Raw genomic sequence first — 57,671 nt, forward strand, 5'->3', positions numbered from 1 at the left:
CCTGTGACAACGTTGAACGGGCTTGCACAGGAGGTGTTGACTTTTGCGTTGCGACAGGACGTTCGCGGTTTTAGCAAAAGTTCCTCTTTATCGTGTGCGCCTGAGCGGCTGGGCGCTGAAGCTAGACATCAAAAACGCCAATTATTTATAATTTCTTACCTTTTAAAAAAACCGAAGAAATGCATAGCCATAGACAGACTACTGTCACTTCTCCGGTTCTTCGCCTAGCAAAGAAAAAGCTGCCGTTCTTTTAGAAAAGCTTGGTTTACCAACAAGCACCAATATAAAAAAAGAAAACAATCCGTCATAACAGGTATGTTAACTTTTCTTATTGTAATTATTATTATACAAGAGACTTAGATTATTGGTTATATGTACTCTAACATTATTTTGCCTTTCAGCTTCACAATAAAATCACTGAAGGAGCTTCTTCTGACTTTGGTTAAGCTTTTATCCAAATGCAATATTAATGTTAATCAAACGTTTGATTAAAAGAAAAGAGAACAATGGGAGCTTTTTACTAATTAGAATAAACGCCGCTCATCAATTTTCTCCTCTCACGGGCTAATTAAGGTTTGAAAATAATAAAAAAAGGTAAATTTTTCTTTAGGAGGTGGAATAAGATGATACACGTGAAAGCACTAGGCATAAAAATTCCTATGGTTGCCGTTGTTCTTCTCATCATATTCAGCGGGATCAGCACTTACTCTTTTTGGAACACTATCATTCTTTCGTTGTTAGTCGTGGCAGTGTCTTATATAGCAGGTGATCTTTTCATTTTAAAAATGACCAACAATACAATTGCTACACTGAGCGACTTTGGAGTTGTTTTGTTGATGGTTTGGCTGGCAGCAATTCCGGTATTTGGAGCTGGCGTGCCTTTTGGATTAGCATTCATTTCTGCCGTTTTTATCGCAGCTGGGGAATGGGGCTTTCACAAGTATGTGAACCGCGTTGTGTTACCCGACATATACAACCCGTATCCGTCATAATATAGATTTCTCTCACAAATTCTCTTTAAGAGCGGAAGAGTGAAGCATGTCGTTGCAGTATACGCAAAAAGCAAAACGAATTACTTGCTGCAACGAATATACATTTCACTCTTCCTTATTATGCTTACCAGTGTATAGAAAAGATTTCTCTTGCCTGAAACACTAGAAACATCTCTCCAATTCATCTATTTCTTTTAAATGGTTAATGGGCAGAATCATATGAATGGTCGTTCCGTAACCTTTTTTAGAATCTATTTCAATTTTACCTTGGTGAGATTTGATAATATCAAAACAGACTGACAGCCCCATACCGAGTCCGCTTTTTTTTGTAGTAAAAAATGGTGTTCCTAAGTGTTCAATTTCCTCTTGCGTCATCCCTTCTCCTTCATCCGAGATATCGATATGAAACTTATTTTGTTCAAGATTAGAATACAATTTAATGTCTATTCTCCCGCCATCTGGCATTGCTTCAAAGGCATTTTTAATAAAATTAATGAGTACTTGCTTCATTTGGGATTTATCTATTTTTAGGTTGCAATAAGAAACATAAGATTCAAAATGAATTTTACAGTTATGAAGACGAGCATCGCTTGTCATCAATTCAACGGTGTTATGAACCAGTTCACACACATCACAATTTTCTTTATTAACTTCAACAGGTTTTCCTAATGAAACAAATTGGTTCACTAAGCTTTTCATTCTTTCTAATTCGGCTGTAATAACTTCGAGATATTTATTTTGATTGTTATTTTCTTTAAGAAGCTGTGTAAGACCGATAATAGAAGTGAGCGGATTTCTTATTTCATGAGCTAATCCCGTACCTAATTTCCCTATAGCTGATAATTTTTCTGATTGAATCACTTGCTGCTGTAATTCATGGTACGATGTTAAATCTCGAAACTGAGCAAACGTGCCTATGATTTGGTTCTCATCATAAAGTGGAAAAACATCTAAAAGACAAAGCTTTTGCCGGTTTGATTGATTTACAGGAAATGTGATCTCTACGTTTTCCACTTTGCTGCCTGATTCAAGCACGGAAGTGATATAGTCAAAAATTTCTTTAACCCGCTCTGTCTCTCCTGCTAAAATTTGATTTTTATAAACTCCTGTGATTTCTTCTGCTCCTGCATTGAATTCTAAAAAGCTGCCATCTTTATCCGTCATCACCACCCCTAAAGGAGTAGAACTAATGATAAACTGATTTAGTAAATCAAGCTTGTGATTTTTTTGCTGTAATTGAATTTCTCTTTCAATGGTATCCACGACAGATATGAGCATTCCAAGATGGAACGGACTCGCATGCTCGATTGTCGACATAATAGAAATGGTACCGGTAAGTCTCTCGTCCTCAGCAAAAGAAAATGGAGCGGAATAGCAAGCTGTTTCTGATAAGCAGTAATGAAAATGATCTTCTCCTATCACTTCTAACGGTTCACCATGTTTTAAGGCCAGTGATACAGCATTTGTCCCTGCATCTTTTTCGGTAAAACTTGCGCCGGCAGTAATACCTAATTTATCGACCATTCCTTTTATCGTTTGGTCACCATAAATATCCAATAAATACCCTTCATCATCTGTGGTAACGACTAATATAGGAACCCCATTTACATTTTGGATAAGCTTTTTCATAAAATGCTTAGCTTCCTTAAGAACTTTAGCGTACAGCTGTTTCTTCGATAAGAGCTCTTCCTTCGTTAGAAAAGTCTTTAAAGAGGGAGTATCTTCTGGGTCCATGTTAAAGAGATTCCTGCAATTTAAGTGAGACTCTTTAATATATGTACTAAAATCTTTCATTTTGTTTCCTTTCTTCAAACAAATACTATTTAAATATTGCAATGAATTCTTTCATCTTCTCACATTTTCCATTGCTTAGGAAGACATGCATTAAGTTAGCTAAGATAAATTTTCCTAAAGTATTAGAAACTCATATGATTCCGGCACTAAACCGAAGTCACGCGAGTTTTCTATGATTAACTTACTTGATTAATACATTTTATCATTCTGTGTTCAATGTCTTAAAAATCCCATAAAAATTTTAGGCCAAATTCACCTTTCAACCTAATTACTATCTCTCTTCAAGCTCACAAACATTACGTTCATTATAAAAGTTGAGCAGGTTTCTCCCTGTTCATCTTTTTCTATTAGCAATAGCTTTTGTTCCCATTCGGATCCAACAGGTATTACCATTTTGCCGCCTGCTGCCATTTGAGATACTAATTCGGAGGGGACTTCGGCTGCGGCCGCAGTAACCATAATCCTGTCATATGGCGCATTCTCTTCCCATCCTTGACTGCCATCTCCCAGCTTAAAAGAAATATTAGAAAAACCTGCTTCTCTTAATTTCTCTTTTGCCCGTAAGTGTAAAGCTGTAATACGCTCCATCGTATATACCGACTTGGAAAAGGAAGCTAGTAAATCCGTTTGAAAACCAGAGCCTGTCCCAATTTCTAACACTTTTGAATCAGGTTGAATATTTAAGGTTAACGTCATTTCTAATACGAGGGAAGGCTGGGATATCGTTTGCCCATGACCAATACCCACTGCTTGGTCTATATGTGCCATATCTTTGTCTTTATCCATATAAAAGCTTCGGTCCATTTTTCGAAAATATTTAATAATCTCATGTTCTTTATTTTTCAAGGTATTACCTCCAAATGACTCGAAGTTTTATGTTTTTATACCCGTGAACACTATTAGAAAAAACTGCTTGCAACCGAGTCCAAATAACGGAAGTCGTAGTTTTGCTTATACTTTAATCCTTTAACAAAGTTAAACATTCCTAAAGTATTATTGAAAATGTGCACTTCACTTCCTGTTGCAACCGCGGCATTAGTACGTTCAGTATATTGATTGTGCTGTAGAAGTAAAAGAAGTAATATTTAACTTTAACAACGCTAAATATTACTTCTTTTTATACTGTAGATAATGCTCTTTTTTTAAGCTAACTTTTTGTAATAGTTCACTTTTACAAATGTTATTTCCAAAAGGTTTTGACAACAAACTTTATTTCTCTTCGAAGACAATATCTCCGTCCATAATTGTCATCAAGACCTTCGTTTCCCTAATCCTTTCCGTAGGAATTGAAAATAAATCTTTATCTAAAACAATAATATCAGCTAACTTCCCGGGCTCTAATGTCCCAAGCTCATGATCTCTAAAAACACTATGGGCTGAACCTGAAGTATACGCTTTTAAAGCAGCAGCAATCGGAATTCGTTCTTGTTCATTCCAAATTCTTGTATCAGTATAATCTTTCCTGTTTACTGCATAATATATTTCTTTTATTGGATCCAATGGAGATATTGGAAAATCAGTTCCAAATGCAAGATTTCCTGCCCCTTCGTATAATGATTTACAGGTATATGCGTATCTGTCTTTTTCGCTGCCAACTCTTAGCGTGTGATTTTCACTTGGCATAAGAGCTAAGTGAGACGGCTGGATGGACGGAATTACTCCCAAAGTTTTAAATCGTTTTATATCATCTGGATGTATGACTTCAATATGTTCCAACGCATGCCTGGAATCCCTTTTCCCATTAATAATCTGAGCATTTTCAAAAGCATCTAAACCTAAGCGAACAGCCCCATCTCCGATTGAGTGAAAACGAATCTGAAACTCTTCTTTATCAGCCTCAATGACCCATTCTTTTATTTGTGCTGGGGAAAAAGCTGTCTCCCCTTTTGTTTCTGGACGATCTTTATATGGATCCAACATGAATGCAGTATAGCCCGTTACCACTCCATCTATAAACTGCTTTAATCCTGTAAACTTCAATTTTGGTGAATTGTAACTCTCTCTAAGATTTTTCACACGGTCAAAATTCCCGTCCAGGGCCGGGTACAGGTGAATTCGAACAGTCAAATTCTTTTTATTTTCAAATTCCTTATAAAACTCATAATCTTCCAAACTGGAAAGCGCCCTGCTTGCATATAAGTCATTGACAGATGTTACACCACTTTTTGCTGCATGCTTTAGAAAACTTTCCATCAATTCATATTGCCGTTCTCTTGGAAATACCAATGCTTTATCAGATACCAATGATACAGCCGTTTCAAGCAGTACTCCAGTCAGTTCGCCATTTTCATCCTTTTGTATATCTCCATAGGGCGGGTTCGGAGTTTCTGGGGTAAGATTTGCAATTTCCAGTGCCTTACTATTTACCCAGGCATAGTGTCCCTCAGCATGAATTAACAGCATGGGAGTATCGGGAATATACTTATCGAGAATATTCCTATGTGGAGGGTCACTCACATCCTCCCAGCTACCTTCATCCCATCCATTTCCAATGATCCATTCGCCATTCTCTACCTCACGTGCAAATTCCTTTACTTTTTGTCCAACTTCCTCTGAAGAAGCAGCAGTTGATAAATCAATCGAAAAATCAGTAAATAAACTTCCAAGCATCAAATGTAAATGTGCATCATGAAAACCAGGCATGATCAGTTGATCTTTAAAGTCATAAACTTTTGTCGATGTCCCTATATATTGGTTTCCATCACCGTCTTTTTCTACCGCTATTATTTTTTCATTTTTTATCGCAAGAAAGCCAGACATCGGCTCATCTTCCCACCCAGTGAATATCGTATTACCCCGAAGTAAAATATCAGCAGTGTTCATCTTATCTCTCCTCTTAAATATAAATCTAAACGTTCTAAATTGTATATGTTTAAGGCTGATCAGCCACTTTCTTCATATTGAATTACTGGAAGTTTGTTTCTAAATCCTTTCGTTAAAAACAATAGATAACCAAAACCTAATACAAACCAAATGATTCCTAGCATTAGAGAATATCTATCAAGATTAACAAGCAGCCACAAATCAAGTAGTGCCCCTATTAAAGGAATGACTACATATAAAGAAATCCCTTTAAGTGACCTATCTGTTTTGTTTCGGAAAAACAAAACAATTACTGAAATATTTACAAAAGTAAACGCGAAAAATGCCCCAAAGTTAATAAAAGATGCCACCAATGTGAGACTTAAAAATAACGCCGACAAGGATAAACAAGAAATTAAAATAATGTTATTGACAGGTGTTTTATATTTCGTATGAAGTTTCCCAAAAAATTTCTCAGGGAGCTGTCCATCTCTTCCCATTGCAAACAATACACGGGAAGCGCTTGCTAAAGATGCTGTTGCGGAACCAAATGCCACAAAAGCAGTTACTACTAAAAAGGTAGTGCTTAATACATTTCCTCCGACTAGTCCAATTATTTCATACGCGGCTGAGTCAGGGTTACTGAAACTCAGGTAATCTGGCCATACATTGTGGGATAGATATGAAACTACAACAAAAATAAATCCACCTATCAGTGTTACCAAAATAAGACCACGTGGAATATTTTTTTTAGGGTTTATTGTCTCCTCGGAGAAAGCCGTTACTGAATCAAATCCTAAAAATGAAAAACAAAGTAACGCAGCTCCAGCAACTATCAAAGAAAAAGATTCATCAGAATTGAAAAACGGTTCGATATTGAATATGATCCCTGTTCCTGTCCCCTCTAAAATTGATTTAATAGATAAAATACAGAAGATTAGTATAAACAATACCGAGATTGCAATAACAATTATATTTGCTCTTGCTGCGAGTTTAACTCCTTTTATGTTTACAAAGGTTACGAGGATTAATAACCCAATGATCCAAACCTGAGATGGAACCTCTGGTATTGCTGCAGAGAAGAAAATACCAAATAATAAATAGTTAACCATTGGTATGAAAAGATAATCCATTAAAATGGACCACCCGACTAAAAATCCAACAAAAGGATTGATCGCTTTCTGTGCGTATGAATATGCTGATCCGGCAACAGGATATTCTTTCGCCATTTGTCCATAACTATATGCTGTAAAGAGCATGACGATCAGAGCAAGAATATACGACCCTGCAACCATACCATGTGATAGTTGCGAAGCTATACCATATGTACTGAAAACAGTCGTTATAGCCATAAAAGCTAAACCGAATACAACAACTGAAGGTAATGATAGAGACCTTGCAAGTTTTGTGTTATCTTTCAATTTGATTCCCCCTCCCTTAAAATTAAGTTTTTCAATATGTTTAATTGCAATTTATGTGCCAATTAAGGAAGGATTTCGAACTATTCAAAATATTCCATTCCGTCGTTGCCTCATTTATAAGAAACGCGCAAGCGCCTTGCCCACGAGCGACAAGTCCTGGAGGGTCGGCATATGGAAAGCTGATCTTTGCTTTCCATTGACGAACCGAAGGAATCTCGAGCGAATAGGCGCTTGCGCTAGACATGTAAAACGCCAACTATTTATCATTTCTTACAAGTTCAACAACATTCCTAGAAATAGCGCTCGCATTATGCAAATCCAAATAATCAATGCATTTATGCATAGTTTTCACCAGTTGATCAATTTGCAAGTTTTTATACTAAAGTAATTGCTATCAATCCATGGGATGCAGTACATGGTGGTGGATTACTTCATCAAAAGACAGAATTAAATATAGAAAAATATTATACATATACAGCTGCTTATATCGATAAAAAATGAGAAGGTTAAATAAGAAAAATACGTACTCTACACTACACGTTTAAGTGGATAAATATTTTGATCAGCGGCATCAAAGTTTGGCATATATTTTTTATTATTTATTAAACATTTGTTCATTTCCTGGGAGTACTCCTACTACTGACTCAATTGATAATCTGGAACGAGTTCTGAGACTCCCACAAACTCTACTTCTTTCTGCATATCTGCTGCCTTGTTTTGCAGCACGGCGGCTGTGCTTTTCCCAGCACGTCCTACATGCCCAATCGCAATGCACTCAGGGTGTCTTTCTGTTAGTTGGCTCATAATTAATTGACATTGATGACTAATGTGGTTGATACTTGTCACGTCATCCAAAAATATATGATTTTCGGCATATGGAACCCCTATTTCTTCTGCTAAATCACGTACTACACTGTAATAGTTTGTTTTACTGTCTATATAGATCAACCCTCTCTCTCGGCAGACTTCAAGGATCTTTCGCATCACTCGTTCATCCGCTGTTGCCTTTGAACCCATATGATTGTTCATACCAATCGCATGAGGAACAGCATCAATGGCTGCGTGAACTCTCCTCTTCATCTCTTCATCACTTAAATCAGTTGTAATGGCTCCCGGACCAAGCCAGTCCTTGTTTGCATTTTTCGCTTCCATTGGCATATGCACAATTACATCATGACCTTTTTCATGGGCTGTATTTGCATCGATAATGGATGTCGTTAAAAACGGCATAACAGCCACAGTCAATGGTATTTCAAGATCCAGCATCTCTTTTGTACCCGCCATGTTATTGCCAAAATCATCTATAACTATAGCTACTCTTTTTGAAAAATCGTTAGGGTTTTCTGCATTCGTCAATGAGAAACTAATTATAAACAGGAAAGTCATTATCATAACAGAACAAAAAATCTTAAGAATTCGCGAGTTCATACCTATCTGCCTCCCTATTATGTTTATCGTTTCCCATTTCCCATTAATTATGGTGAATGTTGTGAAGTTCTTCGGAAAACCTTAATCAAACGTTTGATTAATGGATCTCTTACAGGCATTTTAAAAAAACACAACTTCTTTCTCAACAAAAAATGCCCCCCTACGGATAGGGAGGCAGAGACATTCAATTTTTACATGTCACCTTTCACTCAATAGAAAACGATATCTTATGATTTTCAGCTCCATGATCGAATAATTCCTTTAGCAGTCCGGAATACCGTGTACGATGTAAAACGACATCTAAATCATGGAGAGCCCGTGTCATAGATACATACAGCAGCTTCACATCTAAATCTTTCGTTTTGTCATAATTCTCTTTATCTGTAAAGAGAATGACAGCGTCAAATTCCAGACCTTTAGAAAGATAAGACGGAACTATATGGACGATGCCTTCTTCTAAGTTTTCGTTTTCTTCTAATATTTTGGAGTGGAGGTCCGTGTACTTTTCTATTGCTTTGTTTATTTCTGTGCACTCTTTTTTAGTTTTTCCTATGATGGCAACGGATTTATAATTTTTTTGTTTGGGTGTATTGATTCTTTCTTGAAGAAGCAAAGCTGCATCTTTTGAAGTTTCAAAGAAATAAAAGCTTGGTTCCTCTCCGTGGCGAACTACTGGTTTTGCCAGCGGCAGATCTTCTGTTTGACTGTATTGGATAACAACGTTCGCCCATTTCATAATTTCCTGAGTTGTTCTGTAACTTTGTTCTAATGTGGTATACGTTGCTTTCTTAAATACGTGATTAATGACTTCATCCCAATTCAAAATGCTTCGATAGCTGTGTATTCCTTGAGACAAGTCCCCTAATATAGTAAACAACTCGGTGTTAGTCACTTTTTTTAAAGTGTAAAACTCAAACAAGCAATAATCTTGGGCTTCATCTATTACAACGTTTTTAATTTTTTGCGTATCTTTTACACCTGCAAGTAAATACTTTGTGTATAGCAATGGAGCAGCATCTTCCCCTTCGATTTTTTTACCTTTCAACAAGGACTTATTGTAAGAAGCCAAAACTTTTGCTTCTTCGTTTGTAATCTCTCCATTCCCATATTTAAACAAAAGATTTTCATCAGTCATTAACTCTTTATAATACGTATGAATGTCCTTTTTTGAAAATTTCTTTACGTAAGGATTCACTATATTTTTAGATTCCTTCTTTAATCTCTCCAAATATTCTTCTTTTTGATCCATGACATGAACGATTTTTTCTCTTCGTTTTTCAGGATCTTTTACACTGTACCTAATCTTTTCAATTCGGTTATCATAGATGTCTTCTACTTTTTGAAGAATGTCTTTTTTCTTTGTTTTAACATGATTTGAAATTACTTTCTTGATTTTTTCTATACGTTGAAATGGCGGCATATATGCGTATTGCTCTTCAAAAAGAGATTTTACTTTTTTCCTATCAAATAATACAAACCGATCAAGTTTTAAATCTTCTCCCAAAATAAGGCTGTCTGTGATTTCAGCAGTATACCGACCAATTATATCCTTACACAACATGGAACCTTTACATTGAGAAATCCAGGATAAAGTTTCCAAGTCTTCTTTAGGATCTCCTTCTACAAGCTTCAACAGCTTTTCATCTGATTTCATAAAGGTAAACTTTTTTCCCATGGCTTGATGAAAAAAGTCTTGAAATGTTGTCTGGGTCACATCTTCTACTCCAAGCTCAGGAAGGACGTCCGAAATGTAATCAAGAAATAGCTTGCTTGGTGCTAATATCATCATTTCGGAGGGATTAAAGTTTTCAGCGTACGTATAAATAAAATAAGCAATCCGGTGCATCGCAATTGTAGTTTTACCGCTTCCAGCTACACCTTGAACGATTAAAGGCTTATTCATTTCAGCCCTTATAATGCGGTTTTGTTCTGCTTGTATGGTAGACACAATATCTTTTAATCGTTTTTCTGCATTTGTAGTTAGAGCAGCTTGCAGCATTTGGTCCCGTGCTGTAATATCAATATCTCTTACTTCTTCGAGTTCTCCATCTTCAATGACATATTGCCTTTTTAAAGATAGCTCTCCCTCATGGGTCTGCCCCTCTGCATCATAAACAGCTTCTCCTAAGCTTCCATCATAATATAAGTTAGCAATCGGAGAGCGCCAATCGACAATTACAGGTTCATGAGTATCTTTTCGGTTTAATGATGTTTTTCCAATATACAATTTTTCTGTTTCGTCCGAATGTTTTGGAGTGAAATCAATCCGACTGAAATAGGGATTATCCTGGACTTTCAGTAAGCTCCGAAACTCCTTATTTGTCATTTCCAGCAACTGAGCATTTGACAAAGTGTTTACGTAGCTTAAACTGCTATCTAAATGATCTAATTCTACCAAAGCCTGCTTAATATTGCTTTGATAACCTTTTTGATCTTTCAGTGACTTTTCTAACACTTCACGAATGTATTCTTTCGTTTTTTCGAGATGAGCTTGCTCTGCTTCAAACTCTTGCTGATCCTTATCTGACATAAAGAACTCCCTTCTATTTAGAATATCTGCTTCGTATTTTAGCTTTTTCACGCAGCAAAGTTATTTTTGTTATGATTTGTTTTCTTTCTTTATCAGAGTTAGACGCTTTTAGTTTAGTTTTTAGGTTTTGCAGCTGTTTTTGTTCCTCACGATTTAAATATTTTTCATCTTTCAACGTTTTTTCCTTCCCATTTTGAATCATTTGGGGAAAAATTATTATTGGGGATTTTGAGGATTAAAGGGGTGTACAGAAAATATATCATATCGATAAAATCATGTGAAATCGAGAACAAAATGACCCGGAGTATTTAGAACATGTTTGATAGTAATATATCTTTTCGTTATGATTATAATTGTTTACTAAATTAGATAGCGGTGATCACATGTGTTAAAAGATACGGGAGAGAGAATTATCCCTAAAGAAATGAAGCCTAGTAATGGAATGCTGCTCGAACACCTTGCCCGCTATTACTTTGCTGTACCTTATGCCAGAGGAAACGTGCTCGATATCGCGTGCGGGTCGGGTTATGGTGCACAGATGATAGCTAAGGCGAGAAAAAAGCATATGACAAAGATAGTAGGTGTAGATATCGATTTGGAGACGATCGATTATGCCAAAAAAACCTACAATCATCCATTACTAACATTTAAAACGGGAGATGTTTTTGACTCGGAGTTAATAACAGATATTGGTACATTTGATACTATAATTTCTTTTGAAACATTAGAGCATGTTCCCGATGACCGGGAGTTTTTAACAAAAATAAGTTCTTTGCTTAAACCTGGAGGTACCATGGTTATATCTACCCCATTCGGACAAGGAAGAGGAAAACCATGTAAATCTCCTTTTCATTACCATCAGTTAACAGAACATGAGTTTCTTACTCTTTTTACTGAAAATGACGATATTTTTGAAAACGTTCATTTTTATTATCAACAAGGCGTTTCTATAGAAAATATCAAGCGTCCAAAAGTTCGATATCCATTAGGAATTGCTGTATGTAATAAAAGAAGTAACTCCAGATAATCCTATCAGAAAAGAACAGGAGGAAATGTTAAAAATAAAGACTGCAGGATAATTCATCTTTGCAGTCTTTTTATTTTACTATCATCACAGGACAATTGGCTCGCTTTGCTACTTTATGGCTGACGCTGCCTAAAACCATGCTCTGAAGATTATTCAATCCACGGCTTCCCATAACGATACAGTCATAATTATTAGCATTAGCATGTTTTACAATGGCAGGTCCTGGTTCTCCATGTAAAAAATGAACATGGTAAGATATTTGTTGTTGGTTTAACAACTCTTCAATGTTTTTAAGTTTTTCACGCCGTTTTTTTGTAATCAGTTCTTTATTCCCTGTATGAAGTACATCGGTTTTAGATTTTGATCCATCAATAACATAGACAACATCAATGGTTCCTTCCGCTTTTAATAGGCCAGCAGCATGCTTTGCAGCACGATAAGCATGTTCAGAACCATCTGCTGGAATCAGTACATGTTGATACATATAGTCTCCTCCAATCTATTCTATTACCTATATCTTATGAAACTTATCTTAACCTGTAAAGAAACTTATAATAACTAGGATTGTTGCTTATGGATAAAAATGTTATCCAGACTAAAAAACGATCACTTATTTTGTGATCGTTTTTAAAAGGCTGATGAAATTTTAATGTCCTGAAGCTTTTGTTAATCCGCCTATTTTGTTTAACAACTGTTTGCTTTCCGGATTTAAACCAGCATACGTTACTTTAATGTCTTGTTGTTCAAACTTATTCTCAATTTTATCCAAAGCATTAATAGCAGAATCATCCCACAAATGGGCGGCGCTTAGATCAATTTCCACTTCTTTCACTTTATCATCATACCTAAATTTCTTAGGCAGGTCAGAGACAGAAGCAAAAAACAATTGACCTTTTAACGAGTAGACTTTCTTTTGTTGAACTTTAACTAATTTTTCTTCCACATGAATTTTTGAAATCTTACTCACAAAGAAGATAGCACTTAAAATAACACCAGCTAATACACCTTTAGCCAAATCATGTGTAACAACAACAGTAGCTACAGTTACAACCATTACCGTGGAGTCCGTTTTAGGAACTTTATGAATGTTCGCTAAGGAACTCCAGTCAAATGTCCCAATAGCAACCATAATCATTACTCCTGCTAAAGCAGCCATAGGGATTTGGACAACAATCCCGCCTAGCGCAATAATAAGGATCATCAGAGCAACACCCGCTACTAACGAAGACAGGCGGCCGTTCCCTCCTGATTTTACATTAATAACAGATTGACCAATCATAGCACATCCAGCCATACCGCCAAAACAGCCAGTAACAATATTAGCAATCCCTTGACCTCTGCACTCTTTGTTTTTATCACTTTCTGTATCAGTCATATCGTCAATGATAGATGCAGTTAAAAGAGATTCTAACTGCCCGACAACTGTCAAAGCTAAAGCATATGGAAAAATGATAGCTAAGGTTTCAAAGGTTAATGGGATAGATGGAAGCATAAAAACAGGAAGAGACTGTGTTAGAGTTCCTAAATCTCCTACGGTTCGCACTCCAAAGTTAGCAAAAATAGCAATAGAAGTAACAACAATAATTGCGACCAGGGTGGATGGGAACCTTAGGAAGCAAGTAAATAATGGCTAAAGTTAATGCCACTAATGCATACATAATCCAATTTTCCCCTACAAAATGCTGCAGCTGAGAAGTGAAAATAAGAATTGCTAATGCATTGACAAAACCAACCATAACCGAACGAGGCACGAATTTCATGATTCTTGATAACTTAAATACACCGAACAAAACCTGTAGAATACCTGTTAAAATCGTAACAGCCAACAAATATTGGAGTCCGTGATCTGCTACCAGGGTGATCATTAGAAGAGCCATAGCTCCCGTTGCTCCTGAAATCATTCCCGGTCTTCCACCTACAAAGGCAATAACAACAGCGATACAAAAGGATGCATAAAGTCCTACCATAGGATCTACCCCTGCTATAATGGAAAAGGCAATAGCTTCAGGGATAAGAGCAAGGGCAACAACAATTCCCGCCAGTACGTCTCCTCTAACGTTGCCAAACCACTCCTGTTTGATTGATTGAAAATTCAATCCAACACCTCTTCTCTATTCTATTTATTTTTTATGACTTTTGTCTCTTACAAAAGTCGGCCGTTGTGAACAAAAATAGAATAGCACATATTGGCCTATTTATGAAAACAGCATGTAAGCGTACGTCATTACGAAATAACTTTCATTTTCTCTTTATTTCTTTTCTTTTTTACTACCTATAAGAAATTTTATTTTTATAGTTTTTGTGTTACACACAACAATTAACATTAGGGGATCAACATTAGGTATATAATAATAAGGTAAGAGAATTAGAAAACCTAATAGAGAGGGAAGAAAAATAGAAAGGTTTAGTTATATTGAATCAATAGAAGGATAACAAGTTTTAATTGCAGACCATTATTTCGAGTTTATCACTTGTTAAATATAAGATAAGGGAAACTGATCAATATAGAATTTCTTCAGCTCCCCTAATACTATTTAATTCGCTGGAGCTACGCCAAGCTGCTGTGCTAACCCCAAGCGGTCGGTGTGCAGCGATACTTCTTCAATTTTATCATCTGCAAACCGGAGAAAATGAGCCCCTTTAATCGTAATTTGTTTGTTTGTTGGCGATACAGGAATGTAGCTGAACGTTCCTTTATGCGTTCCCTTTGCTACCCAGTTGACAGCTGCCATCTCTCCATCAATCACAACGTGAGTAACATTATAGTGAATATCAGGAAATGCTTTGTGAAGTTCCTCTACTACCAGTTCATTGCGGTCCTGGTCATACTCGTGTACTAAATAATTAGATGACAGAATTTCATCTTTTTTGCTTAAATCATCATCATTATGTATTTCTTCATAAAAGCGGCGTATGACCTCTCTCTTTGCATCTTTCATAGACGTACTCTCCTTTTTTGAAGAAAATTTTTTAGTACCACTTAAAGGTACTAAAGAACTATTTCAAAAAAAGTTTTTTAAGTCCTGCCTAACCTTCTCATTCTTTATTAAAATAAAAAAAGTTTCAGGGGTATAACCCCGCTCGTAATGACTTATTTTTGTAATCGACTCGCTCCTCATTACGCTCTTGGGCTTCCGCTTGTAAGGAGTATTCCCGCTCTTTTTCCATGAGTTGATTGAGATCCACGACAATGGAGGATTTCACCAAAATAGCTAGGGCCACCCCCATTCCTCCTATTCAAATTTTCTTGGTCGAAAACATAATGACATTAGAATGGGGCTTGGCCCTTTTTCTATTTAAACCGTTGTATAGACTCTGTCTATCTCTAATCATGTTCCGCAATAAGTTACGTAAGGGCGGTTTGATGGCTCAGGCAACTTGGTATATTCCTCTTGTAGAGAGGAATAGGCATAAGGATTTGAAAGAACGTCCATAAACTGTTCCATCACGCTGTAGTCTCCTTTATTCACTGCGGCTTCAAGCGCCTCTTCTACTCGGTGGTTACGAGGGATAAGCGCAGGGTTCGAATTTTTCATCAATTGATAGGCAGAAGTTGTCGAATTCTCCTGTCTAGTCAGTCTCTTCTGCCACTGCTCATACCAATGCGTGAACTCTGTTGTTCCATTCATAGGTGTATCCTCCAGCTTGTCTAATGTTAAAGCGCGGAACGTATTGGTGAAGTCAGCATGGTGCTTCTCCATAATACGGAGGAGATCTTCAATTAAAGGTTTGTCTTCTTCCTCTTCGTTCTGTATTCCTAGTTTTTCCCTCATGCCCGCAAGCCAATGACTATGATACAAATGCTCATACATTGAAAGAGCTTCTTGGGCCAGTTCGACCGCGTGTTCCTGCTTTTCATGAAGCAGCGGCAATAGCGTTTCAGCAAAGCGTGCAAGATTCCACTGGCCAATGGCCGGCTGATTTTGATAGGCATAGCGGCCTTGCATATCAATAGAACTAAATACCGTTGCCGGGTCATATTCATCCATAAAGGCGCATGGACCATAATCGATGGTTTCTCCACTAATAGTCATGTTGTCCGTATTCATCACCCCGTGGATAAAGCCGACGAGCTGCCATTTGGCAATCAGCGCAGCCTGACGTTCGACCACTTCTTGAAACAGTGAAAGATAACGATCCTCATTATCTTCCATTTCCGGAAAATGACGCTTAATTGCATAATCAGCAAGAATTCGAATTTCCTCGATACTGCCCCATTTTGCTGCGTATTCGAAAGTGCCGATGCGCAGATGACTGGCTGCTGCTCGCGTTAGAATGGCACCAGGCAGAATGGTTTCGCGAATCACAGACTCCCCAGTTGTCACAACAGAGAGACTGCGGTTGGTAGGAATACCAAGCGCATGCATTGCCTCACTGATAATATATTCCCGCAGCATCGGTCCAAGTGTCGCTCGGCCATCTCCGCCGCGAGAGAATGGGGTTCGGCCTGAACCCTTGAGTTGTATATCAATCCGTTCTTGTGAAGGTGTGATCTGTTCGCCAAGAAGTACAGCTCGACCGTCCCCTAACATGGTAAAGTGCCCGAATTGATGACCGGCATAAGCCTGTGCAATAGGCAAAGCACCTTCGGGAACCTGATTTCCAGCCAAAACTTCTATACCTTCTTTGCTTTGCAGGTTCTTCTCGTTCAATCCCAATGATTTTGCAAAAGACTTATTAAGAATGACCAACTCCGGTGAATGTACAGGTACTGGTTCAATGTTTTTAAAAAACGATTCCGGCAGACGGGCATAACTATTATCGAAGTTCCATCCCATTTCTTTAATCTGTGTCATCATATCTCCCTTATTTGTTTTTGTCCTATTTTATCCACTTTATATTCTTCCATTTTTTAATTTAAATTCTTCATCTAAGAATTAGTGAACTTCTCTTTCTTTAAGCAATTTAATAAAGACAAAACCTTTATCGTTTGTAAGAAGTACTCACAAAAAATCCCTTAGTGAAATTTTACCAATTGAATGTGCCAAGTACAAAAAATTGAGCAGTAGTTATTAAAACTCTATTTTATTAATTATTCATTTTCATTGTTTGTTGATAAGAGTATACTTACTCACACCAAACTAATAAAGTTTTTTAAAGTTTCTCGGTTACGATATCTCTGGGCATAGCGTGATAATGTTGCTGAATTCTTAGACGCCGGCGCCATACCGTCGGATAGCAGATAGACCATTTTTTCTGTGAGGAAACTGTTCATCTTGGTGCGCTTTATATTTCTTTCCTCACGAATATTTTAAATTTTTATAATTTGCTGCATTTTTCTTTTTATTTGAGTCATAATTTATTATAATTACAATGTAATAATGAATATTGCCTCTAGTTTGTAAGTTTTGCACTTAAAAGGCATGTTCATTTGTTAATTACTCAACACAGAAAGGGGAAACGTATAGACATGAAAGACATTGAGAACATTGGAAAGTGTCCAGTTGCGCATGGCAGTGCTACTAGTAATACCTCTAGTGCTACTTCAAACAGAGACTGGTGGCCAAATCATCTGAACTTGAATATTCTTCATCAGCATGACAAGAAGACAAACCCAATGGGAGAAGATTTTGATTATGCAGAAGAATTTAAAAAGCTGGATTATGATGCGCTAAAGAAGGATCTTCACCATCTCATGACAGACAGTCAGGACTGGTGGCCTGCGGACTACGGACATTATGGTCCATTCTTTATCCGTATGTCCTGGCACGCAGCAGGCACGTATCGTATAGGAGACGGCCGTGGTGGCGGGGGAAGCGGTTCCCAACGTTTTGCTCCTCTTAACAGCTGGCCGGACAACGGCAACCTGGATAAGGCCCGCCGCCTGCTTTGGCCAATTAAACAGAAGTATGGCAACAAGATTTCTTGGGCCGACCTGCTCGTTCTAGCAGGGAATGTAGCAATTGAATCAATGGGAGGAAAGACCATAGGATTTGGCGCAGGACGTGAGGACATCTGGCATCCGGAAGAAGACGTCAACTGGGGGCCTGAAACAGAATGGCTCGGGAATAAGCGCTACTCCGGGGAGCGTGAGCTGGAGAATCCGCTTGCTGCCGTTCAAATGGGCTTAATCTATGTGAATCCGGAAGGTCCAGACGGTGAGCCGGATCCAGTCGGAAGCGGCCGTGATATTCGTGAAACCTTTAAACGTATGGGAATGAACGATGAAGAAACGGTGGCACTCACGGCCGGCGGTCATACATTTGGTAAGGCACACGGTGCGGGAGACCCTTCTCATGTTAGTGCAGAACCAGAAGGAGCTCCTATTGAAGCACAGGGCTTAGGCTGGAAAAGCACACACGAAACCGGTAATGGTCCTTACACTATCACCAGTGGAATTGAAGGGGCCTGGACTCCTACTCCGACACAATGGGATATGAGTTACTTTGATCTGCTGTTTGGATATGAGTGGGAGCTGACGAAGAGCCCTGCCGGTGCCTATCAGTGGGCCCCTGTCAATCCGGACGAGAAGTATTTTGCACCTGATGCAGAAAATTCTGAAAAACTTGTTCCAACGATGATGACTACGGCTGATATGGCTATGCGTATGGATCCGGTCTATGAAAAAATCTCCCGTCGTTTCCACCAAAATCCAGACGAGTTTGCCGATGTCTTTGCTCGTGCATGGTTTAAGCTTCTGCACCGTGACATGGGTCCTCGTGAACGTTACCTAGGACCGGAAGTTCCGGAAGAAGAGTTCATCTGGCAGGACCCTATTCCTTCCGTTGATTATGAGTTAACCGATGCCGAAATCGAAGAACTGAAAGCGAAGATTCTCGACTCCGAACTTACAGTGAGCGAGCTGGTCACAATAGCGTGGGCTTCCGCCAGTACCTTCCGCGCCTCGGATATGCGGGGTGGTGCAAATGGCGCCCGCATCCGTCTAGCTCCACAGAAAGACTGGGAAGTGAATCAGCCGGAACAGCTTTCAAAAGTATTGACTGTACTGGAAGACATTCAAAGTCAGCTGGATAAAAACGTCAGCCTCGCCGATTTGATTGTACTGGGCGGCAGTGCAGCGGTCGAAAAAGCAGCAAGAGATGCAGGATTTGATGTCAAGGTGCCATTTGCGCCCGGACGTGGCGATGCTGCACAAGAACAGACGGATGTGGAAAACTTTGAAGTGCTGGAGCCTTTCGCAGATGGGTTCCGCAACTATCAGAAGAAAGAGTATAGTGTCAGCCCAGAAGAGCTCTTGATAGACAAGGCACAGTTGTTAAACCTTTCCGCCCCTGAAATGACGGTCCTGATTGGCGGCATGCGTGTTCTAGGGGCCAACTACGGCGGAACACAGCACGGTGTCTTTACGGATCGTGTCGGCACACTCACGAACGACTTCTTTGTGAACCTGCTTGACATGGGAGTCGAGTGGAAACCTGCAGACGGCGGTGTCTATGAAGGGCGTAACCGCCAGACAGGGGAAGTCGTCCGTACGGCAACGAGAGTTGACCTCGTGTTCGGTTCCAACTCTGTTTTGCGTGCTCTTGCCGAAGTATATGCCCAAGCCGACCACAAAGAGAAGTTTGTCCATGACTTTATCGCTGCCTGGGTAAAGATTATGAATGCCGATCGTTTCGACCTTAAAGAAAGCACAGTTGATATAGCTATTCAAAGATAAAAGATTGAACTCCCCCACTTACAAAAGAAACACTCTTTTGCTAAAGTGGGGGATTCCTAAAACCACCGACTTACTGGTCGATTATACTTAGGTAAACCCCATCGTCAGGCATCCAATTAATTGAAGGATATAAGAAAAGCGCAAGCGCCTTGCTCACGAGTGACAAGTCCTGGAGGGTCGGCATATGGAAAGCTGATCTTTGCTTTCCATTGACGAACCGAAGGAATCTCGAGCGAGTAGGCGCTGAAGCTAGACATGTAAAACGCCAAATATTTATCATTTCTTATCTTTTAAGAAAAGTGCAAGCGCCCTGGTCAGACGCGACAGGTTCTGGAGCTTTCGCGCAGGGTCGCCTGCGGCCCGGAGTCGAAAGGGAAGACATCAGACGTTCAGCTCATTTTAATGAACTCTACTAGCACACGTCGACGCATAGGATGTGCTAATGTCGCCAATGCCACAGGACGTGGCGTTTTTGGCGACGAGTGTGCAACGTAGAAGTCACCACATCGTGTGGAAGTACCTCCTGTGACAACGCTGAACTGGCTTGCACAGGAAGTGTTGACTCTCTCGAGCAAGTAGGCGCTGGAGCTAGACATGTAAAACGCCAACTATTTATAATTTCTTACCTTTGGACAAACAAGGGGCTTCCTGAAACAATTTCGGCTGTGTCCCCTCCCCCCTGTCAGATTCGTCCCTACCTGGGTCTTCTTTAAGGATAGTTCCTCGCAGTAAAAGCCTGTATTCCCAAAATTCAAAGGTCTATGTGTCGGTATATCCCTTTCGAGTGCAGGAGAGTGACACGTTTTCCATTGGTTTCCCACCAGCGCGCGGCTGACTTCGATGCCTTTCTTTTTAATTCGTTCCGTGATTAAAAACACCGTTTGCTTCCGCATAAAATAAATAGTCGACACATTTCTCTTTCGACAGGCAAGCTCTTCCTCAGGTTCCATTACCACGTTTTCATCCTCCTGAGCTTTCGCTGTCCCTATCTCGTCTGATAACTGATTTCCACAGCTGTACATTCCTTTCATATCCGTGCTGCTACTCTATACTTAGCTTCCCCCGCCGTTTCTGTCACTTTTACTTCGACCAAAGGAAATCTGTCAATGATACTTTCGGATGCCCAGCCACTCATCCAGAGGATAATGATTGCCCTGGATCTCGATATTAATTTCTTATAACATCCTCTCATGCCTGTCCTTAAATAAGAGGTTAATGTTTATATTTATCGACTTTTGTGCTCCCAGCTTATTAAATAAGTGAAGTGTTCCAAAGTTATTAATTCTTCCCTTTTTATTTTCCCTTAGCAGGTAAAGTAATTCGATCCTTCATCCGCTCTGAATATTTCTATTAATCCAGTCTAGAAACGCGAAAATTTTTTTGTTTAAAGCGAGGAAAATAAAGAGTATTTAGATTATAAAAACTTTTCAGTTTGTAAAATGTAATACATAACTATTTCAACACTTACTTTAAAATCATACCTACTTAACTTAAATCTCATTAAATAAGTCTCTTATACTATTAATATAATAATACTTTCCTTTTTTAAAAATTACTTTGTTGCTGAGTAATAGCTGAATATGATTAGTGACAGTGACTCTGCTAGTTCCAATTAAATTCGCTAGTTCTTGGTGAGTGAAGGATATTTTTATTTTTATGCTTTCATCTTTCTGTTTTTCACCATAAGTTAAACCTAAGTTTGCAAATGTTTTGCAAACTCTATGAAACGATGAATCATAGGAAAGATGCAAAGACTGCTCTGAAAGGAGGTGAATTTTCATGCTCATCATTTCGAACAGCTGTTGAGAATAAGCTGTGTTCTCTTTAATGACCTCTTTAAAAAAAGAGGGACTGCATTTTATTAAAGTAGTGGTACAAGCGGTAATTGCATTTGTTGCGTATGGCTCGTTTAAGAAAATGCTGCCTTCACCTAAGACACCATTTTTTCCAATAATAGCAATAGCCTTCTCTTCACCCGTTTCGGAAACTAAAAATAATCGAATCCTCCCTTTTTTTACAATGAAAACAGATTCAACAGGATCATTATAATGATATAAGATTTGGTCTTTCTTTATCTCCATTAAAGTACCATTATTTTCAATAATCGACCAATCAAATGAAAGGTCGTCCAACCAAGGTGTATATAGCAAAAAAATCCCTCCGATATCAATAAAGTCAATAAGTATTTCTGAAAAGGAAGTGTAAAAATGGAATTTCAATTTTCTAAATACAGAAACCTTTTTCCAAGTTTAAATCATTATACTCAATTATCATCTTGTTCTCAAAGTGCTATAAGCACACCAGTTAAAAAAGCCGTACAGGAATATATGAATTCATGGGAACAGTTTGGAATGGATTGGATGGGATGGGTGGAAGCTGCTGAAACAGCACGTAAATATTTTGCAGAATTAATCAATGCCGAAGTGGAGGAAGTTGCCATCGTCTCTTCTGTTTCACATGCCGCTTCAGCTATTGCAACGGCATTAGAGTTTTCAGATAACCGAAACGAGATTGTCACCACAGATATGGATTTCCCTACAATTGGTCATGTATGGCAATCCCAACAATCAAGAGGTGCTAGTACAAAATTCATTTCTTCAGTAAATGATTATATCCCTATTGAATTTTATGACAAAACACTTAGTTCTCAAACGTTACTTACATCTATTGCTCAGATTGCTTATTATAACGGTTTTGAGCAGGATGTGAAGAAGATTACCGAATTGGCTCACAGCAAAGGCTCATATATATTTGTAGATGCTTATCAATCCGCCGGCAACGTCTCCATTGATGTTAAAGAATCAAATGTCGATTTTTTAACATCAGGGCTTCAAAAATATCTTCTAGGAATACCTGGAGTAGCTTTTCTTTATATAAAAAAAGAAATTGCCGAAAAATTAAATCCGAAAATTACTGGCTGGTTCGGACAGGACAACCCTTTTCTTTTTGACATTAAAGATTTGACATATAAGAAAGGTGCCCAGAGATTTGATTCTGGAACAGCACCAATGATTAATTGTTTTGCTGCTAAAGAGGCTCTTAACCTTATCCTGGAAGTAGGAATGAATAAAATCGAAAGTTATTTAAAAGAACTTTCAGCTTTTACTATTTCCTATGCTCAGAAAAATTCCTTAGAAATTAAAAGTCCAACTGATACTGCGCTAAAAGGGTCTAATACAGCCATTTATGTTGAGAATGCTAATGAAATAGAAGCATCCATGAGAAGAAAAGGAATAATTGTTTCTGCCCGTAGAGATGTTATTCGAATAGCTCCGCACTTTTATAATAGCAAAGAAGACATTACTAGAGCCATAGATCTATTAGTTGAAACTATACAAGAATAAATATAGACAGATGGAAAAATAAAATTCTTACTGCCGAAAATGAATTACCTATAAACTTTAGCTGCAATGAGAAGCTTTATTAAACAATGAACATAATTTACATTTCCCGTAATACTAATTTGTATTTAAAGGAGGATCACCTTTATGCAGAGTGAAACAAATAAACCTTTAAATCAAAAGGAGACGAAAATAAATAAAAAGAGGTTAAAAGTTCCCAATATAATAATTGTTTTATTGATTATGATGGCACTAGCCATGATTGCAACCTGGATCCTTCCCTCCGGAGAATTTCAAAGGGAGACAGGGCCTGATGGCCGAGAAGTCGTTGTGCCTGATTCTTTTACATTCACAGAAAATAGTCCAGTAAATTTATTTGAAATGTTTACTGCTATCCCAAAAGGATTAGAAGAAGCAGGAATGGTTGCTTTTACCGTTTTAATAATGGGCGGCGCTTGGCAAGTTATTAATTCCACTGGCGCCATTGCTGTTTTGATTCATAAATTATCAATACGCCTTGAGGGACGGGAAACACTCGCAATTCCAATATTTATGATATTGTTTTCAATCATCGCTGCGTTTATTGGTGCTGCGGAGTTAGCTTTAATCTATATACCAATAATTATGCCATTAATGATTGCTTTACGATTTGACATTCTTACTACAACAGCAGTTGCTTTAGTTGGAGTATATGGGGCATTTCAAGCATCTTTAACCAACCCTTTTACTGTAGGCCTTGCCCAAAATATAGCTGGACTTCCTTTATACTCTGGTATTGGTTATAGATTCATTGTGTTGATTACATTTGTAAGTGTCGGAATCGCCTATGTTGTACGCTATGCAAAAAAAGTTAAAAAAGACCCGAATAAAGGTTTAGTAAATGAAGAAACAGAATCTTTTCTTCAAAACGTATATACGCCACAGAAGCATATAGAACAAAAAGGCGGAAATCGCTTGATTCCTTATGTATTAATTACTGGTTTTCTTGCAATAATTTACGGTGTTCTGGCACTCGAATGGTATATGTATGAAATAGGTGCAATTTTCTTTATTTTAGCTTTAATCATTGGAAAGCTGGGAAAACTGACACTTGATGATTTTGCTGATCATTTTATTGAAGGTTCAAAAACAGTATTACTTGCTGCCTTTGCTATCGGTATGGCTAGAAGTATTCTAGTTATTATTGAAGACGGACAAATCATTGATACGACTATAATGGGTTTATTTGTACTAGTCAATGGCTTACCTGAAGCATTTACAGCAACTGGAATCTTTATAGTTCAAGGTTTATTTAATTTCTTTGTTTCCTCAGGAAGTGGTCAAACGCTTATCACAATGCCGATTCTTTCTCCTTTAGCAGACCTTGTAGGAATTACAAAACAAACGACAGTGTTAGCCACTCAGTTAGGGGATGGCATTTCTAACCTTCTCTTCCCAACGCAAGGGGTGCTTATGGCAAGTTTAGCTTATTCAAAAGTTCCTTATGAAAAATGGCTTCGTTTCATTTTTCCATTAATTATCATTTGGACAGTGCTTGGTATTGCCTTTTTAGTGATCGCTCAATTGATAAATTGGGGCCCTTTTTAAAATGACTTTTACTAATAATAAAAAATATTAGAATATTGAATCTTTATAACCATTAGAAATGAGGAGATTTTTCATGAAGAAAACCGTTTTAAAAAATGCAGTATTAATTGATGGAGAACATAACAATCCTATCGAAGATGCCCTTGTTGTCTTAGAAAATAAAACCGTCACTTATGCAGGAAAACGTACCGATGACATTTTAGAAAAACATCAACAACATGCAGCTATCTATGATTTAAACGGAAAAACTATAATGCCAGGTTTGATTGACGTGCACGTTCATTTAAGCTACAACGGTGACCCTGATATGATTTATTCCATCATTATGGAAGATGCTCAAATGACTTTAATTAAAGCGATAAGTCGAGCAAAAAAAGCATTAGAAGCTGGTTACACTACACTGAGAACGATGGGGGAAAAGGCGCATGTTGATATTACAATCAAAAAAGCTATCGAGCAAAACGAAATAGCAGGCCCCCGCATTATTGCCAGTGGGAATGCCTTATCAATAACCGGAGGTCATGGTGACAAAATTCCTTCTGGAATAAAAGCCCAAGGAATAGCAAAAATCGTGGATGGAGAAGATCAAGTACGAAAAGGGGCTAGAGAGCAATTAAAGCTAGGTGCCGATAATATTAAATTAATGGCGACTGGCGGAGGATCTTCCATAGGTCCTGCCACCGCTTTAGAATTTACGCTAGATGAGATGCTCGGAGCTGTCGAGGCAGCAGAGGAATTTGGCAAAACTACTGGCGCTCACGCAATAGGAGCACGTGGAATTATAATGGCCCTCAAAGCTGGAGTAAGAACGATAGAACATGGAACTTTCCTGGATGAAGAAGGTATTGAATTGCTTCTAGAAAAAGAGGCATATTTAGTGCCCACATTGTCAGCCTTTAAAACACTTACTTATGGCAGAGAAGGTGGTGTGCCTGATCATCATCTTAAAAAAGTAGAATACTACAGCGAGAAACACTACGAAAATCTCAAAAAGGCATTGAAAGCCGGTGTTACTGTAGTTACCGGCACTGATGCAGGAACGCCGTTTAACTACCACGGAGACAATGCTTATGAACTATCATGCCTTTTAGACTGTGGCATGGATCCAATGGACGCAATTAAAAGTTCTACTAAATATGCGGCAGAAGCATTAAGGCTTGATAATTTAGGAACGATTCAAGAAGGAAATATAGCAGATATAATCGTTGTGGATGGAAACCCTCTTAAAGATTTGAACGTTTTGCAAACAAATGAAAATATTAAAATGGTCATAAAAGAAGGTGAGCTAGTTATTGAGAGAGAATAAGCTTTTTAGGATAACACTTTCTATTAGACTGTAAAATAATTTCGAATCAAATGTTGTAGCAGGATCTCAGTGCCTGCTACTTTTTACTTCACTGTCATTTCATTTGGTGATGCAGTAACAGGCAATCATACATTTTAATGACTTTCATCTGATTGGCAATAATACCTTCGATTTAGCCATTGTTATCTTATAAAAGAATCTGATCTAATTTACCAGCCATTCAATGTCCACGACACTTGGTGGAAGTTCTTCTGCATGCGCTCTCTAACAGGTTTTAATAACCTAGTAAAGATAACGGCACAATTGAACCTGTCTCAATAACATAGGATTCCTCGATGCTTTCTGCACAGCAGATTCACAGATGGTCGTCTTCCGTGGCATCGACTTTGAGTGGATCGATCAGAGCAATTTCTCTGCTTCCTGATTGAAAGAAAGACAAAGCAACGAATCGTTGTAGTAGTAGAATGACATTTAAAACGCCAAATATTTGTACTTTCTTACCTTTCAAAAAAAGACTCCTTTTGTCGGATAGAAGCGTAAAACACTCTATCCATCAAAAAGGAATCCTTTCTTTTTGCCTCTTCTCACGATGGGGAACCTTCACTCGGAAAGAGACCTAATCTTTTAAATACTTTTAAGCTTGTGGATTACATGGCTGATGCATTTCATCCCATTGAAATAATTTTTTAAGTTCAGGTTTTCGTTCGGTGAGTGGTTTGCTTGATCGAAATTAGCATATGGGACAATCACGGAAGGAACTTTCAGGATATCTGTCCAAACATAAACAGGTAGACTCCCACCCAGGCTTGGCTGTAAGACAGGTTCAGTATGATAAGCTTCTGCCACCGCTTCGTTTATTAATTGTACAACTTCTAAGCCTGCAGCGGTCCTCGAAGGTTTCATCTCTCCCAAATGCTTGACTTTCACTTCAGGAGCATACTTTCTAACATGATCACAAACTTTTTGATAAATATCCTCTGGGTCTTGATCAGCCACTAAGCGCATGTCTATTTTAACCTTTGCCTGACCAGGTATGACACCTTTCAGACCTTCTCCGCTAAACCCGCTGTTAAAGCCGGCAATGTTAAAGGTAGGAGTCATTGTTAGTAGACGGTAATAATCTTCTCCAGACATATTTAGTTTACTGTATCCTACTTTTTTTGCTGTGCTTTCTAAATCAAATGGGAGTTCTTTCAATAACCTTTCTTCTTCCAAAGAAGGCTTTTTTATATTATCATAAAACCCTTCAATCAATATGTTTCCATTTCTATCGCACATCGTCTGCAGCAATTCTACCAGGGGCCAGACAGGATTAGGCAAAATATTGCCCATATTCCCAGAATGGTTGTCCCATTGTGCTCCTTCTGCTGTTAGTTCTACACCTAAAACACCTCTGACCCCCAGAAGTACAAAGGGTGCTCCGCTTTCATGCATAGAACCGTCAGCAGTATATACCATATCAGCTTTTATAAGGTCCTGATGGGAAGCAACGAAAGAAGCTAGGTTTGTACTCCCATTTTCTTCTTCTCCTTCAAAGACAAATTTTATATTAATAGGGAGAGAGCCAAATACCTCAAGATAAGACTTAATCCCAAGAATCTGGGCCATTAACTGTCCCTTATTATCTCCAGCCCCTCGAGAATATATTTTTTCATCCCGTATAGTCGGTTCGAAAGGAGGAGACAACCATTCTTCCACTGGTCCAGAAGGTTGGACATCATAATGCCCATAAATTAATAACGTGAAATTTTCTTGCTTATTTATGATTTCTCCATATACAACCGGGTTCCCTTCTGTTTCAATGAAACGGGTACTCGCCCCAATCTCTTCCATTTTTTTTATGATAAAATGGGCGGTTTCTCTTATTTCAGTGTCATTGGAATGGATACTTTTTTTTCTCAATAGTACAAATAAATCTTCGATATAATCATCTGCTCTTTCTTTGATTAATTGTTCTACATTTTGTAAATTCATTATTCCCTCCAAAAACTTAGTATGGTCCATAATTTATCAATTGAGCCGTTGCGACAAATAGTGCCCCAATCACAAGCCAAATCAATAATAGTGGAAAGACAAACTTCAACCAATGACCATATGATACTTTTCCTATTGCCAGACATGCCATTAATGTCCCGGATAATGGCGTAATAATGTTAGTTACAGCATCTCCTAACTTGAAAGTGATAAATGCTGATTGTCTGGTCACTTCCATCATATCGGCAATAGGCACCATTATGGGCATAACGATAGCAGCCTGTCCCGACGCAGAGGTAATTAATCCATTGAATATAAAATTAAATATATACAGAAGCTGCATTCCTACTAGAGGCGAGGTGCTCTCTAACCCTGAGGAAACACCATAGACAATCGTATCAATGATTTGTCCATCTTCTAATAGAATAATAACCGAACGGGCCATTCCAACTACCATAGCCCCGTAAAGGACTGCGCTTGCTCCACTCATGAATCGCTGAATGAAATCATTCGGTGTAATCCGGGCAACAATTGCAATACAAATACTAAGCATGAGAAACACTGCTGTAAGTTCATTAAGCGCCCATTGATATGTGAAAGCACCATACAAATAAATACCAATGGATAAGAAAAATAGCATAATGGTTATTTTGTGTTTCCTTGAAAAGGTAAGATCTTTGTTCCTGGTGTCTTCTTCTTTTGATTGATTGGTAAATGAATCCACGCCCATTATACTGTTAGATGGATTCTTTCGTACTTTTTCAGCATAACGACAAATATATAGAATAGTAACAATCACGAATACAACAAATATTGCTACTCGAAAAAGCAATCCAGAAAATAGTGGAAGTTCAGCAATAGTCTGACCTATTACAGTGACAGAAGGGTCAAATATACCCGCGCTGAACCCTGAATATGCCCCTAAGAAAACCATAGCAACTCCTATAAGAGGATCTAATCCTAAAGAACGGGCCAATAGAAGTCCAATCGGAACGAAAGCAATGGCAAGGTTAGGTGCAATCCCTATTGTTGAGAGTAATGCAAACGTACCGCAGAAAGAGAAAATTAATAAGTATTGGTTTCCTTTCGTTCTTTGGATAAGATTATGGATTCCTGAGTTAATTGCACCCGTTGATTCAATTACCTTTACTACTCCTCCCATAACAAGGATTAAAAATATAATTCCGGCTGAACCAATAAATCCTTGCTGAATAGCCACAAAAATATCCATAAATGAAATCGGATCAGCAGCCAAATATTGAAAACTGTCGGGAACAATCTGTGTAATACCGTTACTTTCCTCCCTCTCAAAAGCCCCGGAGGGAAGGACATAAGAGGCAGCAAAAGCTAGAAGCAAAAAAATAAACAAGATGACAAAAACATCAGGCATGACCCATCTTTTATTTTTTCTCGGCTCTTGAACTGGAGGTTCCTGAATTGCTTTCTCTTTAGATAAACTGGCCTTGTCCACTATAACATCATCCTTTCTATTCTTAATCTAGTACCTATTGTGGTTCCTATTCTCCCCCTGTGCTTTTCTACCTTACCTAGTTAAAAGCTTATGGAATCATCTTTATGCCCCTTTCACAAAATAATATGATAAATCTAAATATTATTAATATTGATATTACATAATAATTCTTAAATAGTATGTAAAATATTTTACACTCTATCCTATCCAATGCATTTACTCAATCCGCATATTGGTAAAACAGAAAAAGGAATATACCACCGGTTTTTGTGGTCACGGGGCGTTCATGATTCAGCATAACCACCATCCATTGTTAGATCCGTTACATGGCTATTTCCTGCATTAAATCCAATGCCAACACATCCTCCAATATTCCACTTGGTCGAACGTTCGCCGAGTTCTTCAACTACGCCAATGACTTTTTAGCCAGAAACAAGGGAATACACTCCATTAAAAGTCAAGGAATCTCCATTACATACTCCACATGCCACTACACGAGCAACGCTTGCTTCTCCAGGCTGGGGAATTGGAATCTCTTACTAGTTTTAGTTTCATCTTTTCGACTTTGGACTGAATTTGTATAGCTTTCATCATTTAATTTAGTAATGGAAACTTTTATTATCCTCTCCAACTTTTTAAACTCCGTTATACGGTACTCTTTATAGGATGAAATATTTTTCAAATATTTCTTAAATAAATTTTACAGTATATTTATCCTTTTAACATTTTTCAGTAAAACGAAAGTACTAGGCTTGCTATATATTTTCCATTTTCTCAAGGGATAGAGAAGAAGATTGAGCTCTCTGTTTGATTCTTACACTCACTTTATTCTCACTTAATATTACTTCTTTAGGGTAGAAAGTGATTCACAACTAGAAGGGAGAGAAAACAGTGAAATCTATTCATCGACAATTAAGAGGCTTAGCTGTTCTAGGGATGGGGGCAACCCTAATTTTTGCGACAGGAACAAATTCGACATTAGGTGTCGGAAATAGCGACAGCCCACCTCCACACTCAAATGGAAAAGGCAACGAAAAAGTCGAAAATGTAATTTACATGATCCCTGATGGATTTGATGCCAATTATGCTACAAATTACCGACACTATAAAGAAGAAGGAGAACCTGTCTGGGACAATTTTTTAACGGGTATGATGAAGACCGAATCGGCCGATAATAAGGTGACTGATTCAGCAGCAGCAGGAACAGCTATGGCGACGGGAGAAAAAACGGATAACGGAATGATCAGCATGACACCCGACGGAGAAGAACTTGAAAGTGTTTTGAACCAATCTGAAGAAGCTGGAATGTCTACTGGCCTGGTTGCCACTTCCACCATTACCCATGCTACTCCTGCCGTATTTGGAGCAAACATAGATGACAGAGACAAAGAAGCAGAAATTGCGCCTCAGCTTATCGACAATGTAGATGTATTACTTGGCGGGACAGAACATATTCCTTCCTGAAGAAATGGGAGGCGAGCAAGGCGAAACCAATTTAATTGAAGAAGCAAAATCAGAAGGATTTGAATATATAGAAGATCAAGAAGGACTAGATGCAGTAGATCCAACACAACATGATAAAATACTCGGGTTATTTGGGGAAGAAGGACTTACTCCAGAAATGGAACGACCTGATGAGGAGCCGAGCATTGCAGCTATGACCGAGACAGCTATCGAATCACTTAAAGAAAATGAGGATGGTTTTTTTCTTATGGTAGAAGGAAGCCAAATTGACTGGGCAGGCCATGAACATGATGCAGCCTGGGCTATGAGTGATACAGAGGCTTTTGAATGGCAGTGCAGGAAGCTGTAGAATTTGCTGAAGCAGACGGAAATACGCTCGTTGTTATAGCTGGGGACCATGAGACAGGTGGAATGAGTGTAGGTGGATATGATGAGTATGAATCCAAGCCGGAAATCCTTCATGATGTTACAGCAACAGGTAATACAATGGCAGAAGAGCTAAACGACGACCGTTCCAATGCTGCAGAAGTTTTAGAGGAATATGCAAATATCGACATTTCTGAAGAAGAAGCAGCGAGGATTCAATCATCAGAAGAACCTGCCCTGGAAATCAACACGGTTATCAGTGAGCATGCCTATGTCGGCTGGACAAGCGATGCACATACCGGGACAGATGTTCCGCTTTATGCCTTTGGCCCAGGGTCTGAGGAATTTAATGGGCTGCTTGACAACACAGACCTTCCGACACGTATGACATAAATAAAAAAAGCAGTGCTCCCGAATAGTGGACATTTAACCATCCATTATTCGGGATTTTTGAGGCATCAATTCCAGTATTCATAGCACGTTTGATCATAGTAGGTATTTGTTGAGTTACTAACCTTCCAGAATTTAATATTAGACTAAAAAAACTTCAATCTAGATGCTTGTATCGGATTTTCCATGACCAAGACCTGTCATATTGATTCGGACCATCAATAGGTGTTCCGAGTTCATCTGCAGCCACACGAGGCCAATAAGGGTCACGTAAAAGTTCTCGGCCGATGAAAATAAGGTCTGATCTATCGTTACTTAAAATTTCTTCGGCCTGAAGTCCACTTGTAATTAGACCAACAGCACCAGTCATTATTGTAGCCCTTTTTTTGACTTCTTCAGCCAACTTTACCTGATAACCTGGATAAACATTAGGTTTAATATTTAAAACAGCACCAGAGGAACAATCAACTAAATCAACCCCTTGATTCTTCATTAATTTTGCGTATTCAACATAATCATTGACTGAATTTCCTTCACTGTGATAATCAGTTGCAGATATTCTTACAAAAAGAGGACCATCCCAAACCTGGTTCACAGCATCTATAATTTCTTTCAAAAAGCGATATCTTTTTATCTTTGTACCCCCGTATTCATCTTGACGTAAATTAGAAAGCGGAGATAGAAATTCATTAATTAGATAACCATGTGCTGCATGAATTTCTATGACATCGAATCCAGCTTTTTTAGCACGAACAGCCCCATCTTTAAATGCTTGAATAACTTCTTTGATATCTTTTTTACTCATCTCTATAGGAGTTTTCATTTTTTCAAATGGTACTGCTGAAGGAGAAAAAATATCACCATCGACAGTTGCTTTCCTACCTGCATGAGCTAGCTGTATCCCTATGTGTGCACCTTGATGGTGTACCATACGAGATAATTTATTGAATCCTTTAATATGTTTATCACTCCAAATACCTAAATCTTTATCAGATATTCTACCTTGAGGTGTTACTGCAGTAGACTCAACAATTATCAATCCTACTTGTCCAACGGCTCTACTAATATAATGAGTCAGATGCCAATCTTGTATCTTACCGTCCTTTTCATGACTGGAAAATTGACACATTGGAGACATAACTATTCGATTTTTTAAAGTTATATTTGAAATTTTAAAAGGGGAAAATAATTTTAATTTCATCGCTTATCAATCTTCCTTATATTAAAATTTTTGAGATAGGGTATACATAGTAATAAAATATTTTATAGGTTCTTGCATATAATCAAATGATAGGATCAATCAAATCTAGTGCATATTAATTTCTGTATTTATTTGTTTTCGGTACACGAATTTACTAATTATAATACTCAACTCATATAAAACAAGTAAAGGTATAATAACAAGTACATCTGAAACAAAATCCGGCGGAGTAATTAATACAGAGATAACAATAAGCATGAAATAAGAAACTTTTCTAACTCGTATAAGTTTGTGAGGGTTAATAATACCAAGCTTAGTTAAAAACATAATGATCACAGGCATTTCGAATAAAAAACCAAATGGAAGAGTTAGATTAACCATAAATGTGAAATATTTGTCAGCTGTAAAAAAAGTTTCAAATTGATCACCAGAAAGATTTTTCAAAAACGAAATAACAAGAGGGAATAGAGCGAAATAACCGAATGATAGGCCTATTAAGAATAAAATAAACAGGATAGGAATAAAAGATAGTGTTATTTTTTGTTCACCTATAGAAAATGCAGGGGCAACAAATTTCCAAACCTGAAGAGCTGCAATCGGAACGGTGACAGCAATAGCTACTGTGCCAGCAATCACCATATACACCCAAAGGATATCTCCTGGACCCAACAAAGCTAATTTATCATCAAGATCTTTGGTCAGGAACTGAAAAATATTCTTAACGAATAGAAATGATACTAAAAAAGAAAATAAAAATGATAGTAGCGTTATAATGATTCTTTTGCGAAGCTCACTAAGGTGTTCTACAATATTCATTTCACTATCCATGCTTATTTTCTCCTTTCCTATTATAATAAAGATGTAAGAAGGTTAAACGTAAACCTACCTTACATCTTTAAAAGTCATTTGTTTCCATTATTTAACTCTCTTTTTCTTCTCCAGATTCATTTTGATTATATTCTTTATCTGGATTCACATCTACCAGATCATTAGTTGATTTTTTGAATTCTTTTAAAGTAGTACCGAATGCTCGACCAATTTCTGGTAACTTGGAAGGACCAAATATAATTAATGCAATAACTAGAACAAGAATTAACCCTGGAATACCAATGTTTTGGAGCATGTAAAAAAACCTCCTGCTTTTATTATTGTAGTTGCATTCCCCCACTAATATTTATTCCTTGCCCAGTTATATTTTTTGAGAGATCAGATGACAAATATAAAACCATATTTGCTATATCCTTAGGTTCTTGGGGTCTCTGTAACGGTATATCTTTGGTGAAATCAAGAAAGGCTTCTTCCGAGCTTATTGATCTTTCTTTTGATAGTTGTTTTAGTAGTGGTTCCCAAAGAGGGGTACGTACTACGCCTGGACAAACTGCATTAACATTAATATTATACTCTGCTACTTCTTTAGCTAGTCCTTGTGTCATCCCCAGTACTGCGAACTTACTTGCTGAATAATGTACAAATAACGGTATTGCTTCTTTAGCTACCATAGAAGAGATGTTTATAATTTTTCCAGATCTCCGTTTAACCATATGCGGCACTGCTGCCTTTGAACAAAGAAAAACTCCTTTAACATTTATATCAAAAATTCGATCCCACTCTCTTTCTGATATTTCAGAAAAATTAACTGCGCTACTGACACCTGCATTGTTAACTAGTATATCTAAGTTCCCAAATTCATTTATTGTTGAATTCACTAAAGCATTGGCATCATTCTCATTCGTAACATCAGCTTTAATTGCTATAACATTACTCTTTCCGTTTTGTTGTAATTCTTCTTTAACAGATTGAAGACTGTTTTCATCAATATCCGTCACAGCTAAATTGGCACCAGCGTCTGATAAGGTTAACGCAATTTCCCTTCCCATGCCCTTCCCAGCTCCCGTTACAATCGCTGTTTTACTGTTTAAAGAGGTTGAATACATTTCAATGTCTCCTTCCTTTATAAATACTCAATGAACCTCTTTACCACCTGCAATATTAATAGTCGCTCCCGTAATATAATTAGCTTTATCACTCACAATAAAAGCAATTAATTCACCAATTTCTTCTGGTTTTGCCATTCTTTGTAATGGTACATTTGATATTAACATTTCTCGATATTTGTCAGGTGTAACTCCTTCAATTGGTCCTCGCTTTTCAAAAACATCTTGCATTATATCTGTATCAGTATATCCGGGACAAATCGCATTAACATTTATGTTATAGGGAGCTAATTCTAAAGCATACGTTTGCGTTAACATGTTTACAGCTGCTTTTGATACAGAGTAAACTCCATTCCCAACTTCTCCAGTTTTTGATGCAACAGAAGATATATTTACAATTGTGCCGTGCTTTTGTTGGATCATATTTTTCGCAACAGCTTGACTGGTTAAAAACACCCCTTTTGTGTTTATATCCATTATTTGATCCCACTTCTTTTCATCTAAATTTACAAGAAATCCAGAAGTAATAGCACCCGCACAATTTACTAAGATATCAATCTTCTTAAATTTATTTATAACAGAGTCTACCACGACATCTACTTGTTTCTTCTTGCTCACATCCATTTCCATAAATGTACTCTGTCCGCCTAGTTGTTTTATTTCTTCACTAGTTTTTTTAATATTTCCCACGTTAATATCTGTAGCAATTACATTTACCCCATAATTTCCTAACGTTAGGGCAGTTGCTTTACCAATTCCTTTTCCTGCACCTGTAACCAAAACAACTTGTTTATTTAATTCCATGTATTCACTCACCTCATTATTTTCTTACTACTGCTTAAAAAATACTTCATAGCTTTCGTTACGGTGACCACGGAATTTCAACATTTCTACAACTTACAAAACCTCTTGTTCTCACAATTGTACATTTTTTCCATTTTAAGATTCAAACAACATAATTAAAGTTAAATTATTTATTTATTAAATGTAACTTAATACAATCCTTTGAAGTGTTAGCCATTTTAAACGCTTTTTCCGCATCTTCCAATTGCATTTCATGAGTTACAATAGGAGATAAATCTATAGGATTATTTTGTAAAAATGAGACAACTCGTCCCCATACATATGGGGAACCCACTGTACCTTTAATATTTAAACCTTTTATCTGTATTTTCCCTAATTCCACAGTAATTTCCTGCCCAATGTTAATCCCAGTAAAAGAAATATTGCCATTATTTTTAGCTAAATCGAATGTTGATTTTAAGGCCTCTTTGTTTCCAGAAGCCTCAACTACAAGGTCAGCCCCTAATCCATTTGTTACATCTTTTACTTTTTGAAGGACGTCTTCAGATAAAGGATCTATAGTAATGTCTGCACCTAGCTTTTCACCTATATCTCTTCTAAATTGGATTGGCTCTACAAGAATAGTTTTTGATCCCATCCCTTTAGCTGCAGCAAGTGTACACAAACCTATTGGGCCACCACCTAAAATCACCGTCCAATCTCCTGCATCTATTCCTCCATGAACATTTATAGCATAATATCCTACACTAAATGGTTCAATTAAAGCTCCTGTTTTATCATCCACCTGCTCTGGTAATAAATGAAGCCATTCTGGTCTAGCGACAAGATATTCTGCGTCCCCACCATTTAATGTAAATCCAAAATGATCTGAATTCGGACAATAAGAGAAATTCCCAGATTGGCAAACGGAACATGTACCGCATCCAATAACACATTCTCCTGTGACTCGATCACCAACTTTAAACTCATCCACTCCACTACCGACTTTTACAATTTCACCAGCCCATTCATGCCCCGGTGTAATGGGGTATTCAAAGGGAATAATATATTGTCCACTAATTAATTCATAATCTGAATGACAAATTCCACAAACATTCATTTTTATTAAAACTTCTTGAGAAGAAATATCAGGGATTGAAAGTTCTTCTACTACTAAGTTCTCAGGTCCTTTTATATTAACCGCTTTCATTTTTTCTGTTTCCTCTAATAAATTATTACTATCTTTCATTTTAACCGTTTTCATTTTACACTCTCCTTGAGTTTTTAGGAATCCAAATCTAGTTGGATTTCTGCTGAAGATACTTCGATATTTGATCTAAACTTTAATTTTCCAAAATTTTTTCTCTTGGTAGAAAAAATAGATTCATATAAACAAATATAATTTATTTATTATTTACTGATTTTATATATCAGTGAAGCTCAACTCCGCCATTTACATTTAAAGCTTGACCAGTTACATAAGAACCATGTTCCGATGCCAAGTATAAAATAGCGCCTGCGATATCCTCTCCAGTACCATGTCTTCGTAATGGAATTGTCTCAATAACTTTTTCTTTCATTTCTTCAAAGCTTATTTCTCTAATTTCCGCTTCATTTCTTAATGCCTTCCAATGCATTTCAGTTGCCATGTTTCCAGGTGATACTGAATTTGCAGTTACCTTGTAATCTGCAAGTTCCAATGCTAAAGACTGAGTAAAATTAATAACAGCAGCTTTTGATGCACAATAACAAGAGAATTGTTTTTGGCCAGTTTTCCCATAGAAAGAACCTGTATTTACAATAGTGCCAAATTGTTGTTGTTTCATTTGTTTGGCTGCATGTTTTGAACCTAAAAATACCCCTTTTAGATTAACGTTTAATACTTTATCAAAGACATCTATGGGAGTGTCAGCTACTTCATACATATCTTGAACAACACCTGCATTGTTGGCCATGATATCTAACTTATTAAATTTTTTCACAGTTTCTTCAACCAAATTTTGTACATCTTCTTCTTTTGTAACATCCGTTTTAAAAGAAAAACCTTGATTGTCTGGGAATTCATTTTTAAATTTTTTGAATTCTTCTTGAAGAGCTGAAGAATTATCTGCCATTACAATGTGAATTCCCTTCTCTGCTAATGTGCGACATATATTCGTTCCTAGTCCACCTGCTGCTCCAGTTACAATTGCAACTTTATCTTTAAGTCCCTCCATATTAAGCATCCCCTTATTCAAGAATTTTTTTCTTATAATGCTGCTCATACAATTGAGTAATTTCTTCCCATTCTCCACTGTCTTTGGATTCTTTAATTTCTTTGGATTCCCTGTATCCTGACGGCTTATCTCTTGTACCCCACATTGATTCAGGTTCTAATGGCCATACGTTGTTTTGGGGGTCCCAGTCATCCGGATTCAACACCCTTGACATTAATTTCCAATCAATGGGTATTTCTTCTTGTGTATAAAATTTTTCATGGTAAGCATCCACATTGTTTTTATCTATAACCATATCACCGGTATACATCATCCGCTCGGGAACTGTGGGTTCCCAACCATGGAAAGCATCATAAACTCTTACGGCACTATATCCGGCTTGCCAAAATGGATGGCTCGTAAGAGTGGCAGTAAACCTTCCTTCTTGGATAAGTTCCATTGTTTCTTCATTACCATCATTACCGGTAATTGGTATTCCTTTCATACCTCGTTCTTCTAAAGCTTGCATTGCACCAATCCCGGTGTCATCATTTTGTGCGTAAACCCCGTCTATATCTGGATGCGCACTAAGAATATCTTCCATAACACTTTGAGAATCTGACCGATTCCAATTTCCTGGTTGCGATGCAACCAATTCAATATCAGGATATTCTTCTAGCGCTCGTTCAAGCCCTACTGTACGTTGCCAATCAGCAGTATGTCCTGGAAATCCAGACACTTGAGCCAGTTTTCCCTTTCCGCCCATTTCTTCAAAAAGTATTTTTGCCATTTTGTATCCGCCTTCAATAGAGTTAGGGGTGAAATATGTCACATAATAATCCCCAGTATCAATAGGTGTGGTCCAATCAGGCATATTCCAAGTATTTGTCATATAAGTTTGATTTTCATTTGCTAATTGAGCGATAGTTAATATATTTGATGAACCAGGTGTTGTAATAAAAAACATCTGATTATCCTGTTGAGGTACAAGTGTTTCAAAAGATGCCAATTGTGTTCCGGGGTCATTTTCATCTACAAATTGGTCATATTTCATATCCAAAGCAGCTACTGCTTGCTCTGCGCCTCTATTCCACATTTTGTAATAATTGTTATCTAGAGTAGAAAACATCGCGATCATTGGTTCATCTTTTTTTATTGCTATCCCTGCTTGTCCTGGTTCAGAGCCATTAGAAGTAATTTCATCCGCTGCATTATTACAAGCAGTAATTAAAGGTCCAAGGGCAGCTATACCTCCAGCTGCCGTTAACCCTTTTATAAACTTTTTTCTACTAATATTAACTGTTTGTATTTTATTCATGAAGTCTTTATTTGTTTTTTCATTCATATTTCTCACCTACTCCATTGGATTATATCCAGCTTTTTCTAAAGACGGTGCTCCACCATAAACCCAAACTGTCTCCAAATTCTCTGTGGAGTGAGTGTTTTTAAAAAAATGTTTCTCTCCTTTTGGTACAAACACTAAATCCCCAGGGCCAATATCAAATTCTTCGTCTCCACTAATTGCGATTCCGTGACCTTTAATTACATATAAAATTTCTTCAGCGTTAGGATGTGTATGGAGTTCATGAGCCCCACCGCCAGGTTCAAATATTGTATGGCCAAAAACGGAATGTTCAGATCCCATTGTATGTTCAGTACACACCCATTTCACATCCATCTTTACCCATCCTTCATCTGCACTTAAATTATTATCCTTTCTTAAATCATGAACATTTACTTTTCTTTTAGTCATCATTAATCACCCCTCAATTAAAATTATAAATACGCTTTACTTCCAGGAAGCCCACAACTGATTAGTTCATTTGATGGAAATTTTGTAATTACTTCGCAACCATCTTTTGTAACTACCACTTCATCTTCAATACGTGCTCCACCATTACCGTCTGCTGATGGGCAATAAGTTTCTAGAGCAAAAACCATCCCTTCTTTAATCTCAAATGGTTTATCCATGAACAATCTAGAAAAAACCGGTTTCTCCCAAATGCTCATCCCTATACCGTGACCAAACTGCAAAAGATATGCTTCTTTTTCATCTTTTAAACCTATTTCCTCTGCAGGTGGCCAACATTTAGCAATATCTGAACTTGTAGCTCCAGGTTTTACAGCCTCAATTGATGCTCTCAACCATTTGTAAGCCTTTTCATAAGCCTCCTCTTGTGCCTTAGTTGGTTGGCCACAAACAAAGGTCCGATAATAACATGTACGATAACCATTAAAAGAGTGCATGATATCTAAATAAACCATATCTCCAGGTCGAATCATACGATCGGAAAATACATGAGGATGAGGTTGCCCTCTTGATCCGGAAACACTATTTACACATTCTACTAAGTCTGAACCCATGGCATATAGTTCCTTATTTGCAATTGATACTAGGTCATTTTCTCTAACACCAGGTTTTATTGCTCGTGCTATCTCCCCATAGGTAGCGTCTACCATAGCTGCAGCCGTCTTTAAAAGCTCGATTTCATCTTGAGTTTTGATCATTCTAGCATCTAGCATTGCTTGTTGGCCATCTACAACTTCAATTCCTTCATTTTCCAAGGCACGAATTAAGGGGATATCCATAATATCTACCCCTACAGATTTGTTCTCAACTCCAAACTCTTGAAGAGTCTGTTTTACTTCACTAGCAATGTTTTCTACATTTCCATGTTCACTAGGTACTGCTCCACGCATGGACCCTACTGAAGGATGGACACTATCAGCGATCCAAGGGCTAGAAATTTTTTTAGCCGGTGTCGCTGGATCATACAATTGAGGACTTCCGTTTTCTGGTAGAATTGTATAGCGGGTCATTTTGTTTCGCGCCCATTCTCCAATGTGAGTCCCGGTAATATAACGAATATTGTCAAAGTCATAACAAAGAAAAGCACCTAAATTATAAACTTTGAGCTGTTCTCTTGCTTTTTCTAACCTTTCATTTCGTAATCTTTCGTAGTTGACTCGATCTTCAAAGTCAACACCCATCAATCCATATCTCATTTACCTCACCTCTTTTTACTTTGTAAGAATTCAATATATATAATTGCAAAAAACATGCCAACATATAAAATCTAAAAACACTGCTGTAGTAAGGAAAAGTTTAATCAACTTATTGTTGTTATTGCTAAAAATATTAGCAAATAATAAAATATGCTCATAACTTAAACAAGTATAATAATGCTTATCCACTCTTCACCTTCGTGTCACTTTACATTGATTTTTCTTTTTTCGTCTATCAAAATGAATTAAATGTTTTATCTATTATGAAATTGGCATGATAGTTGCAAAAATTAAATTCACTTAAATTTTTAAATAGAAGGGTGAGAGTAAATGAGTCAAGAAAAAGTAATTGGTTTTTATCACGCTGGTATAACTGTAAAAAATTTAAAAGAATCCCTTCAATTTTACTGTGACTGGTTAGGTTTTGAGTTACTTTCACGTCAAGACGTTGACCAAAACTATATATTTAATATAGTTGGAGTCCATGATCTAAATAAGATTAAAATTGCTTTCTTAAAAATTCCAGGCAGCCACACTTTAATTGAACTGTTGGAGTATGACGGGGTTGAGAAATACTCAGGAAGCTGTAGGCCATGTGATTATGGTTCAGGACACATCTGTCTTTATGTGAATAACTTAATTGCAATGCATAAAAAACTAAAAAATAAAGGGGTTCGTTTTAAATCAGGCCATCCAATTTATATTGATAGCGGGCGCAATAAAGGATGTTATGCCATTTATATGTTGGATCCCGATGGTTTCATTGTTGAATTGATACAGACTGCAGATTAATTTAAGAGGATTATACTTCTTACGATAGGTGCCTATTCTGTTTATCATTCACAAAATCAATGTTATATTGTTTTATTTTATTGTATAAGGTATTGCGTGTTATCCCCAGAGCCTTTGAAGATTTCGAGATATTACCACCGAATAATAATAATGTCTTTCTAATCGATTGTTTTTCAATTTGATTAAGTGATTTTAGTTCTGCAGTTTCTTCGACAATAACATCATTTAAAATTTTTTCTGGAAAGTGATTAATACTTAATTTTTTACCTTGCGAATATATCACAGCACTTTCAATATAATTTTCTAATTCTCTAATGTTTCCTGGCCATTTATATGATTGCAAAGCAGATATCAACTCTTCCGAGTATCCATTGGTTTTAATACCTATCTTTTGTTCCACTTTTTTTAACAGTTGTGAAAATAATAGTGGAATATCCTCCGTTCTTTCCCGTAAAGGGGGCATTTTTATAGTAACTACTCCTAAACGATAGAATAAATCTTGCCTAAATTCCCCATTTTCAATCAATTTGTCTAAAGGTGAATTAGTAGCTGCTATAACCCTTAAATTAAGTGGGATAGTTTTATTGCCCCCAACTCGAATTACCTCATTTTCTTGTAAAACTCTAAGAAGTTTAACTTGCATTTCATTAGGCATACTATTTACTTCATCTAAAAAAAGGGTACCACCATCTGCTAATTCGAATTTACCTGCTTTTCCACCTTTTTTAGCTCCTGTAAAAGCCCCTTCACTATATCCAAAAAGCTCACTTTCCATTAAATCTGTTGGAACTGCCCCACAATTTATGGCAACAAAAGGTTTGTTTTTTCTTTTACTCGAATTATGAATTGCCTGGACTATTAATTCTTTCCCTGTTCCACTTTCTCCCTGTACTAATACTCTTGAATCAGTATTTGATACTTGTTTTGCCAATTGGACGATTTCTTTCATTTTTGAACTTGAGTAAAGAATATTCTCAAATGAAAAATAAAGATTATCTCTTACTCTATCGAACTCAAAGCTACTTTTATTATTTTTTAACTCATGTTCCAACGCTTTCTCAATATTGAAAACTAGAGTCTCAACTAAACCAAGGGTGTGATGATGTACGTTAGAATAATGACCAGATAAATTAAGGACACCTAGAATTTCTCCATTAGGATGGTGGATTGGAACAGCTGAACAAGTCCATTCGTGAAAATTAGCATTGAAATGTTCAGCTCCAATAATTTGAACAGGCTTATTTTTAAATAGTGCCAAACCGATAGCATTTGTTCCAGCAAACGCTTCAGAACGGTTTGCTCCATTAACAAGTCCCTGTTTTTCAGCTTTTTTTAAAGTTTCTTTTGATCCTTTAATTTGTATAACAATACCCTCCTTATTGGTAAGGACACAAATAAAACTTGATGTTTGGATTACCTGTTCTATTGCTTTTATTTCCTCCAAAACAACTTTTATTAATAATTCACTTTCGGACTTCGACTTAATAAGTGTTTCTTCATCAACGGGTTTAAACTTTTTAAATGGATCTACTTTCGCCTTCTTACTTCTTCGCCAAGATTGAGCTACATCATTTCTTACATTTTCTAAAACTTCGTCTTTCCCATTATTGAAGTTCTTCCATTCGGATAATATATTATTTAACGTCACCAAAAACACCCCTCCTTAAAAGAATAACTCACAAGTGATTTTTTAACTCTAAAAAGTGTTCCCGAATTACCGTTTTTGCTTTAGTTTCATCTTTATCTTGAAGAGCACCAATTATTGGTTTGTGTCTCTCAATTAAGTTCTTTTGTTTGGAATACAAGATAGTTCCATAGTAAGTCCAATAAGGTAAACATAGCTTTTCCCATATGTTTAAAAGTATTTCACTATGGGATAATTCAACAATTATTCTATGAAATTTGTTATCTAGCTTTATTTGTAGGACTAGATTATCTGTCAAAGAAGCATCCTCCATTTCCTTATACACTTGTTTTAAGCTTTCGATATCACTTTCCTCTATATTGAAAATAGCCGATTCAATTGCTAAACCTTCTAGTTCGGCTCGAATGCTATAGATATCTTTTAGCTCTTGTTTGGAGAATTTCTTAACGAAAGTTCCCCTGAATGGTTTGACCTCCAATATTCCTAAACTTTCTAATTCTTTAAAAGCTTCTCTGACTGGTGATTGGCTAACCTGAAGTTCTTTAGCAATTTTTGTTTCTACTATTTGATTTCCGGGTTTAACCTCCCCTTTCATTATTAAGTCAGATAAATAAATTTTGATTTCTTCTTTCATACTTTTTCTAACAAACATTTTTTGTTCTCCCATCACTAATTTAATATTAAAGTAAAAACAATAATCGATTATCGTTTATCGTTTATTCTAATATTATATATTTTCTGATTATTTTTCAAGGGTAATTATGACTTTTTTCCTGTGATTTTGATACAGGCTTACACAAAACTCCAATTATAATATCCTCAATTTTTAACATCAAAAGTGTAATATAAATAAAATGTCAAAGTATTTAGTGGTGCTTAAGTATAAAAAAGACATAAGCTCCATTTTAATTTGGAGCTCATGTCTTGATCACTGTATTAATTATCTTTTGACATTACCACCAGTTTTAATTCAGTCATATCTTCGAGGGCGTATCTCACACCTTCTCGCCCTGTACCGCTTTCTTTCACTCCTCCATATGGCATATGATCTACTCGAAAGGTAGGTATATCGTTTACCATAACACCACCTACTTCTAACTTATCACAAGCTTCTAAGGCCGTTTTAATATTTTCTGTATAAATCCCCGCTTGTAAACCATATCTTGAATCATTCACATTTCGTATAGCTTCGTTAACTGACTCTACTTTATTAACCAACACAATTGGTGCAAATACTTCTTCACACGAAACCTTAGACTTAGGGTCTACATGTAATAGTATGGTTGGTGTAAAAATATTTCCATATCTGCTCCCTCCACATGCAACTGTTGCTCCACTTTCTCTTGCTTCTTCAATCCAGTTCAAAGCCCTCTCTACGTCTGCAGAACTAATTAATGCAGATACTTCAGTACTTTCATCAAGAGGATTACCAAGTTTTATGTTTTTAGTTTGTTTTACCAATGATTTAACAAAGTCCTCGTAAACTTCTTCATGCACATAAACCCGTTGTAAAGAGATACACACTTGCCCTGAATATGCGAAAGATCCCTGAACTATACGATTTAATAATGGGTGGTAATCTACTCCTTTATCTATAATAAGCGCTGAATTTGAACCAAGCTCTAAAGTTACTTTCTTTAGTCCAGACCTGCTACGAATAGCTTTTCCAACCTCCGGACTTCCAGTAAAAGTTATCATTTCAACTCCTTCACTTTCTGTAAGTTTTCGACCAATTAAACGGCCAGGGCCAGTAACTACATTTAATGCACCCATCGGAAGACCTGATTGTTCAAACAGTTCTGCTATAAAATAAGCAGTGAGTGGAGTTTGAGAAGCTGGTTTTAAAATGATCGCATTTCCAGCAGCTATAGCCGGGCCTAGTTTATGGGCAACAAGATTCATCGGGAAATTGAAAGGTGTAATAGCAGCTACAACTCCTAAAGGTTCTCGAACCGTATAAGCTAATCTTCTTTCACCTCCTGGTGCAGCATCTAACGGAATTGTTTCCCCATGAATTCTCCGAGCTTCCTGAGCAGCAAATTTATATGTCATGATGGTACGTTCTACTTCCACTCTTGCAGTGGTAATAGGTTTTGCAGCTTCCAATGCAATAATTTCAGCACATTTTTCAGAATGTTTCTTTAATTTTTCTACTAGTTTTTCCAAGATACTTGCTCGCTCATTGGCCGTCATTTTTTTCATTGTTCTAAATGCCTTTTCAGCAGAGTGAATAGCATTATCAACATCTTGTTCATTCGCGTAGGCAATTTGTGCAATTTGTTTCTCATCATAAGGAGAAAATAGTGCATAATACTTTTCCGTTTTCTGAAACTCACCATTAATATATAAATGTTTGCGTTCCATTTACTTTTTTCCTCTCTTCCTATATTCCTATAACCTGTGAATCCCTTTATTACTCCAGGTAAGGGCTGCCTCATACATCCCCTCAGATAAAGAAGGATGAGGATGTATTAAAGTAGTTAATTCTTCGACTGTGCCTTCCAAATGCATACTTAATGATGCCTCTGAAATCATCTCAGTAACATGAGATCCAACCATCGCTACCCCAAGAATTTCACCATGTTTTTTATCCGCAATTATCTTGACAAAACCCTCAGACTCTCCCATCGATAAAGCTTTTCCGTTTCCAGTATTGTAAACCAACTCTACTTTCACATCATATTTCTTCCGTTGTGCCTCTTCTTCAGTCATACCGACACTTGCTGCTTCAGGCAATGTATAAATACATCTTGGAACTATAGAATAATCTATTTTTTTATAGTTGCCTGCAGCATTTTCTGCTGCTACTAAACCTTCTGCACTAGCCACATGTGCAAGTTGCCATCCTCCAACCAAATCACCAACTGCATATATTCCTACTTCACTCGTTTCCATTCGGTCGTTTACTGAAACGAAAGAATTATTCATTTCTAGATTTAATTCTTTTAATCCACCCACATTTGGCTTGCGTCCTGTTGCGACAAGTATTTCAGTTGCTTGTAAAGAGGTTTCTTCATTTTCTGCTGTCACGAGGCTTAATACAACACCTTTATTGGTTTGTTTCACCTTTTCAACCACTGTTTTTGTTTTAACTTGAACGCCTATTTTTGTAAGCTTTTCTCTCAGAAAGTCCGAAACATCCTTATCCTCAGTCGCTGCTATTCGATCACCTAGCTCAACTATCGTTACTTTTGTATTCAGACTCGCAAATATATTGGCGAATTCGATCCCAATGACTCCGCCTCCAATAATTACCAAGGAATCTGGAATTTCAGTAATATTAAAAATAGTGTCACTAGTGTAGTGTTTTACTTCTTCCAATCCTTGAATCATTGGAACCTCAGGAATTGAACCCATAGCACAAATAATATTATTCCCTTTTATATTTTCTTCCTTTTGTTGCATTTTTATATGAACCTCATTGTTTTTCTTAACATAACCTATTCCTTCATAAACACTTATTTTATTAGCTTCTAACAAGGAAGATACCCCAGTACGAAGTTTTTTAATTACTTGATCTTTTCTCATCATCATTTTTTCAAGAGACATTGAGACTTTTCCAGTTTCAATACCCCATGTATTAGCTCTTTTTATTTGTTCAATTACTTCCGCATGATGAAGAAGTGTTTTTGATGGAATACATCCTCTATTTAGACATGTACCTCCTAAGTCCCTCGATTCAATAAGAGCAACAGAGGAACCAAGCTTGGAAGCACGAATGGCTGCTACATATCCTCCGGGTCCTCCTCCTATAACAATTACATCATAATGTTTCATAATATCCTCCTCAAACCAACATCTGATAGGGGTTTTCTAATATCTCTTTTAGTGTAGTTAAAAAGGCCGCTGCTGGAGCACCATCAATTACACGATGATCGAATGAGAGACTAAGTGACATCATTGGACGAAGTTTAAGGACTCCATTTACACCCACACCCTCTTCGTTTATGCTTCCAACTCCTAAGATAGCAGATTGCGGTTGATTAATAATCGGTGTGAAAGCTTCGACAGCGTACATACCTAAATTACTAATTGTAAAAGTACCACCTGTCATTTGTTCTTGTTTTAATTGGTTTTTTCTTGCTAAATCAATCAACTGTTTTGCATCTGTAGTAAGAGTGGCCAGACCTTTGGTATCAACGTCACGTACAACTGGCACTACTAATCCATGATCAACTGCAGTAGCAAAACCAACGTTGACATTCTCGTGTACTAGGATTTCATCTTTACTTAAAGAAACATTTACCTCTGGATGAGAAAGGAGAGAAGTCGAAACTGCCTTCATAATAATTTCACTATAAGATATTCTAAATCCAGTTTGTTTTTCAACCGTCGGTAATAACTGTTTTCGTAAAGCAATACTGTTCGACATATCTACCTTATTGACAAGTGTTACATGAGGAACATTTTTAACACTCTCAACCATTCGTTGAGCAACTACTTTACGAATACCAGTAAGCTTTTTAGAAATTGGTTCTTCATCTCTTTTAATTTGAACTTCTTCTACTTTATTTGGAATATCTGCACGCATGACTTTACCATTAGCGCCAGTACCTTCAATGTTTTTTAAGTCAACATCTCTTTCCGCTGCAATCTTACTAGCTAAAGGGGTAGCTTTAACCTCCTGTTGTTGTTTTATATACTTTAAAACGTCATTTTCTTGAATTCGACCGTTTGGTCCAGTTCCATTTATCTCTAACAAACTAACATTCTCTTCTATTGCAACTCGCCTAGCAGCTGGTGTTCGACGTACTTTTTTATTTCTATTATCTCTTTCAACTTGGCTTTCAACTTGAAGAGTTGCATTTCCTTTTCCTTCTAAGTTGGTGTTTGTTGAATCCTGCGAAATTTGATTGGTGCTTTTTTCTTTAGGAGCTGGAGAAATAGATTCACCTTCTTCTCCTATATAAGCAATCACTTGATTAACTGGTATCTCTTCATCCTGCTTTCCTTGCTTACTAATTAATATTCCCTTTATATTTGCTTCTACCTCAATATTTATTTTATCTGTCATAACTTCAACAAGAGGTTCTCCAACGTTCACTGAGTCCCCTACCTCTTTGAACCAGTTAACTATCGTCCCTGATTCCATGGTTGCACCAAGTTTTGGCATTAGTACTTCAGTAGCCAATGGGCTGTCCTCCTTATGTTTTATATCATCATTTCTTTTACTGCGTCCATAATTGTGTCTACTTGTGGGACTGCTTTCCTTTCAAGCTCCGGATTATATGGTATAGGAACTTCTTCACCACCAAGCCTCATAATTGGAGCGTCCAAGTAATCAAAAACATCACTTTCAGCAATCACGCTAGCAATCTCTGCTCCATATCCAGAACGTTTTACAGCTTCATAAACTATTAATACTCGTCCAGTCTTTTTCACAGAATGTAAAATAGTATCTTTGTCAAGCGGTACTAGTGTACGCGGATCTACTACTTCAATATTAACACCTTCTTTGCTTAACAACTCTGCTGCTTTTAGCGACCTTTGAACCATAATACCTGTAGCTACAATTGTCAGATCCTTACCTTCCTTTTTAGTCTCCGCCTTTCCAAGTGGAATGGTGTAAGATTCTTCGGGTACTCCCTCTCTAGTTCCATAAAGTAATTTATGTTCGTAAAACATGACTGGATTGTCCTCATCAATGGCAGCTTTCAACAATCCCTTGGCATCATAAGGAGAAGAAGGTTGAACTACTTTTAAACCAGGGATATGTGTCATCCACGCTTCAAGACTTTGTGAATGCTGAGCAGCAAAACCAGCTCCAGAACCACCTGGTGTTCGTACAACAATTGGTACTTTACCTTTTCCGCCAAACATATATCGTAACTTAGCCGCTTGGTTTGCGATATTATCGGTAGCTATGGTAATAAAATCAGAAAATTGAAGTTCTAAAATTGGCCTCATGCCAGTAACCGCTGCCCCAATAACACAACCACTAATAGCTGACTCAGAAATAGGAGTGTTACGTACTCTCTCAGGTCCAAATTCCTCAAACATTCCATTGGTTACACCAAATGCTCCACCGTAGATCCCAATATCCTCACCCATAATAAAAACATCATCATTTTCTTTCATCTCTTGTATCATAGCTTCTTTCACGGCTTCTAGATAAGTGATTTCCCTCACAGATTGCACCTCGTTTCTTTTATAGTTTTTAAGCATAAATGTCTTCTTTTAAGGAATTAATTGAAGGTTCTACACTGTCTTCAGCGAACTTGACTGCTTCTTCTATTTCTTCTATAACTCTTTTTTTAATGTCCTCTAGTTCCCCATCAGTAAGAATATTGTTTTCTTTTAATTGCTCAATGAACAATGCTATTGGATCACGATTATCACGCCACTCTTTTTCTTCTTCACGATCCCGATATTTTCTAGCATCACTTCTTGAGTGTCCCCTCCATCGATATGTTTCAGCTTCTATTAACGTTGGTCCCTTATTATTTTTAGCATGTTTTATTGCAGTGTCGATTGCATCCGCCACTTCATTTATGTTATTTCCATCTATAGTTATTCCAGGAATGCCATAAGATTTTGACCTATCTGCAATTTTTTGAATATTAATCATGTCATCAGTTGAACCTGACATAGCATATTTGTTATTTTCACAAAAGAAAATTACAGGAAGATTCCAAATTGATGCTAAGTTAAGTGCTTCATGAAAAGCTCCTTCATTAGTCGCTCCATCACCAAAGAAACAACAAACCACATATCCAAGATTTTTCATATGCGAAGTTAATGCTGCACCAACTGCAATGGGTAGTCCGCCTGCAACAATACCATTAGCACCGAGATTCCCCTTATCAAGATCTGCAATATGCATTGATCCTCCCTTGCCTTTACAGTACCCGGTTTCTTTTCCTAGTAATTCTGCCATCATTCTATCTACTTTGGTTCCCTTCGCAATACAATGTCCATGGCCTCGATGAGTACTTATAATTTTGTCTTGATTATCAAGTAATGAACATACTCCTACTGCTGTTGCTTCTTGTCCAATACAAAGGTGCATTGTGCCATGAATTTTCCCTTGTTGAAAAAGCTGTTCCACCTTTTCCTCAAAAGAACGGATCAAGATCATCTGATATAAAGTCTTTTTAGGATCTTTTATTGCTTTGCTCAGCCTTGCCATAAATATTTCACCATCCTTTTAAATTTAGGAGTTACCTTGACTGTTTCATTCTTTTCACACTAATGCAAATACCATGCCATTTTCATTCAAAACAAATATTAGCGGTACATCAGCGTAAAATTTAAGAAATTTAGCTAGTAATAAAAACGCTAAAAAAATAAACAATTTTGAGTTAATGCTCAGTAAAGAGACGCCTTTATAAAAAGAACTAAAAGATATAAATATCAATTTACAACTATAAGTTAACCCTATTATTCATTAATTTAAATAATAAAATTTTAGACTATAAATTATTCCATTCCTAATAAATGACTAATAAACGGATAGATTTTTCTGGGTAAACCCTTGAAGAAAGAGTTATTTGTTTTTGTAAAATTACCTCAATATCTTTTTTGATGGCACGACATTTGCATAAAATTAGTATGACAGAACCCATTAAACAAAAATTAAATAAATAGGAGGTATTACAAAAATGGGGAAATTAAAACTAGTAGATCTCAGTCACCCTTTTGGTGATAAAGCACCTTTATGGCCATATTTTGATGACGTAAAAATTGAAAGAAAGCATTATCATGCAAAAGCTGGAGTTCTTTCACAAAAAATAACTACAGTGATGCATTGTACTACACACGCTGATTCCCCTGCTCATGTTATAGAAGGAACTGAATATACTCATGAAGTACCTTTAGACAAGTACTATGGAACCGGTGTTGTGGTAGATATCCCAAAGGGGAAATGGGAAAAAATAACGGCAAAAGACTTAGAGAATGCAACCCCTAAGATTCAAAAAGACGATATTGTTATTATCCATACCGGTTGGCATAGACATTGGGGAGACAACCGAACGTACTTTGCTTATTCCCCAGGACTTACTCAAGAATCTGCTCAATGGTTAGTCGACAAAGGCGTAAAGGCAGTAGGGGTTGATCAACAGGCGTTAGATCATCCAATGGGTACGCCAATTGCTCCGCATGGCACTGGTCCATTGATACCTCAAGTTGTCAAAGAATATAAAGAGGAATTTGGAAGAGATGTTCTTGAAGATTTTCCAGACTGGGAACCTGCACATCGTGTTCTGTTAGGAAACGGTGTAATGGGATGGGAAAACGTCGGTGGAGATATTGAAATGGTTGTAGGTAAACGAGTTACAATAGCTGGTTTTCCAATAAGATGGCATATGGGTGATGGTTCAATCGTAAGACTCGTAGCATTAGTAGACGAAAATGAGATCAATGATGTTCCTTCAAGGGTCTATAAATATGGAACACAATAATATTTAATCTTTTGACATATCAACATAACATGCCCCACACATTTGTAGCTTATTCTGATTATGCGAATTACTAGTAGTTTTTTGATCATATCAATAGCCCTAGTGATAACCACTTTTCATGATATTTTTTAACTCTAAATACATTAAGTGCTTATGTCGATACCTAAACAACGTTTCCAAATAAATTAAAGAACTACTAGTATCCTTTTTTAAAAATATTTTTGGCACACAAAACACACATTATATACATTTAACAAAGGAGGGGATAATGAATGTCATCATTATTGTTTGAAGCAAAAAATTTAACAAAAGGGTTTCCAGGAGTTCAGGCCCTTTCCAAAGCTAGCTTACAGATACAGGCAGGAGAAATTATCGGGTTAGTAGGCGAAAATGGGGCAGGTAAATCAACTCTATTAAATATAATTTCCGGAATTTATAGAGCTGATAATGGAGAAATGTTTATACAAGGAAAAAAATATGAACCCAAAGATTATCAAGATGCTACTAGAAAAGGAGTAGCGAGGGTTTTTCAAGAATTAGCCCTTGTCCCTAATTTAACTGTTTATGAAAATATCTTTTTATCTCATGAGAGTATTTTTTTAAAAGCAGGGATCTATTTAGATAAAAATAAAATGATAAAAAAATCCAAAGAAATTTTATCCAAATTAAATTTAGATATAGATCCTAATAAGCCTGTAGATTTTTTTTCTTTTTCAACAAAACAAGCCATTGAAATTGCGAAAGCCTGTTCAATCTCATCAGAATTATTCAAAGTAGAAACACCTCTAATTTTATTAGACGAACCTACATCATCGTTGTCTCAAAATGAAATTAAAGAATTTTACAATATAATTGACAAATTGAAACATACTGCATCCTTTATTTTTGTTTCTCATCGTCTATCAGAAATTCTACAAATTAGCGATATTATATATATCATGAAAGATGGAGAAATAATTAAGCGTATTTCATCAACAGAAGTTAATGAAAAAGAATTACATGAATTAATGGTAGGAAGAGTTCGAGAAGAAGATTATTATCAAGAAAATAAGCAATTAACTGTTTTTGGGAATCCAGTGCTATCTGTTACAAACCTCTCGAAACGAAATTATTTTGAAAACTTTAATCTAGAAGTTAAAGAAGGCGAGATAGTTGGTATAGCCGGAGTAATTGGTTCTGGCAAAGCAGAACTAGGAAAAGCATTAGCTGGTACCACAAAAGTTGATACTGGATCAATTACTATTAATGAACATGATATTACAAATAAAACCATGGCAGAGGCAATTAAAATGGGGATTGGCTATATACCTGAAGAGCGTAACATTGAAGGTATTATTGATAGTTTCCCTATTAGCTGGAATATATCCCTATCTAGTTTAAATGATATTGTTGGTAATAAATTTGGCTTATTAAATTTAAAAAAAGAAAGAGAAACAGCTAAAAGATATTTAAAAACGTTATCTATTAAAGCTCCTCACGAAAAGATAGATTGCGGAAATTTAAGCGGTGGCAACCAACAAAAAGTAGTATTATCAAAATGGTTAATGAGAGATTTAAAATTATTAATATTAGATAATCCTACAAGAGGAATTGATCCAGGCGCAAAGGCCGAAATTTATGAACTGTTAAGGGACTTAACTAATAATGGAGTGTCAATCATTGTAATATCGGATGAACTTGTAGAATTAATTGGAATATCAAACCGTATTTTAATCATGAAAGACGGAATCTTAACATCAGAAATGGATTCTAAGGTTAAGAATAAACCTTCAGAAAAACAACTAATTAGTTATATGGTTTAAAAAAAAGGAGGTATTTGTTTTGTCTCTACAACCCCAAGTTCCAAATGATAATTTTCGTCAACAAAACCCAGAAAAACAAAAAAACAACGATTCTGAATATTCTAAAAAAATGATATTGATGAAATTTCTACCACTTATTTCACTAATTATTTTAATTTTATTTTTTTCAATTATAAATAGTCAATTCTTGACTGTTGGAAACTCATTAAATATATTAAGGCAATCTGCAGTACTATTAGTTGTAGCTTGTGGGATTACTTTCATTTTATTAATGGGAAGTATTGATTTGTCCTTTGGATCAATTATTACTTTAGCCGGTGTTTTAGGAGCATTAATGATCGTTCACACCGGTATACCAGTTATTTTAAGCATTCTTATTGGAGCGGTTATTGGAGTGTTGTGTGGCTTAATTAATGGATTAATTTTTGCCATTGGGAAAGTTCCGTCATTTCTGGTAACTTTAGGAACAATGTTTGCACTTGATGGAATTGCACTAATGATAATTGGGGGGAGTCCAGTTCCCGTCAATAGTAGTGGTTTTTTAGACCTTACAAGAGGCTCTTTAATACCGGGCATCCCTAATATAATTCTCTGGTCACTTATTATATATCTAATTATGATATTTATTGGGTTCAAAACAAAGTTTGGAAGATATATGTTTGCCATTGGCGGTGGTGAAACTGTTGCAAAAATGTCAGGCGTCAATATTAGCCGATACAAAATATATGGATTTATGGTGTCTGGTTTGTTAGCTGGTATAGCAGGAGTGTTAATGGCATCAAGATTAGGTTCAGCTACTCCACGAATGGGGGAAGATTTATTATTAGACGGAATAGCTGCTGTTGTAATAGGGGGAACAGCCCTAACTGGAGGAGTAGGTGGACCTCACAAAACTCTCATTGGTGTTCTGTTAATAGCTGTTCTAGGTAATGGAATGAATATTTCTTCAGTTGATCCCTATTTACAAATAGTCATTAAAGGTGTTGTCGTAGTAGCTGCTGTGGCTATTGGGCTTGATCGTAAAAAAATAAAAGTGGTTAAATAGTTACCTTAACTGTCCTTTTTTACTACACTCCAAGTTTAGCTAGTCTTATTTGGTAATGTCTCTATAAAAAAATTATAATCAAGTACTTTGAAATTAGTAATTTGAGGAGGATTTTAAATGTCCAAGCATTTAATTGAAATCACTACGTACGGTAATTTTGCTAAGGCTGAAGTATATAAAAATGAAAAGAACATTGAAAGTGCTGGTGATAAATTAGTTTTGACACAAGAGGCAGCAAAAATGCTTTCTAATAAGCTAGATATTGCCCTTCTGGAATGCTCTAACGGTTTATGTTCTTGTCATAAATATTAGATGTTAAACCACGAATTGATTCTATTGGGGGGGTCTCCCCCCATATTTTTGCAAAAAAAATAGTTTCCCTGCATTTTTTCTCTTTCTATTAGTTATTATCAGATTGCATAGTTAAAGGAGGAATCGTCATGTACAAAAAAAGAAGAATATCCATGGAAAAACTATTAGAAACTAATAAAAAAGAAATATTAAATAATCCATCCATTCTTGAAAAAATTGAAGAAAAGTGGGAGAACAAGAGAATCGATGCAATAAACGAATCCTAATACTCGCCCGATGTTAGCACGTTTCTCAGCTAACAATCATTCTGGGGGTAATGAAAGTACGTGAAAATTACTATTTTCAGCTTCCTCATTCGCAAGTATCAATCATCGCAAGGAAGCATTGCGATTAACCGGAGGGACTTCAGGGATAGCCTAATAAATTAGAAGCCATTAGGTTTTTGTACTTAGGAATCCCCCACCTCTTAGCATAAGCGTAGGTGGGGGTAGTTCAAGTAAAACAGCCTTTCTCAGTAAAATACAGCATCAAAGGAAAAAAATATACCTCTATCAATTGCAGCCGGCCGGAACAATCTCCTATATAGTATTAGTACAATTGTTTTTCTAAAAAAAATAAAGATTATAGATAGGAAACATTAATTGTTAGAGCCATAGAATTATATCAGCGTCTTCTCTTACCAATAACAATTCATAGGTCACACAACAGATTCTTCTTCATTAACCTCAAATATTAGGATTACTTGATATAAACCGAGTCTTACCCAATACCTTTTAAAGTCCCACAGGATATGCTTTGCAGTCAAAACAGGCATATATGATAATCGTTTATAAGCATCCAAGTATATCTGTTCCTTAACTTCTGGAGGATATGCAAGTATATTACTTAATTCATCAAGGGCAGTTTGTGACCAATAGACATTACTTTTAAACTCCCTGATTTTATGCTGAAGATACTTTATTCCCTGCTCTTGATCATAAATACGTCCATTTTACGATCTTCCCGACTTTTCTGTACTTGACGGATGAGTTCTTCTTCCTCAGAAAAAAGGTCTAAATCCATTTGATCAATGGCTTCTCTTTCCCGTTTCATATTTAAATAACCAAAAAGTCATATACCTCAGCCGCATCTTCTTCGTGAATAAAGTCAATCAATCGTTTAAGTTCTTCACGGTTAACACTCATTTTAAAAACACCGCCTTGTTATTTACTAAAACCATTATACCATTGAATGAATCATTTCTAGGAACCTATCCTTATTCAATATAATTCCCCTTTACGAAATCTCTTATTTTCATTTTATCAAAAGTTTCATTAAACCACCTCAAATGCATTAAAGAATGGCCCGATTGTTGAAGATGATTGATGAATATCATTTTTCTATTACAGAATATCGTTGTACTGCGCAGTAAATGACTTGGTATTGTATTTGCTTCTTCAGCATAAGCCTCCCGATAATGCAATGACGTTAAATAATTACTTTTTTAGATTTGCCTTCATTAAAGAAGAAATCTGTTGCTCATCTGTATTTGAAATTTGTTCTAGTTGATTAATAACTAGTTCTTGTCGCTGCAATGAATGATTTTGACTTAACTTAGCTTTCCCTTCAATCTTGTTGATTTTTATTTTGAAACCTTGTACTCCTTTATTCATACCTGAGAGAAACTCAGCATCTACATCTTGTAATCTATATGAACTGTCAGGAGCTTCATATTTTAATACCATTTGATATAAGGAATCCATTAATTCATTTTCGTCTTCTAAAAGTTCGATTTCTCCATAAACATGGACTGTCACGTAATTCCATGTCGGTACTGCTTTATTTGTCTCATACCAAGATGGGGAGATATAGCAATGAGGTCCATGGAAAATAGCTAGAACGGTTTGATTTTTGATATCTTTCCACTGCGGATTTGGACGAGCAAAGTGTCCATATAAGTATGTATTCTCCTTGTTCAAAATCAACGGTAAATGAGTTGCAAATGGCATTCCATTGTGCCCAGAAAAAAGAGTCGCAAAACTATGTTCTTTCATAATGTCATAAGCCATTGTTTCATCTGTGATCTTAAAATGTTTTGGAATATACATAATAATAATCCACCTTTTTAGAAAAATTTGGCTTATCACCAAGTCTAAATGGGAAGCCTTAGATTTTTTTTATACTTAATCCATCAAAATTTTATACATTGAAGTGTAAAAAAGTTATATGAGTGTTTTGGTCATTATAAAATCGATTTGTTCTTCGTCACCCATATAAAAAGAGTGGGCTCCAGTTTGAACAAACCCCCTTTTCTTATAAAAAGCAATAGCATTTTCATTTTTTTCCCATACGCCTAACCAGATTTTCTTTTTATTACGTTCCATCGCAATTTCCATAGCTTTATTTAGAAGATATTTACCAAGCCCATGTTTTTGAAATTTGTTCTTTATATAAATCCTCTCCACTTCAAGTGATTCATCACCCATTTCTTCAGACTGAGCATCATTGGTATTGACCTTTAAATATCCAGCAACTTCATTATGAAAATAAACAAAAAAGAATTGCGAAGAGATATTGGACAATTCCTTTTCCAACTGTTTAGAATTAAATGCTCTTTCCAGATAGGCTTTCATATGTTCAGGTGAATTCTGATCTTTGAATGTATCGTTGAATGTTTCAATGCTTATATCCTGGAGAATTTGTAAATCTTCACAGTTGCACTTTTTTATATATACAGTCATTTAAATATGTCGCTCCTTTATATAATCAATAATTTCTCTTGTTTCCCTTTTTTACATATTCCCAGTCTTTCTCTATATTTTTTCTTACTCTTTGAAGAAGATTGAAGATGGTTTCTGCATCTCTTTCGGAAAATCCCGCTAATGCGACACTATTCGAATGATCATTTTCTCTTATTATAAAAGGATAAACACTTTTCCCTTTGTCTGTTGGAAAGAGGTTTTTAATTTTTTTGTTATGTGTATCTTCTTTTTTTTCAATAAATTGGATTTATGTCAAGAAATTGGACACTTAAAATGTGGAACTTTTGTCAAATACCTACCGC

The 57,671-nt window shown here is 36.6% G+C and carries 52 protein-coding genes and 2 pseudogenes; 15 read left to right on the plus strand and 39 right to left on the minus strand.

The window, feature by feature from the left end:
- Positions 1–623 precede the first annotated feature (623 nt).
- Positions 624–992 (plus strand): DUF2512 family protein, encoded by a 369-nt coding sequence (locus tag FZF09_RS14035; RefSeq protein WP_158737231.1) that lies wholly within the window; start codon positions 624–626, stop codon positions 990–992.
- 162 nt (positions 993–1,154) lie between these two features.
- Here the strand turns inward: FZF09_RS14035 and FZF09_RS14040 are convergent, their stop codons facing one another.
- The 8 genes from FZF09_RS14040 to FZF09_RS14075 form a co-directional block, all read right to left on the minus strand.
- The gene (locus FZF09_RS14040) at positions 1,155–2,621 is read right to left on the minus strand and encodes an ATP-binding protein (RefSeq protein ID WP_158737232.1); all 1,467 of its coding nucleotides are present in this window, start codon (positions 2,619–2,621) and stop codon (positions 1,155–1,157) included.
- A gap of 429 nt (positions 2,622–3,050) precedes the next feature.
- On the minus strand, positions 3,051–3,632 hold the full coding sequence (locus tag FZF09_RS14045) for a protein-L-isoaspartate(D-aspartate) O-methyltransferase (RefSeq protein ID WP_158737233.1): 582 nt from the start codon (positions 3,630–3,632) through the stop codon (positions 3,051–3,053).
- A gap of 363 nt (positions 3,633–3,995) precedes the next feature.
- Positions 3,996–5,609, minus strand: a complete 1,614-nt coding sequence (locus FZF09_RS14050; RefSeq protein WP_158737234.1) for an amidohydrolase — start codon at positions 5,607–5,609, stop codon at positions 3,996–3,998.
- 59 nt (positions 5,610–5,668) lie between these two features.
- Positions 5,669–7,009, minus strand: coding sequence for an APC family permease (locus tag FZF09_RS14055; RefSeq protein ID WP_233269507.1), 1,341 nt, complete (start codon positions 7,007–7,009; stop codon positions 5,669–5,671).
- Between the two features lie 40 nt (positions 7,010–7,049).
- Entirely contained in the window at positions 7,050–7,253 is a 204-nt protein-coding gene (locus tag FZF09_RS14060) for a hypothetical protein (protein WP_158737235.1), read from the minus strand.
- Positions 7,254–7,645: 392 nt separating this feature from the next.
- Complete coding sequence (locus FZF09_RS14065; protein WP_158737236.1) at positions 7,646–8,437, minus strand: divergent polysaccharide deacetylase family protein; 792 nt, start codon at positions 8,435–8,437, stop codon at positions 7,646–7,648.
- Positions 8,438–8,642: 205 nt separating this feature from the next.
- Complete coding sequence (helD, locus tag FZF09_RS14070; protein WP_158737237.1) at positions 8,643–10,967, minus strand: RNA polymerase recycling motor HelD; 2,325 nt, start codon at positions 10,965–10,967, stop codon at positions 8,643–8,645.
- Positions 10,968–10,980: 13 nt separating this feature from the next.
- A complete protein-coding gene (locus tag FZF09_RS14075; protein ID WP_158737238.1) occupies positions 10,981–11,142 on the minus strand; it encodes a hypothetical protein in 162 nt (53 codons plus the stop codon).
- Between the two features lie 210 nt (positions 11,143–11,352).
- Here FZF09_RS14075 and FZF09_RS14080 point away from each other — a divergent pair, with 210 nt between their 5' ends.
- The gene (locus FZF09_RS14080; protein ID WP_158737239.1) at positions 11,353–11,994 is read left to right on the plus strand and encodes a class I SAM-dependent methyltransferase; all 642 of its coding nucleotides are present in this window, start codon (positions 11,353–11,355) and stop codon (positions 11,992–11,994) included.
- 70 nt (positions 11,995–12,064) lie between these two features.
- Here FZF09_RS14080 and FZF09_RS14085 read toward each other — a convergent pair whose 3' ends face one another.
- From FZF09_RS14085 to FZF09_RS14105, 5 genes and pseudogenes are all read right to left on the minus strand, one after another.
- The gene (locus tag FZF09_RS14085; RefSeq protein WP_158737240.1) at positions 12,065–12,478 is read right to left on the minus strand and encodes a universal stress protein; all 414 of its coding nucleotides are present in this window, start codon (positions 12,476–12,478) and stop codon (positions 12,065–12,067) included.
- Between the two features lie 162 nt (positions 12,479–12,640).
- Positions 12,641–14,090: pseudogene (locus FZF09_RS14090) on the minus strand (SulP family inorganic anion transporter).
- 438 nt (positions 14,091–14,528) lie between these two features.
- The gene (locus FZF09_RS14095) at positions 14,529–14,933 is read right to left on the minus strand and encodes an ester cyclase (RefSeq protein WP_158737241.1); all 405 of its coding nucleotides are present in this window, start codon (positions 14,931–14,933) and stop codon (positions 14,529–14,531) included.
- 124 nt (positions 14,934–15,057) lie between these two features.
- Complete coding sequence (locus FZF09_RS14100) at positions 15,058–15,216, minus strand: hypothetical protein (RefSeq protein WP_158737242.1); 159 nt, start codon at positions 15,214–15,216, stop codon at positions 15,058–15,060.
- A 107-nt stretch (positions 15,217–15,323) separates the two neighbouring features.
- Positions 15,324–16,790: a protein adenylyltransferase SelO gene (locus FZF09_RS14105; protein ID WP_158737294.1), complete on the minus strand. Its 1,467-nt coding sequence runs from the start codon at positions 16,788–16,790 to the stop codon at positions 15,324–15,326.
- Positions 16,791–17,404: 614 nt separating this feature from the next.
- Between FZF09_RS14105 and katG the strand changes: the two genes are divergently transcribed.
- Positions 17,405–19,612 carry a catalase/peroxidase HPI gene (gene katG, locus FZF09_RS14110; RefSeq protein ID WP_158737243.1) on the plus strand — a complete coding sequence of 736 codons (2,208 nt, stop codon included), beginning with the start codon at positions 17,405–17,407 and terminating at the stop codon, positions 19,610–19,612.
- A gap of 116 nt (positions 19,613–19,728) precedes the next feature.
- Here the strand turns inward: katG and FZF09_RS14115 are convergent, their stop codons facing one another.
- Positions 19,729–19,869: a hypothetical protein gene (locus FZF09_RS14115; protein WP_158737244.1), complete on the minus strand. Its 141-nt coding sequence runs from the start codon at positions 19,867–19,869 to the stop codon at positions 19,729–19,731.
- Between the two features lie 1,233 nt (positions 19,870–21,102).
- Positions 21,103–21,762, minus strand: a complete 660-nt coding sequence (locus FZF09_RS14120; protein ID WP_158737245.1) for a Crp/Fnr family transcriptional regulator — start codon at positions 21,760–21,762, stop codon at positions 21,103–21,105.
- Positions 21,763–21,819: 57 nt separating this feature from the next.
- Here FZF09_RS14120 and FZF09_RS14125 point away from each other — a divergent pair, with 57 nt between their 5' ends.
- From FZF09_RS14125 to FZF09_RS14135, 3 genes are all read left to right on the plus strand, one after another.
- On the plus strand, positions 21,820–22,956 hold the full coding sequence (locus tag FZF09_RS14125; protein WP_158737246.1) for an aminotransferase class V-fold PLP-dependent enzyme: 1,137 nt from the start codon (positions 21,820–21,822) through the stop codon (positions 22,954–22,956).
- Between the two features lie 144 nt (positions 22,957–23,100).
- Entirely contained in the window at positions 23,101–24,540 is a 1,440-nt protein-coding gene (locus FZF09_RS14130) for a YfcC family protein (RefSeq protein WP_158737247.1), read from the plus strand.
- Between the two features lie 73 nt (positions 24,541–24,613).
- Positions 24,614–25,846 (plus strand): metal-dependent hydrolase family protein, encoded by a 1,233-nt coding sequence (locus tag FZF09_RS14135; RefSeq protein ID WP_158737248.1) that lies wholly within the window; start codon positions 24,614–24,616, stop codon positions 25,844–25,846.
- Between the two features lie 355 nt (positions 25,847–26,201).
- Here the strand turns inward: FZF09_RS14135 and FZF09_RS14140 are convergent, their stop codons facing one another.
- From FZF09_RS14140 to FZF09_RS14150, 3 genes are all read right to left on the minus strand, one after another.
- The gene (locus tag FZF09_RS14140; protein WP_158737249.1) at positions 26,202–26,354 is read right to left on the minus strand and encodes a hypothetical protein; all 153 of its coding nucleotides are present in this window, start codon (positions 26,352–26,354) and stop codon (positions 26,202–26,204) included.
- A gap of 116 nt (positions 26,355–26,470) precedes the next feature.
- Positions 26,471–27,820: a M20/M25/M40 family metallo-hydrolase gene (locus FZF09_RS14145; protein WP_158737250.1), complete on the minus strand. Its 1,350-nt coding sequence runs from the start codon at positions 27,818–27,820 to the stop codon at positions 26,471–26,473.
- Between the two features lie 16 nt (positions 27,821–27,836).
- Positions 27,837–29,291 carry a YfcC family protein gene (locus FZF09_RS14150; protein WP_199256796.1) on the minus strand — a complete coding sequence of 485 codons (1,455 nt, stop codon included), beginning with the start codon at positions 29,289–29,291 and terminating at the stop codon, positions 27,837–27,839.
- A gap of 891 nt (positions 29,292–30,182) precedes the next feature.
- On the opposite strand from FZF09_RS14150, the gene FZF09_RS23100 reads away from it, so the two are divergent.
- From FZF09_RS23100 to FZF09_RS23110, 3 genes are read left to right on the plus strand one after another with little or no spacing between them, the layout of a single operon-like run.
- On the plus strand, positions 30,183–30,755 hold the full coding sequence (locus tag FZF09_RS23100; RefSeq protein ID WP_255450579.1) for an alkaline phosphatase: 573 nt from the start codon (positions 30,183–30,185) through the stop codon (positions 30,753–30,755).
- Complete coding sequence (locus tag FZF09_RS23105; protein WP_255450580.1) at positions 30,727–31,104, plus strand: alkaline phosphatase; 378 nt, start codon at positions 30,727–30,729, stop codon at positions 31,102–31,104. Before FZF09_RS23100 ends, FZF09_RS23105 begins: the two co-directional genes overlap by 29 nt.
- Positions 31,083–31,514, plus strand: a complete 432-nt coding sequence (locus FZF09_RS23110; protein ID WP_255450582.1) for an alkaline phosphatase — start codon at positions 31,083–31,085, stop codon at positions 31,512–31,514. Before FZF09_RS23105 ends, FZF09_RS23110 begins: the two co-directional genes overlap by 22 nt.
- A gap of 154 nt (positions 31,515–31,668) precedes the next feature.
- Here FZF09_RS23110 and namA read toward each other — a convergent pair whose 3' ends face one another.
- The 10 genes from namA to FZF09_RS14205 form a co-directional block, all read right to left on the minus strand.
- Positions 31,669–32,712, minus strand: a complete 1,044-nt coding sequence (namA, locus tag FZF09_RS14160) for an NADPH dehydrogenase NamA (RefSeq protein ID WP_158737251.1) — start codon at positions 32,710–32,712, stop codon at positions 31,669–31,671.
- Positions 32,713–32,817: 105 nt separating this feature from the next.
- A complete protein-coding gene (gene tatC, locus FZF09_RS14165; protein ID WP_158737252.1) occupies positions 32,818–33,540 on the minus strand; it encodes a twin-arginine translocase subunit TatC in 723 nt (240 codons plus the stop codon).
- A gap of 91 nt (positions 33,541–33,631) precedes the next feature.
- Positions 33,632–33,835, minus strand: a complete 204-nt coding sequence (locus FZF09_RS14170; protein WP_158737253.1) for a twin-arginine translocase TatA/TatE family subunit — start codon at positions 33,833–33,835, stop codon at positions 33,632–33,634.
- A 22-nt stretch (positions 33,836–33,857) separates the two neighbouring features.
- Complete coding sequence (locus FZF09_RS14175; protein WP_158737254.1) at positions 33,858–34,646, minus strand: SDR family NAD(P)-dependent oxidoreductase; 789 nt, start codon at positions 34,644–34,646, stop codon at positions 33,858–33,860.
- A 27-nt stretch (positions 34,647–34,673) separates the two neighbouring features.
- On the minus strand, positions 34,674–35,450 hold the full coding sequence (locus FZF09_RS14180; protein ID WP_158737255.1) for an SDR family NAD(P)-dependent oxidoreductase: 777 nt from the start codon (positions 35,448–35,450) through the stop codon (positions 34,674–34,676).
- Positions 35,451–35,616: 166 nt separating this feature from the next.
- Positions 35,617–36,693 (minus strand): zinc-dependent alcohol dehydrogenase, encoded by a 1,077-nt coding sequence (locus tag FZF09_RS14185; protein WP_199256797.1) that lies wholly within the window; start codon positions 36,691–36,693, stop codon positions 35,617–35,619.
- A 166-nt stretch (positions 36,694–36,859) separates the two neighbouring features.
- On the minus strand, positions 36,860–37,645 hold the full coding sequence (locus FZF09_RS14190; protein WP_199256798.1) for an SDR family NAD(P)-dependent oxidoreductase: 786 nt from the start codon (positions 37,643–37,645) through the stop codon (positions 36,860–36,862).
- 13 nt (positions 37,646–37,658) lie between these two features.
- Positions 37,659–38,969, minus strand: a complete 1,311-nt coding sequence (locus FZF09_RS14195) for a sugar ABC transporter substrate-binding protein (protein WP_158737256.1) — start codon at positions 38,967–38,969, stop codon at positions 37,659–37,661.
- Between the two features lie 9 nt (positions 38,970–38,978).
- A complete protein-coding gene (locus tag FZF09_RS14200; protein WP_158737257.1) occupies positions 38,979–39,380 on the minus strand; it encodes a cupin domain-containing protein in 402 nt (133 codons plus the stop codon).
- Positions 39,381–39,400: 20 nt separating this feature from the next.
- Positions 39,401–40,630: a M24 family metallopeptidase gene (locus tag FZF09_RS14205; protein ID WP_158737258.1), complete on the minus strand. Its 1,230-nt coding sequence runs from the start codon at positions 40,628–40,630 to the stop codon at positions 39,401–39,403.
- 330 nt (positions 40,631–40,960) lie between these two features.
- Between FZF09_RS14205 and FZF09_RS14210 the strand changes: the two genes are divergently transcribed.
- Positions 40,961–41,422, plus strand: a complete 462-nt coding sequence (locus FZF09_RS14210; RefSeq protein ID WP_158737259.1) for a VOC family protein — start codon at positions 40,961–40,963, stop codon at positions 41,420–41,422.
- 19 nt (positions 41,423–41,441) lie between these two features.
- Here the strand turns inward: FZF09_RS14210 and FZF09_RS14215 are convergent, their stop codons facing one another.
- The 7 genes from FZF09_RS14215 to FZF09_RS14245 form a co-directional block, all read right to left on the minus strand.
- Positions 41,442–43,070, minus strand: a complete 1,629-nt coding sequence (locus FZF09_RS14215; protein WP_233269511.1) for a sigma-54-dependent Fis family transcriptional regulator — start codon at positions 43,068–43,070, stop codon at positions 41,442–41,444.
- 28 nt (positions 43,071–43,098) lie between these two features.
- Positions 43,099–43,719 (minus strand): GntR family transcriptional regulator, encoded by a 621-nt coding sequence (locus FZF09_RS14220; RefSeq protein ID WP_158737261.1) that lies wholly within the window; start codon positions 43,717–43,719, stop codon positions 43,099–43,101.
- Positions 43,720–44,003: 284 nt separating this feature from the next.
- Entirely contained in the window at positions 44,004–45,431 is a 1,428-nt protein-coding gene (locus FZF09_RS14225) for an aldehyde dehydrogenase family protein (protein ID WP_158737262.1), read from the minus strand.
- A gap of 27 nt (positions 45,432–45,458) precedes the next feature.
- Complete coding sequence (gene lpdA, locus FZF09_RS14230) at positions 45,459–46,844, minus strand: dihydrolipoyl dehydrogenase (RefSeq protein ID WP_158737263.1); 1,386 nt, start codon at positions 46,842–46,844, stop codon at positions 45,459–45,461.
- A gap of 10 nt (positions 46,845–46,854) precedes the next feature.
- The gene (locus FZF09_RS14235) at positions 46,855–48,198 is read right to left on the minus strand and encodes a dihydrolipoamide acetyltransferase family protein (protein ID WP_158737264.1); all 1,344 of its coding nucleotides are present in this window, start codon (positions 48,196–48,198) and stop codon (positions 46,855–46,857) included.
- A gap of 20 nt (positions 48,199–48,218) precedes the next feature.
- Positions 48,219–49,196 carry an alpha-ketoacid dehydrogenase subunit beta gene (locus FZF09_RS14240; RefSeq protein WP_304503067.1) on the minus strand — a complete coding sequence of 326 codons (978 nt, stop codon included), beginning with the start codon at positions 49,194–49,196 and terminating at the stop codon, positions 48,219–48,221.
- Positions 49,197–49,224: 28 nt separating this feature from the next.
- Complete coding sequence (locus FZF09_RS14245; protein WP_158737266.1) at positions 49,225–50,196, minus strand: thiamine pyrophosphate-dependent dehydrogenase E1 component subunit alpha; 972 nt, start codon at positions 50,194–50,196, stop codon at positions 49,225–49,227.
- 472 nt (positions 50,197–50,668) lie between these two features.
- Between FZF09_RS14245 and FZF09_RS14250 the strand changes: the two genes are divergently transcribed.
- The 5 genes from FZF09_RS14250 (at position 50,669) to FZF09_RS14270 (ending at position 54,894) form a co-directional block, all read left to right on the plus strand.
- Positions 50,669–51,469, plus strand: coding sequence for a cyclase family protein (locus tag FZF09_RS14250; RefSeq protein ID WP_158737267.1), 801 nt, complete (start codon positions 50,669–50,671; stop codon positions 51,467–51,469).
- Between the two features lie 272 nt (positions 51,470–51,741).
- Complete coding sequence (locus FZF09_RS14255) at positions 51,742–53,271, plus strand: sugar ABC transporter ATP-binding protein (protein ID WP_158737268.1); 1,530 nt, start codon at positions 51,742–51,744, stop codon at positions 53,269–53,271.
- 19 nt (positions 53,272–53,290) lie between these two features.
- Positions 53,291–54,316, plus strand: coding sequence for an ABC transporter permease (locus FZF09_RS14260; protein WP_158737269.1), 1,026 nt, complete (start codon positions 53,291–53,293; stop codon positions 54,314–54,316).
- A 117-nt stretch (positions 54,317–54,433) separates the two neighbouring features.
- The gene (locus tag FZF09_RS14265; RefSeq protein ID WP_158737270.1) at positions 54,434–54,628 is read left to right on the plus strand and encodes a hypothetical protein; all 195 of its coding nucleotides are present in this window, start codon (positions 54,434–54,436) and stop codon (positions 54,626–54,628) included.
- Positions 54,629–54,756: 128 nt separating this feature from the next.
- Positions 54,757–54,894, plus strand: coding sequence for an FbpB family small basic protein (locus tag FZF09_RS14270; protein WP_158737271.1), 138 nt, complete (start codon positions 54,757–54,759; stop codon positions 54,892–54,894).
- A gap of 691 nt (positions 54,895–55,585) precedes the next feature.
- Here the strand turns inward: FZF09_RS14270 and FZF09_RS23115 are convergent.
- The 4 genes and pseudogenes from FZF09_RS23115 to FZF09_RS14290 all read right to left on the minus strand — a co-directional run.
- The gene (locus FZF09_RS23115) at positions 55,586–55,720 is read right to left on the minus strand and encodes a hypothetical protein (RefSeq protein WP_255450583.1); all 135 of its coding nucleotides are present in this window, start codon (positions 55,718–55,720) and stop codon (positions 55,586–55,588) included.
- Positions 55,721–56,103: 383 nt separating this feature from the next.
- On the minus strand, positions 56,104–56,715 hold the full coding sequence (locus tag FZF09_RS14280) for an FMN-binding negative transcriptional regulator (protein WP_158737272.1): 612 nt from the start codon (positions 56,713–56,715) through the stop codon (positions 56,104–56,106).
- Positions 56,716–56,829: 114 nt separating this feature from the next.
- A complete protein-coding gene (paiA, locus tag FZF09_RS14285) occupies positions 56,830–57,348 on the minus strand; it encodes a spermidine/spermine N(1)-acetyltransferase (RefSeq protein WP_158737273.1) in 519 nt (172 codons plus the stop codon).
- A 25-nt stretch (positions 57,349–57,373) separates the two neighbouring features.
- Positions 57,374–57,610 (minus strand): annotated as a pseudogene (locus FZF09_RS14290) (MarR family transcriptional regulator); the annotation flags it as partial.
- Positions 57,611–57,671 lie beyond the last annotated feature (61 nt).

It is taken from the genome of Alteribacillus sp. YIM 98480, assembly GCF_009765375.1.
Lineage (GTDB): Bacteria > Bacillota > Bacilli > Bacillales > Marinococcaceae > Alteribacillus.

What these genes read in the sequence shown, in the direction of transcription:
- FZF09_RS14035 (WP_158737231.1), top strand. Translation starts at nt 624, where the DNA reads ATGATACACGTGAAAGCACTAGGCATAAAAATTCCTATGGTTGCCGTT.
- FZF09_RS14095 (WP_158737241.1), bottom strand. Translation starts at nt 14,933, where the DNA reads ATGAAAGATGCAAAGAGAGAGGTCATACGCCGCTTTTATGAAGAAATA.
- FZF09_RS14145 (WP_158737250.1), bottom strand. Translation starts at nt 27,820, where the DNA reads ATGAATTTACAAAATGTAGAACAATTAATCAAAGAAAGAGCAGATGAT.
- FZF09_RS23110 (WP_255450582.1), top strand. Translation starts at nt 31,083, where the DNA reads ATGGCAGTGCAGGAAGCTGTAGAATTTGCTGAAGCAGACGGAAATACG.
- FZF09_RS14255 (WP_158737268.1), top strand. Translation starts at nt 51,742, where the DNA reads ATGTCATCATTATTGTTTGAAGCAAAAAATTTAACAAAAGGGTTTCCA.
- FZF09_RS14115 (WP_158737244.1), bottom strand. Translation starts at nt 19,869, where the DNA reads ATGTCTAGCTTCAGCGCCTACTCGCTCGAGATTCCTTCGGTTCGTCAA.
- FZF09_RS14200 (WP_158737257.1), bottom strand. Translation starts at nt 39,380, where the DNA reads ATGATGACTAAAAGAAAAGTAAATGTTCATGATTTAAGAAAGGATAAT.
- FZF09_RS14105 (WP_158737294.1), bottom strand. Translation starts at nt 16,790, where the DNA reads ATGACACAGATTAAAGAAATGGGATGGAACTTCGATAATAGTTATGCC.
- tatC (WP_158737252.1), bottom strand. Translation starts at nt 33,540, where the DNA reads ATGGATAGTGAAATGAATATTGTAGAACACCTTAGTGAGCTTCGCAAA.
- FZF09_RS14185 (WP_199256797.1), bottom strand. Translation starts at nt 36,693, where the DNA reads ATGAAAACGGTTAAAATGAAAGATAGTAATAATTTATTAGAGGAAACA.
- FZF09_RS14040 (WP_158737232.1), bottom strand. Translation starts at nt 2,621, where the DNA reads ATGAAAAAGCTTATCCAAAATGTAAATGGGGTTCCTATATTAGTCGTT.
- FZF09_RS14130 (WP_158737247.1), top strand. Translation starts at nt 23,101, where the DNA reads ATGCAGAGTGAAACAAATAAACCTTTAAATCAAAAGGAGACGAAAATA.
- helD (WP_158737237.1), bottom strand. Translation starts at nt 10,967, where the DNA reads ATGTCAGATAAGGATCAGCAAGAGTTTGAAGCAGAGCAAGCTCATCTC.
- FZF09_RS23115 (WP_255450583.1), bottom strand. Translation starts at nt 55,720, where the DNA reads ATGAAACGGGAAAGAGAAGCCATTGATCAAATGGATTTAGACCTTTTT.
- paiA (WP_158737273.1), bottom strand. Translation starts at nt 57,348, where the DNA reads ATGACTGTATATATAAAAAAGTGCAACTGTGAAGATTTACAAATTCTC.
- katG (WP_158737243.1), top strand. Translation starts at nt 17,405, where the DNA reads ATGAAAGACATTGAGAACATTGGAAAGTGTCCAGTTGCGCATGGCAGT.
- lpdA (WP_158737263.1), bottom strand. Translation starts at nt 46,844, where the DNA reads ATGAAACATTATGATGTAATTGTTATAGGAGGAGGACCCGGAGGATAT.
- FZF09_RS14170 (WP_158737253.1), bottom strand. Translation starts at nt 33,835, where the DNA reads ATGCTCCAAAACATTGGTATTCCAGGGTTAATTCTTGTTCTAGTTATT.
- FZF09_RS14190 (WP_199256798.1), bottom strand. Translation starts at nt 37,645, where the DNA reads ATGGAGGGACTTAAAGATAAAGTTGCAATTGTAACTGGAGCAGCAGGT.
- FZF09_RS14280 (WP_158737272.1), bottom strand. Translation starts at nt 56,715, where the DNA reads ATGTATATTCCAAAACATTTTAAGATCACAGATGAAACAATGGCTTAT.
- FZF09_RS14135 (WP_158737248.1), top strand. Translation starts at nt 24,614, where the DNA reads ATGAAGAAAACCGTTTTAAAAAATGCAGTATTAATTGATGGAGAACAT.
- FZF09_RS14125 (WP_158737246.1), top strand. Translation starts at nt 21,820, where the DNA reads ATGGAATTTCAATTTTCTAAATACAGAAACCTTTTTCCAAGTTTAAAT.
- FZF09_RS14085 (WP_158737240.1), bottom strand. Translation starts at nt 12,478, where the DNA reads ATGTATCAACATGTACTGATTCCAGCAGATGGTTCTGAACATGCTTAT.
- FZF09_RS14065 (WP_158737236.1), bottom strand. Translation starts at nt 8,437, where the DNA reads ATGAACTCGCGAATTCTTAAGATTTTTTGTTCTGTTATGATAATGACT.
- FZF09_RS14225 (WP_158737262.1), bottom strand. Translation starts at nt 45,431, where the DNA reads ATGGAACGCAAACATTTATATATTAATGGTGAGTTTCAGAAAACGGAA.
- FZF09_RS14270 (WP_158737271.1), top strand. Translation starts at nt 54,757, where the DNA reads ATGTACAAAAAAAGAAGAATATCCATGGAAAAACTATTAGAAACTAAT.
- FZF09_RS14195 (WP_158737256.1), bottom strand. Translation starts at nt 38,969, where the DNA reads ATGAATGAAAAAACAAATAAAGACTTCATGAATAAAATACAAACAGTT.
- FZF09_RS14210 (WP_158737259.1), top strand. Translation starts at nt 40,961, where the DNA reads ATGAGTCAAGAAAAAGTAATTGGTTTTTATCACGCTGGTATAACTGTA.
- FZF09_RS14175 (WP_158737254.1), bottom strand. Translation starts at nt 34,646, where the DNA reads ATGTATTCAACCTCTTTAAACAGTAAAACAGCGATTGTAACGGGAGCT.
- FZF09_RS14180 (WP_158737255.1), bottom strand. Translation starts at nt 35,450, where the DNA reads ATGGAATTAAATAAACAAGTTGTTTTGGTTACAGGTGCAGGAAAAGGA.
- FZF09_RS14220 (WP_158737261.1), bottom strand. Translation starts at nt 43,719, where the DNA reads ATGTTTGTTAGAAAAAGTATGAAAGAAGAAATCAAAATTTATTTATCT.
- FZF09_RS14205 (WP_158737258.1), bottom strand. Translation starts at nt 40,630, where the DNA reads ATGAGATATGGATTGATGGGTGTTGACTTTGAAGATCGAGTCAACTAC.
- namA (WP_158737251.1), bottom strand. Translation starts at nt 32,712, where the DNA reads ATGAAATTAAAATTATTTTCCCCTTTTAAAATTTCAAATATAACTTTA.
- FZF09_RS14265 (WP_158737270.1), top strand. Translation starts at nt 54,434, where the DNA reads ATGTCCAAGCATTTAATTGAAATCACTACGTACGGTAATTTTGCTAAG.
- FZF09_RS14060 (WP_158737235.1), bottom strand. Translation starts at nt 7,253, where the DNA reads ATGTCTAGCGCAAGCGCCTATTCGCTCGAGATTCCTTCGGTTCGTCAA.
- FZF09_RS14050 (WP_158737234.1), bottom strand. Translation starts at nt 5,609, where the DNA reads ATGAACACTGCTGATATTTTACTTCGGGGTAATACGATATTCACTGGG.
- FZF09_RS14250 (WP_158737267.1), top strand. Translation starts at nt 50,669, where the DNA reads ATGGGGAAATTAAAACTAGTAGATCTCAGTCACCCTTTTGGTGATAAA.
- FZF09_RS14245 (WP_158737266.1), bottom strand. Translation starts at nt 50,196, where the DNA reads ATGGCAAGGCTGAGCAAAGCAATAAAAGATCCTAAAAAGACTTTATAT.